Below are 48,998 nucleotides of genomic sequence, written 5' to 3'. Positions count from 1 at the left end.
CGCGCCTTTTCTACATGCCAACAACGATGAAACCCCGCTAACGACACTCCCCCGGTTGGACCACTCCGACATAACGGTCTAGCGGCGCATGGCAAGGATTGGCGGTGGGAAGCTGCTTTCTTTGCTTACTTTCTTTGCAGCAGCAAAGAAAGTGAGTCCCGCCCCGGACAGGGGCAGAGCAAATAAACCAAAACCAAAACAAGTTCAACAGGAGCGCAAAAACATCAAACGGCGTAAACCTCACCCCCAAGCGCCAGCGACCCAAAAATCACGAGGCGCGCTCAAGCATCGCGTGCAGCAAGACATTCGCCCCTGCTTCGATCCATTCCTGCGACGCATCCTCGATCTCGTTATGACTGATGCCATCGACGCAAGGCACGAACACCATCGACGTCGGCGCGACTTGCGACAGGTAGCAGGCATCGTGTCCCGCCCCCGACACCATGTCGCGATGCGAATAGCCAAAACGTTCAGCCGCAGCACGCACGGACTTCACACAAGCCGCATCGAACGCGACGGGCGCGTAATAGAAGATCTGTTCGAGCTGCGTTTCAAGCCCAATGCCACCCGCGATGCGCGCGACGCCTTCACGCAACGCGGCGTCCATCTGCGCAAGCACGGCATCCTCGGGATGACGGAAGTCCACCGTGAAGAACACGCGTCCCGGAATCACGTTGCGCGAATTCGGATGGACCTGCATCATGCCGACCGTCGCGCAAGCGAGCGGCGCATGATCGAGGCCGATGCGGTTCACGAGGTCCACCACGCGCGACGCGCCAAGCAACGCGTCCTTGCGACGCGGCATCGGCGTCGGGCCCGCATGCGCTTCCTGGCCCGTCAGCGTGATCTCGTACCAGCGCTGGCCTTGCGCGTCGGTGACGACACCGATCGTCTTGTTCTCGGCTTCGAGAATCGGACCCTGCTCGATATGCAGTTCGAACGCGGCATGCAGTTGACGGCCGCCGCATGGCACATCGCCCGCATAGCCGATGCGCTTCAGTTCCTCGCCAATCGTCTTGCCGTCCACGTCCTTGCGCGAGAGACCATAGTCGAGCGTGAACACGCCGGCGAATACGCCCGACGCCACCATCGCCGGCGCGAAGCGCGAGCCTTCCTCGTTGGTCCAGATCACGACTTCGACCGGATGCTCCGTTTCGATCGCGTGATCGTTGAGCGCGCGGATCACTTCGAGTCCGCCGAGCACGCCGTAGATGCCGTCGAAGCGACCGCCCGTCGGCTGCGAATCCGCATGAGAGCCGGTCATGACCGGCAACGCGTCGGGGTTGCGTCCCGCGCGGCGCATGAACACGTTGCCCATCTGATCGACGTTGACCGTGCAACCCGCTTCCTTCGCCCAGCTCACGATGAGATCGCGGCCCTCTTTGTCGAGGTCGGTCAGTGCAAGACGGCAGACGCCGCCTTTCGGCGTCGCGCCGATTTTCGCCATCGTCATCAGGCTGTCCCACAGGCGCTGGCCGTTCACCTTGATCGACGTATCGAGTCCAGCCTTTCCGATTGCATCCGTTACCGCGTTCATTCGGCTCGCTCCTTTGAATCGTATGTGAGTGACGTGAAACTGGTGCATCCGCGTAGCGTTGTGGGGCGCCTTCGCACGTACCCGGTGCACGTTTTTTCTTTCTAAGGGATGATCCTGATGCTGCCTCTGCCTGCTTGTTGAATCCTGTCCACTTGGACAGGTTGTATCCGATTAAAATGAGCAAATCAACGTCTTTTGTGTCCGGACGTACAGAGCGAGAAGCGTGCCATTGCGATGCAGCATGGCGTTTTTGGACAGCACCATTTGCCTGCCGCGCAGCGCTGCGGCAAGTGGCCGAAGTGAACGGACCCAGGCACGGCGCGGCATTCGAACCGCGCGAGGCACACGATGAAACACGACGAAGCGGCAGCAGACAATCCGGAAACCGACAATGCGCGAGCACCTTTGCGGCGCCGCAAGGCACACATCCGCGAATCGAACGAAGCGCATCTTCTGGCGTGCGCGGAGGCCGTTTTCGCCGAGCGCGGACTCGAAGGCGCGAGCACCGCGATGATCGCTGAACGCGCTGGCTTACCGAAAGCGAACCTGCATTACTACTTCCCTACGAAGCTGGCGCTTTATCGGCGCGTGCTCGAAGACCTGTTCGAGGACTGGCATCGCGCGGCCGATACGTTCGAATGCAGCGACGATCCGGTGGAAGCGATCGGTGGCTATGTGCGCGCGAAGATGGAGTTGTCGAGGCGCCGGCCGCTCGGCTCGAAAGTGTGGGCGAGCGAGATCATCCACGGCGCGGAGCACATGCAGGAGATCCTGAAGGAACGCGTGAAGCCCTGGCTCGAAACGCGCGTGATCGTGATCGAAGGCTGGATCGCGCGTGGACTGCTTGCACCGACCGACCCCGAAACGCTGATGTTCATGATCTGGGCGACGACCCAGCACTACGCGGACTTCGACGCGCAGATCCGCGCGCTAAAAGGCAAGCGCGCGCTGACGCAAAAGGCGTTCGATGCCGCGACCGAAGATGTCGTGCGGCTCGTGATTCGCGCTTGCGGGGCGGTGTCGCCTGGCGATGCGGCGCGCAAATGAAAATCGCCTGCCGCTTTGAAGCGGCAGGCGATTCTTTTGAAACTTCGCTCAGTTGCAGGCTTAGTGGCCGAAGTACACCGAATTCACCGGGTTCGGCGTAAGCGTTGCGGCACGCTGGCCCGAAGCCGAACTACCCGACGTCGAAGCACCATAGCCGCTTGTGCTGTTGCCCTGTTGCGCGCTCACGCGAGCTTCGGCAGCCTGAATGTTCTTCGGATAGTCGACGCGGTCGGTACTCGGGTTGTAACCCGCCTTTTCCAATTGAACCAGGTCGGCGCGGACTTCGGCGCGGGTCACAGGCGCGTTGTCTTGCGCGAATGCGAAAGCCGGTGCGGCCAGAGCCGAAGCGAGGACCAGTGCGGGAACGAATGACTTGAACATGATGAACCTCCAGTAATCTTGTTTTGAAGTGCCGAAACGAACCGGAAAGCTTTTATTCAGTTTCTGATTCGCTTCGCATGAAAACAAGTTTAGGTGGCGGGCGCCTTGGGGAAAACCCCACATTGCGCTAAACATCATTGTCTGTTTCACAATAATCGCGGCCAACGCCTATGGAGGCGGTTGGTGCGTTCTATGAGGCGCGGACTTGGTCCAGCGCGGCCGTCACAAGCCTTTCAAGCAACGGCTGGACTTGCGATGCGCGCGCTTCGTCGTAGGCGTAAGGCATCGATTCCTGCATGTACGTGCACTGCGTCAGTTCCAGTTGCACCGCGTGCACGCCGTCGGCGGGTTGCCCATAGCGCCGCGTGATATAGCCGCCCTTGAAACGACCGTTCGCTATCGTCGTGTAGCGCCCGTCCTTCGCGACGATCTCCGCGAGCGCTTCGGCTACGCCGGCAACGGCGGTCGTGCCATCGGCGGTGCCGAAGTTGAAGTCCGGCAGACGGCCCTCGAAGAAGCGCGGCACGACCGAACGAATCGAATGCGCTTCCCATAGCAGCACGCGGTCGTGCTTCGAGCGCAGGTCGGCGAGTTCCTGCGTCAACGCATCGTGATACGGCTGCCAGTAAGCCGCGCGTCGGGCATCGATATGCGCGCTGTCAGGCTCGCGGCCCGGCTGGTAGAGCGGTTCCTTGTCGAAGGTATCGATGGGGCACAGGCCCGTCGTGTCGCGGCCGGGATAGAGGTTCGCGTTATCGGGCGGCCGGTTCAGGTCGATCACGTAGCGACAGTATTCCGGTAGCAGAATCGATGCGCCCATGCCCTTTGCAAACGCATACAGGCGCTCCAGATGCCAGTCGCAATCGTCGACGCGTTGCGCGACCGGCGTCATGTCGGCGGCGAGCGTTTCGGGGATGCGCGTACCCCGGTGCGGAATCGAAATCAGGAGCGGCGCGGTGCCGCGTTCGAGCGTGTAGATCGGCGAATCATTCATTTTCGTGGTCGTCCCGGTTCGTAGCCGTCACGCGTTTAGCGCAGGAGTTCGCCCAGCGCCGAGCGATAGTGCGCGAAGGCTTCTTCCTCATCCGCGTGACGGCGTGCATCGATCACTTTACGCCCGCCGACGTAGACGTCGCGGATCGGTGTCTCGCCGTGTTCGCCGAACACGATGCTGGAGAGCCACGTCTCCCGGTCATGGCCCGCGATGCCCGGATGATTCGCATCGAGGACCAGCCAGTCCGCGCGCTTGCCCGCCGCGAGCGCGCCGATCGCGCGGCCGCTCGCATGTGCGCCGCCGTCGAGCGAGGCGTCGAACAGACGATCGGCGGGACGGCTTTGCGTGGCCGATGCGAGCACGTTGCGCTCACGGCGCGCGAGACGCTGGCCGTATTCGAGCAACCGCAGTTCCGAACGCCAGTCCACGCCGATATGGCTGTCCGAGCCGAGGCCGATGCGCCCGCCCGCATCGAGATAGTCCCGCGCCGGAAAAATGCCGTCGCCGAGATTGGCTTCGGTCGTGAGGCACAGGCCCGCCGTCGCACCGCTCGCGGCAAGACGCGCGCATTCGTTCGCATCGACGTGCGTGGCATGCACGAGGCACCAGCGTTCATCCACCGCGAAGCGATCGAGCAGCCACTCCACCGGGCGCTGCCCGTTGGCGGCGAGACATGCATCGACCTCGGCGGTTTGCTCCGCGATATGGATATGCACCGGCGCGCGGTCGAAGCGCGCATCGAGCCCTTCGAGCAGGGTCGAAAGCGATTCGCCCGATACCGCCCGCAACGAATGCGGCGCGGCGCCATAGCGGCGCGCGCCGTTTTCGGGCCGCGCGTGACGCAGCGCATCGAGCAGGTCGAGCAGTTGTTCGGGCGTGTTGAGGAAACGCCGCTGATCGTCGCGTGGGGCGCCCTCGTTGAAGCCGCTGTACTGGTACAGCACGGGCAGCATCGTCATGCCGATGCCCGCGCGCTCCGCCGCATCGACGACGCACTGCGCCAGTTCCGCGCGGTTCGCGTAAGGCGTGCCGGCGCTTCCATGATGCACGTAGTGGAATTCGCAGACCGACGTGTAGCCCGCCTTCAGCATCTCGATGTAGAGCCAGCGAGCAATCGCGGCAAGCGACTCGGGACCGATCTTCGCGGCAAAGCGATACATCAGGTCGCGCCAGCTCCAGAACGTGTCGGTTGCGCTCGCGCGGTATTCGGTGAGTCCCGCCATCGCGCGCTGGAACGCATGCGAATGCAGGTTCGGCATGCCGGCGATGACCGGCCCGCCGACACGCGGCGTGTTCGGTGGTCGGTTGCTGTCCGGTGTGACGGCCAAGAGCGCGCCTGCCTCGTCCCATTCAAGCAGCACGTCGCGCTGCCAGCCGTCGGCGAGACGCGCGTGGTCGGCGAAAAGAGTGTTCATCGTGAGTGGTCCGTTGTTGCGATGCCGATCTGCAGCCACGACGTGTCCGGCTGCGCGCATGTCACGTCGCAGTGACGCGCGTCCGATGCGTCGAGGCGCAAGGTGTCGTCGGGTTGCAGGATGATGCGGGCGCCGCCATCGAGCGTGACGTCGAGCTGGCCCTGCACGCAGAAGATGAGCGTGAGGCCAACGTCATCGGTGAGAGAAACGCTCGTCGTGGAGCGATGCGCCTGAATTGTCGCCGTTGCCCGATCTCGCCGCACCATCACGTTGAAGTCGCGCGTGGGGCCGTTGTCGAGCGTGGCGTCGATCGGCGTTTCGCCCGCGAACGATGCCATCGCGAGCGGCTGGGTCAATGCGTGCACGCGTCCGCTCGCTTCGTGCAGATGCATGCCGGCGCCTTCGAGCAGGACCAGCGTGCGGTCGATATCGGCGAACCGGGAAAACGCGCCCGCCACATCGACATTCGCGATGCTCAGGCGCCATGTGAAAGCATCGAGCGCCGCGCCTTTCGGTTCGGCGTCGATTTCGCGCGTCACGCCGCCACCGTTTTTCCAGGGCATCGGCACGAGCGACTCGCCGCGGATCAGGTTCATCAGAAGTGCCCGGTGAATTGATAGCGGTCGCCGGGATGCCAAAGGTTCGCCACCGACGCCACCGCATCCCGCGACCACGTGCGCCGATGCAGCAGCAGACACGGCTCATGCTCCTTCATCGCAAGCGAATGGCGCGTCGCCTCCGAAGGAACCGCCGCTTCGATGCGGTACTCCACGCGTTGCAGCGGCGCCGCGACCATCAGGTACTGGTTCGGCGTGATCGTCGTGAAGTCCTGCCGCGCGTATTCGGGCGCGAGCGCGGGATTCACATGCCGCTCTTCGATCTGCACGGGCTGCTCGTTTTCGAAGTGCAGCAGGCGCGAATGAAACACGGGACTGCCTATCGGGAGCTGCATTTCATCGGCGAGCACTTCATCGACGATCGACGCGCCCAGATGCAGCACGTCAGCGCGATATGTGTGACCGCGCGCGACGATTTCATCGGAGATGCTGCGAATCTCGACGAGCGTCGACGCATATTTCGGCTGCGCGACGAACGTGCCCGCGCCCTGCACGCGCGTGAGGATCTGCTCTGCCGTCAGTTCGCGCAGCGCGCGGTTCACCGTCATGCGCGCAACCTTGAACTCGCGCGCCAGTTCGTTTTCGGAGGGCACCTGGTCGCCCTCCCTCCACTCGCCGATGTGAATGCGCGTCAGGATGTAGTCCTTGATCTCCTGATAGGCAGGCGTGTTCATGCAGGCTGTTCCGACTCGAACGAAAACGGACTGTGCTTCGCGATGTCACCGTCCTGCACCAGCGTCGCGACGGCCGCGATGTCGGGGGCGAAATAGTGGTCGAGATCGTAGTGCGCGACTCGCGCGCGCAGCGTCTTCATCACTTCGGCGAGCAGCGGGCTGGTCTGGTGCGGCGCGCGCAAGTCGACGCCCTGCGCCGCCGCGAGCAGTTCGATCGCGAGGATGTGGGCCGTGTTGCTTGCGATGTCGCCCAGCTTGCGGGCCGCGAACGTCGCCATCGAAACGTGGTCTTCCTGGTTCGCCGAGGTCGGCAGCGAATCGACCGAAGCCGGATGCGCGAGCGTCTTGTTCTCGGAGGCGAGCGCGGCCGCCGTCACGTGGGCAATCATGAAGCCGGAGTTGACGCCGCCATCGCGCACGAGGAACGGGGGCAGGCCCGAAAGCGTCGCGTCGATCAGCAAGGCGATGCGGCGTTCGGCCAGCGCCCCGATTTCAGCGGCGGCGAGCGCGAGGTTGTCGGCGGCGAACGCGACCGGTTCCGCGTGGAAATTGCCGCCCGAAAGAACTTCGCCGGTGTCAGGGAAAATCAGCGGATTGTCGGAGACGGCATTCGATTCCATCAGCAGCACTTGTGCCGCATGGCGCATCTGGTCGAGGCACGCGCCCATCACTTGCGGCTGGCAGCGCAGGCTGTACGGGTCCTGCACCTTGTCGCAATTCGCATGCGACAGGTTGATGCCCGAGCCCTTCAGCAACGTGCGGTAAGCCGCCGCCGCCTCCATCTGCCCGCGATGCCCGCGCAATTCGTGGATGCGCGCATCGAAAGGCACGACCGACCCTTCCGCCGCATCGACCGAGAGCGAGCCCGCTACCAGGCCGGTGCGGAACAGGTCTTCGATCGCGAACATGTTGTAGAGCGCGAGCGCCGTCGATGCCTGCGTGCCGTTGAGAAGCGCCAGGCCTTCCTTCGCCTGCAACGTCATGGGCTTGAGACCCGCGACGCTCAGGCCGTCCACCGCGCTCGCACGTTCACCGCGAATCGTGACCTCGCCGATGCCGAGCAGCACCGTCGACATGTGCGCGAGCGGCGCGAGATCGCCGGATGCGCCGACCGAGCCCTTCACCGGGATGATCGGCAGCACATCGGCGTTGAACAGCGTGATGAGCACGTCGATCACTTCGCGGCGGATGCCGGAATGACCGCGCCCGAGGCTGGAAAGCTTCAGCGCCATCAGCAAACGAACGACCGGTCGCGACATCGGCTCGCCCACGCCGACCGCATGCGACAGCACGAGATTGCGCTGCAGCAGTTCGAGCTGGTCGGCGGGAATGTGCGTGCTCGCGAGCCGTCCGAAGCCCGTGTTGATGCCGTAGGCGGGCTTGCCCTTGGCGGCGATGTCGGCGACGGTCTTCGCGCTCGCGTCGATCGCGGCGAAGCTCGCCGGGTCGAGTTCCAGCGAGTCGGAACCGCGTGCGATCTGGCGCAGTTGCGGCAGGGTCAGAAATCCGGGTGTCAGCTTGATCATGGCTCATCCTGTCTATACAAGTCAGCGCCCAGTCTAAACGGCTCTTATCTTATAAACAAGAGGGTCCTAGGGAATCTACTGAGGACCGATGTTTTAAGTTGTCTATACAGATTTGGGGATTTAAATCAGTTCGGCGTCTGAGTCGGCCCGAGCACCTTCTCCATGCGAAAGTTGTCGAAACGCTGGCCGCGCACGCAGACCACCTGCTCCGCGATCACGCGAAACCCGCGCCGCCCGAAGAACGGCCGCGCCGTGATGCTGACCTCCGCATGCAGCCTCGCGATGCCTTGCTCGCGAGCGCTGGCCTCGACTTGCGCGAGCAGCGCGCTCGCGACACCCCTTCCCTGATGCGCGGGATGAACGAACATCATGTCCAGATGCCCGTCGCTTTCGAGGTCGGCGAAACCCGCGAGCGACGAGCCGATGGTCGCAACCCAGGTCGGCCGGCTCATGCGCCTGACCGACCAAGCTTCACGATCCACTTGCGCCCATGCGTCGATCTGATGCCGGTCGTAATCGCGCGCGGCGACTTCGCGAACCGCGCGCAGGAAGATGTCGATGACGCCATCGAGATCGTCCGCGCGATACGGCCGGATGTGCACCACGGTCAACGGCCTAACGTGCGAGCGACACCGTGGCGATGCCGAGAATCGTCATCACCACCGACGCCGTCACATGGATCGCGATCTCGCCGGCAGCCCAGCCGAAGCGCCCTTGCTGGAGATGCGCGACGACTTCCGCCGAGAAGGTCGAGAACGTCGAGAGGCCGCCCATCAGGCCGGTGATCACGAACAGCCGCCATTCGATGGGCACGTCCGGCATGCGCGCGAACCACGCCACCGCGACGCCGATCACATAGCCCGCGATCACATTGGCCGCCAGCGTGCCGAGCGGCAGATTCGGAAAGAGCGCGTTGAGCCGCAGGCCGAGCACCCAGCGAAGCAGGGAGCCGAGCGCGCCGCCGATACCCACGGCAAAGATCGACAGGTACATGGATGAGGTAGAGAGTGAAAACGGGAAGGCCACGCGTCGCGAGCGAGGCGTTCGCAATGATAGACGAACGCCCGCGCCTTCACCGCAGCATGGACGACATCGCCGACAGGCAGTTCAGCGTGCGCACCGCACCCTCGACCGATGGGGTATCGAAGGCGAGCGTGACGCCGTCGATGCGTTCGAGCGTCGGCCATTGGCAGAAGAGATCGGCCAGCGCGGTGGTTTGCACGCGCAGTTCGCAATGCACGGGCTTCGGCTTCGCGGCTATCGAACGCACCGCCCCGAAGGCGCCGTCGACAACCTCGCAAGCCGCGCGGCGGATCGTCTCGCAAGCGCTCGAAGGCGTCTGCGTGACGCCGCTCGAATAACCATGCGCGGTCTTCACCGTGACGAAGCGCGCTTCGGGAAACGCAGGCCGGGTTTCCTCGACGAACACGTCGTCGCCGCTCAGGAGCGCGACACGTGCGCCGCGTTCCTCCGCCAACGCGCCGTACAATCCGGCTTCGCCGACCTCCTCGCCATCGAGCGAAACCCGCGCGAACGCGAAGCTGTTGATCGTATGCGCGAGGATGCCGCGGCTTTGCGCACGCGCGTGATAGCCGATCATGAACACGAGTTCCGGCTCGTCTTCGAGGCCCGTCATCATCCCGAGCGAGCGCGGCTTGCCGAGCACCATGCTCGCCCGCGCATCGATCAGGTCGGGCAGGAGGTTGCGAAAGCCACCGTGCGAATCGTTGACGCACACCTGGCTCGCGCCGCCCGCGAATGCGCCTTCGATCGCCGCGTTGGCTTCGAGCGTCATCCAGCGGCGCGCCTGTTCGTATTCGCCGTTGCCCGCGCGCGTCTGCTCCGGATGGAACACGCCGGCGACGCCTTCGATATCCGCTGAAATCAGTACTTTCATGGCTTGTTGGCCTGCATGTCCTTGAACGAAAGCCTGCGATGACCGTCGCGGCCCGTCACCGATACGGCGCTGAACAGCGCGTCGATAATCGCCTGCTCGACGCTGTCCGCCGCGGCCTGGAACAGCGGATCGAGGCGCGCGTCGGACACGAGTGCGGGCACGTCGATGAAGTCGTCGAGATGCGGGACCACGTAGGCTGTCGTGAACGCGAGCGAGATATCGCCGCTGCCGTGGCCGTACACCGACCCCGTGCGTGCGAGCCCGGCTGCGGCGCGCATCGAAAGACGGCGCAACTGGCGCGCGTCGAGCGGCGCATCGGTGGCGATGATCATGATGATCGAGCCGTGCTCGGGTTTTTGCTGCTTTTGCTGCTCCTGTTGTTCCAGTGCGGCCAGCGAGCGGCCGAGCGCGACGCCCGCCAGCGTCAGCATCGGCAAGCGCCCGAAGTTGGCGAGCACGAGCGCGCCCGTCATGAACGAGCGTCCCGCGACCTGCGCGATACGCGAGCCCGATCCGATGCCGCCCTTCAGTTCGAAGCACGACATGCCGCGCCCGGCGCCGGCCGAACCGCGTTCGAACGCGCGGTCGCAGGCCTGCAACGCGCGATGATAATGCGCCTCCTGAACGGCGAGCGCCTGGATGTCGTTGAGGTAACCATCGTTGCATTCGAACACCAGCGGATTGACGGTCGGCCATTCTCGGCCGATCTCCGGGTTCGCCGTGATTGCCGCCCGAATCTGCGCATTCGCAACCGTGCCGACACCGAACGTATTCGTCAGCGCGATGGGCGTTTCGAGCACGCCGAGTTCATCGACCTGCACGAGACCGATGCTCTTGCCAAAGCCATTGATCACGCTCGCGGCGGCCGGCACCTTGCGTCGATAGACATCGCCGTCATGCGGACGCACGACTGTCACGCCGGTTTGCACCGGGCCTTCATCGAGCGTGCAGTGTCCGACCGTTACGCCCGCCACGTCCGCGATCGTGCCGAGCAGACCGGCGGCGAGCGTCCCGACATGCGGCGCATCGGTCATGGCCGGTCCAGCTTCGGATCGAGCGCGTCGCGCAAGCCGTCGCCGAGCAGGTTGAACGCCAGCACCGTGAAGAAAATCGCGAGACTCGGGAACACCGCGATATGCGGCGCCATCGCCATGTCGGCGCGCGCTTCGTTGAGCATCGCGCCCCACTCGGGCGTCGGCGGTTGCGCGCCCAGACCGAGGAACGACAGGCTCGCGGCAGTGATGATCGAGGTGCCGATGCGCATCGTGAAGTAGACGACCACCGACGAGATCGTGCCCGGCAGGATGTGCCGCACGATGATCGTCCAGTCCGATGCGCCGATGCTGCGCGCGGCTTCGATATACGTGAGGTGCTTGAGCGAAAGCGTGTTGCCGCGCACGAGCCGCGCGAACGCCGGGATGCTGAAGATCGCGACCGCGCAGACGACGTTCACCATCCCGTTGCCCAGGATCGCGACGACGCCGATCGCAAGCAGGATGCCGGGGAACGCGAACAGCACGTCCGCGACGCGCATCACGATGCGATCCCACCAGCCTTCGTAGTAGCCCGCGAGCAGGCCGAAGAACGTGCCGATCACCGCGCCGATCACGACCGAGAGCAACCCGGCCGAGAGCGATATGCGGCTCCCCGCGAGAATGCGGCTGAGGATGTCGCGGCCGAGCGAATCGACCCCGAACCAGTGCGCCGCCGAGGGTCCCGCGTTGAGCGCGTCATAGTCGAAATAGTTCGACGGATCGTAGGGCACGATATACGGCGCGATGATCGCGATCACGATCAGCAGCAGCACAAACACGCCCGCTGCGAGCGCCACCGGCTGCTTCTTGAACTTGCGCCAGAACTCGGTCCACGGCGTGCGGATCTCGTGGCTCGCGATTGCGGCGGCCCTGGCTGTATCGGCGGTCACGCTCATGCGAGCCTCACTTGAAGCGGATGGTCGGATTGATGACGGCATACAGCACGTCGACGATCAGGTTGATCACGATGAACTCCAGCGAAAACAGCAGCACTTCGGCCTGGATCACGGGATAGTCGCGCATCTCGACGGCATCGACGAGCAGGCGCCCGAGCCCCGGCCAGTTGAACACTTTCTCCACGACAATCGAGCCGCCGAGCAGGAAGCCGAACTGCAAGCCCATCATCGTGACGACCGGGATCATCGCGTTGCGCAGGCAATGCTTGACGATGACGATCGGTTCGCGCACGCCCTTCGCGCGCGCGGTGCGCACGAAGTCCTCGTTCATCACCTCGACGAACGATGCCCGCGTGAAGCGCGCCATCACGGCGGCCACCGCCGCACCGAGCGTGATCGACGGGAGGATGTAGCTCTGCCATGTGCCGTCGCCGACGATCGGCAGCCAGCCGAGCTTCACCGAAAATATCTCCATCAGCAGCATGCCGAGCGCGAACGCCGGAAACGAGATGCCCGACACCGCGAGCGTCATGCCGATCCGGTCCGGCCACTTGTTGCGCCACACCGCCGACACAATCCCGATCGCCATGCCGAACACGACCGCCCAGACCATGCTCGCGATCGTGAGCCACAGCGTCGGCATGAAGCGCTCGGCGATCTCCGTGCTGACGGGGCGCTTGCTGCGCGTCGACGTGCCGAAGTCGAAGTGAACGACCTTCGCGAAGAAGTTGACGAACTGCTGCGGCAGCGGCTTGTCGAGTCCGAGATCGGCACGCACGAGCGCGACGGTCGCTTCGTCGGCTTCGGCGCCCGCGGCAAGACGAGCGGGATCGCCCGGCAGCATGTGCACGAACAGGAACACCAGGACAGCGACGATCAGCAGTGTCGGCAAGAGTCCGAGCAGCCGCTTGGCAAGAAAATTCAGCATGAGCGAGACCTCGTTCGGCCGGGCGGCGTCATCGCCGCCGCCCGGCGAGTCCTTACTTGATCGCGATCTCGTCGAAGCTGAACGACCCGTCAGGCATCACGTAGGCACCCGAGAGCCGCTTGCTGCGCGCGTACACCACCTTCTCCGTGACGAGGAAAACCCACGGCGCATCGGCCCAGATACGCTTTTGCGCATCGGCGTAGAGCGCGGATTTCTCGTTGCGGTCGGTGGTCGCGAGCGCCTTCGTCAGATCGGCGTCGACCGCGTCGTTCTTGTAGTACGCGGTGTTGGACAGCTTCGGCGGGAACGAACCGCTTGCAAGCAGCGGCGAGATGGCCCAGTCCGCTTCACCCGTCGACGACGACCAGCCGATGTAGTACATGCGCACCGGCGCCGTTGCCGGGTCCGGCGCGCTCTCCACCTTCGCCACGCGCTGCCCGGCCTCGAGCGCCTGCACTTCCGCCTTCACGCCGACCTGCGCCAGTTGCTGCTGCACGAACTGGATGATCTTCTGCGCGGTCGAGTGGTTATAGCCCGACCAGAGCACCGTTTCGAAACCGTTCGGATAGCCCGCTTCCTTCAGCAGTTCGCGCGCCTTCGCCGGATCGTATTTCCACGGGCCGGTTTTAACCGCATAGTCGACGCCCTGGGGCACGACGCCTTCGGCCGGCATCGCATAACCCGCAAACGCCACCTTCACGAGCGCCTCCTTGTTGATCGCGTAGTTCATCGCCTCGCGCACCTTCGGGTTGTCGAAGGGCTTCTGCAGCATGTTCATGCTGATGTAGCGCTGGATGATCGATGGCGCCGCGATCAGGTCGACCTTCGGGCTCGCCTTCAGCACGGCGGCCTGCTCGAAGGGCACCTGGAATGCGAAGTCGGCTTCGCCCGTCTGCATCAGCGCCGCGCGCGTGTTGTTGTCCACCACCGGCTTCCAGTCGATCGCATCGATCTTCGGATAGCCCTTCTTCCAATAGCCCGCGAACTTCTTCACCTTCAGGTCGTCGGTCTGCTTCCATTCGACGAACTCGAACGGCCCTGTGCCCACCGGATGCAGCGAGATGTCCTTGCCGTACTTCTTCAGCGCATCGGGCGAGATCATCACGGCCGACGGATGCGCCAGCACGTTGATGAACGCCGAGAACGGAATCTTCAGCGTGATCTTCACCGTCAGCGGATCGATCACCTCGGTCTTGTCGATCTTGTTGAAGAGGTTGTAGCGCTTCAGCTTGTTCGCCGGATCGGTGACGCGATCGAACACCGCTTTCACGGCCGCCGCGTTGAAGTCGGTGCCGTCCTGGAACTTCACGCCGGAGCGCAGCTTGATCGTGTAGACCTTCGCGTCGGGGCTTGCCTCGTAGCTCGTGGCAAGGACGTTGACGATCTTCATGTCCTTGTCGAAACCGAACAGGCCCTGATAGAACGACTTCGCGACCGCTTGCGAGAGCGTGTCGTTGGCGTCGTAGGGATCGAGCGTCGTGAAGGTCGAGGCGACCGCCATCACGGCGGTCGTTTCGGCGGAAGCGGGCGCGGCGGCAAGCGTTCCGAACACGCAGGCGCCGGCGGCGATCAGCGCGCGCACGCGCAAGAGACTGGACTTCGAAGACGGCATCGTTGCACTCCTTGGCTTTGAAGTTGTGGTGGCGCAGGGTTCTACTTCATGCTTGATGTCAGTACAGTCCGCCGACATGATGCTCGGCGACAAAATGATCCGGTGCAACCGCGACGAGCTTCGCGACGACCGGCTCATCGCCGAGCATGTGGATCGGGCTCGGGATTTCATCGGCGGCGAGCATGCGTTTCGCATGCCGGCGCGCGGGATCGGCAACGGGCACCGCGCTCATCAGCTTTCTCGTGTACGGATGGCGCGGCGCCTCGAACACGGCCTGACGCGGACCGATCTCGACGATCTGGCCGAGATACATCACCGCGACGCGATGGCTGACGCGCTCGACCACCGCCATGTCATGCGAGATGAACAGATACGCGACGCCGAGTTCGCGTTGCAGGTCGAGCATCAGGTTGACGATCTGCGCCTGCACGGAGACATCGAGCGCGGAGACCGACTCGTCGGCGATCACGACTTTCGGATTCAGGGCGAGCGCGCGTGCAATCGCGATGCGCTGACGCTGCCCGCCCGAGAATTCATGCGGATAGCGCTGCGCCGCTTCGGCAGGCAGGCCGACTTTTTCGAGCAGCCATTCGACGCGCTGCTCCGCCTCCTTGCCTTTCGATACGCGATGCACGAGCAGCGGCTCCATGATCGAGAAGCCGACTGTCAGACGCGGATTGAGCGACGCGAACGGGTCCTGGAAGATGAACTGGATGTCGCGGCGCAGCGCCTGCAATGCGGGGCCCGACAGCTTGCTGATATCGCGCCCGTTGAACTCGATCGAACCGCTCTGGCTTTCGACGAGCTTCAGCAGCGAGCGCCCGGTGGTCGATTTCCCGCAGCCCGATTCGCCGACCAGCGCCAGCGTCTCGCCCGGACGCAGGTCGAAGCTCACGCGCTCGACCGCATGCACCGCGCCTGTCACGCGGCCGAAGATGCCGCTCTTCACCGGAAAGCGCGTGACGAGATCGCGCACGCGCAGGATCGGCGCGCTCGCCGCATCGACGGCGGGCTGCCTCTCCGCCTCGACCGCCGCCGACGGGCGCAGCGCGCTGGCATCGTCGGGCGCAACCGAAGCCGCCTCCACTTCGACGATCGGAAACTTGGCCGGCCGGTCGGTGCCGTGCATCGCGCCGAGCCTCGGCACGGCGGCGAGCAACGCCTTCGTGTACGGATGTTTCGGCGCGGCGAACAGCGTGTCGGATGCGCCCTCCTCGACCTTCTCGCCGCGATACATCACGAGCACGCGGTCGGCCACTTCCGCGACCACGCCCATGTCGTGCGTGATGAAGATCACGCCCATGTTCATCTCGTCCTGCAAGCCGCGAATCAGCTGGAGGATTTGCGCCTGAATGGTCACGTCGAGCGCCGTGGTCGGTTCGTCGGCGATCAGGAGCGCGGGCTTGCACGAGAGCGCCATCGCGATCATCACGCGCTGGCGCATGCCGCCCGAAAGCTGGTGCGGATAGCGCGCAAACACGCGCTTCGACTCGGGAATGCGCACGAGGTCGAGCAGATGCAGCGCTTCGGTCCGCGCCTCGCCATGACGCTTGTGCTGATGCAGGGCGATCGCCTCGGCGATCTGGTCGCCGACGGTGAACACCGGGTTCAGCGATGTCATCGGCTCCTGGAAGATCATCGCGATGTCGGCGCCGCGTATCGTGCGCATCGTCGAATTCGATGCGCTTGCGAGATCGGTCACCCGATCGTTGCGGCGCCGGAACGCGATGCTGCCCGACGCGATCCTGCCGCCGCCGTGTTCGACCAGACGCATCAGCGCGAGCGACGTCACCGACTTGCCCGAGCCCGATTCGCCGACGATCGCCAGCGTCTCGCCGCGATCCACCGTGAACGAGAGATGCTTCACCGCTTCGACGAGCTTCGGCCCCGCGCGGAACGTCACCGACAGGTCGTTCACTTCGATCACCCGCGACGGCGGCAACGACTGACTGGCAAGCATCGGCTGGTTCCCTTCGTTGTCAGCGGTAAATCGCCGTGACCGGCGTCTCGCCCACGCGCGCGAATCCGCGATACATCCCTTCGGTGTTGAACGGCAGCGTCACGTTGCCTTTCGTATCGACGGCGATCAGGCCGCCGCGTCCGTCGATGCGCGGCAGCCGTTCCATCACGACCTCGGCCGCCGCCTGCTCCAGCGACGCGCCGCGATATTCCATGCGCGCCGCTACGTCGTAGGCCGCCAGCATGCGCATGAACATCTCGCCGGTGCCGGTGGTCGATACGGCGCAGGTCGCGTCGTTCGCGTAACAGCCCGCGCCGATCAGCGGCGCATCGCCGACGCGTCCCGGCTGCTTGTTCGTGATGCCGCCCGTCGAGGTCGCCGCGGCGACGTGACCCTGCGCATCGAACGCAACGGCGCCGACCGTACCGAATTTCTTGTCGGGATCGATCGGGCCTGGGTCCTGCTCCGGCTCCTGCGCCTGCGCCTGCAACGAAGCCGCGTCGTGATCGAGCATCGTGCCCTGGGTGCCGCGCGCCGCGAGCCATTGCCGATAGCGCGCATCGGTATGAAAGTACGCCGGATCGACGAATTCGAGACCCTGTGCCGCCGCGAACGCTTCAGCGCCCGCCCCGGTGAAAAGCACATGCTCGCTATGGTCGAGCACGCGGCGCGCGGCCAGCACCGGATTTTTCACGCGCGTGACGCAGCACACGGCGCCGGCTTCGAGCGTCGCGCCGTCCATCACCGATGCATCGAGTTCATGCGTGCCCGCTGCCGTGAACACGGAGCCGTGTCCCGCGTTGAAGAGCGGACAGTCTTCGAGCAGGCGCACCGCTTCGGTGACGGCATCGAGCGCGCTGCCGCCGTCGGCGAGAATGCGCTGGCCGGCAAGGAGGATGCCATCGAGCGCCGCGTGATACTGCGCTTCGGCTTCGGCGCTCAGTGAGGAGCGCAGGATCGTGCCTGCGCCGCCGTGGATTGCGATGACGGGAGTCGGATTCATGTTTTGCTGTTTTCGGTTTTTGCGGCGACGCGCGTGATCGCCGGGGAAAGTTGCATCGACGGTTTCACGAGCCACGGCAGGACGAATTCGGTGAGGCCAGAAGCGGCTTCGACCGAGCGCTTCGCCCGATGCGCGACCGCGTCGCAGATCGCCTCGATGACGGCGAGCACGGTGGTATCGCAATTCGCGGCGAGGCGGCGCTCGGTGCGGATCGTCAGCGTGAGGTCGGCGAATTGCGCGAGCGGCGACGCGGCGCTGTCGGTGAGCGCGACCACCCGCACGCCGTGACCGGCGGCGAGACGCGCGAGTTCGATGGTGTCGTCGACGTAGCGCGGAAACGCGATCGCCACCAGCAGGTCGCCGCGCGATGCGTTGAACAGGCGCCGCGCCGCGTGCGACGGACCGCCCGTCAGCGCGAGCGACTGCACGTTGGCGCAGTACGGCGTCAGGCCGTGCTCCATGAGGCCGGCGAGGAACGCGCTTGCGCCATAGCCGAGCACGAACACGCGGCGCGCCTCGAGAATCGCTTCGACCAGCGCTTCGGCGACGTCGCCGTCGAGCGCGCTGCGCGTCATTTGCAGGTTCGATGCCGCCTGTTCCAGCGACGCATCGAACACCTGCGTGCCGCTTGCGGGCGATTCGCGTGCGGTGCGCAGGCGCTCGACGGGCGCGATGGTCGCTTCGAAGCCGCGCACCAGCGCCTCGCGAAACGCCGGATAGCCGTCGAAGCCGAGCGCGCGCGCAAAGCGGTTGGCGGTCGCCACCGAGGCCCCTACGGCGCTGGCCAGTTCGTCGATGCGCATGGTCGCCGAGCGGAACAGGTTCGCCAGCACGAACGCGCCCATGCGCCGGTGGATCGGCGTGAGGGTGGGCATGGCGGCGGCGATGCGCAGGGAGATCGGCTCATCGGCGGGGGATGGGGTCGACGCGACCATTCTTGGTTGCCACACCTTCAGGAAGATGTAATGAAACTATATTTACTCAGAACGGGTCTGGAAAAAAATTTATTTTCAGGGGGTTCGGGTATTCGATGAGTTGTCGCTGGCGCTTGGGGTGGGGTGTTTACGCCGTTTGATGTTTTTGCGCTTCTATGGAACTTGTTTTGTTTTTGGTTTATTTGCTCTGCCCCTGTCCGGGGCGGGACTCACTTTCTTTGCTGCTGCAAAGAAAGTAAGCAAAGAAAGCAGCTTTCCAACGCCAATCCTTGCCAGTCGCCGCCAGACTGTTCCTTCGGAGTGGTCCAACCGGGGGAGTGTCGTTAGCGGGGTTTCATCGTTGTTGGCATGTAGAAGAGGTACGGGCATCGCACCGCAATACGAAGTGGACCAGCAGTCATACATCCGGCCTCGCGCTACGCGCTCACCCGTCAGGCAAAACCGAAACCCATCCTCATTCACACTCACTCGCTACGCTTGTGCTACTGCATGCTTTAATCTGCCCGCTTGGCAGACCTGTCGTCGGGCACGAAGTGCCATGACGGATGAATGACTGCTGTTCCACTCCCTGTAGCGGTGCGACGTGCGCGCCTTTTCTACATGCCAACAACGACGAAACCCCGCTAACGACACTCCCCCGGTTGGACCACTCCGACATAACGGTCTGGCGGCGACTGGCAAGGATTGGCGGTGGAAAGCTGCTTTCTTTGCTTACTTTCTTTGCAGCAGCAAAGAAAGTGAGTCCCGCCCCGGACAGGGGCAGAGCAAATAGACCAAAAGCAAAACAAGTTCCATGGAAGCACAAGCGCATCAAACGGTGTAAACACCCCCCCCGGGCGCTCCCAAAAGCGCCCCCGCAGGACTGGGCAATAATCCGCGACTTTTGGGTATTAACGCGAGCCATCGCACCGCATACGATGTGACCATCGCCGGTCCGCCCATGCCAACCCATCCGAGGCGCAGGCGGCCCGCCTGAACAACGCCCTGGGAAACTCACGTGCTCGATCGCGTTCATGCAATGCGTGTCTTCACACGCGTCGTCGATACGAACAGCTTCTCGCGCGCCGCCGAATCGCTCGGCATGCCGCGCGCGAGCGTCTCCACGACCATTCAACAACTCGAAGCCCTGGTCGGCGTGCAGTTGCTGGCACGCACGACGCGCCGCCTGAACCTCACCGTCGACGGCGCCGCCTACTACGAACGCTGCGCCCAAATCCTCGCCGACATCGACGACCTCGAATCCGGCTTCCACGCGGGCGAAGACCGCCTGCGCGGGCGGCTGCGCGTCGAAATGCCGGATACCGTCGCGACCTCGATCGTCGTGCCCGCGCTGCCCGATTTTCACGCGCGCTATCCGCATATCGACCTGTCGATCGGCATCGGCAACCGGACAGTCGATCTGGTGGGCGAAGGCGTCGATTGCAGCGTGCAACTCGGCGAACTGCCCGATTCCGGCCTGATCGCGCGGCGGCTCGGCAGCTTCGAGCACGTGACGTGCGCGAGTCCCGCGTATCTGGAACGCAACGGCATGCCCGCCACCCTCGACGATCTCGCGGGCCATTTCGCCGTGAATTGCGTGTCGGAGAAAAGCGGGCGGCCGGTCGATTTCGATTTCGAAGTGGACGGCAAGGCGGTGTCGGTGAAGATGCCCGGCTTCGTGCAGGTCACCGACGAGCACGCGTATCTCGCGTGCGGCCTCGAAGGGCTCGGGCTGATCCAGCCGCCGCGCATCGCGGCGCTGCCGTATCTGCGCTCCGGGCAGTTGCGCGAGGTGCTGCCGCAGTGGAAGTCGATGCCGATGAACGTGTCGGTGGCGTTCCTGAAGAGCCGGCAGGCGACGCCGCGCGTGAGCGTGTTCGTCGACTGGCTCTCGGACCTGTTCGAGCGCTCGCAGCAGGTCGACGACGCGATGACGAAGCTGTTTCGCGCGGCGGGACGGCGCCGCTCGGCCGCGGCATCGCGCGGACTCGCCGCCCGCGGCGAAAACGAGCAAGCGGAAACCGCCGACGAAGGTTGACCCGGGTCAGCGCACCGGATTCGCCGCCCTCGTCCCGACGACGGTATTCCAGCGCCGCACCTGCCAGTGCGTGACGAGCCCGTTGATCACATACGGGTCGTTGCGCGCGAAATCCTCGGCGGCTTGCGGCGAATCGATGTGAAAGAGGAGCATCGCGCGATCGACCGGCTCGTCGAGCGCGCCGGCCAGCACCAGCTCGTCGCGTTCGACGGCCTCCCATGCGAGCGCGAGATGCGCGTCGCGGAATTGGCCGCGGCGTTCGAGGTAGTCGGAGCAGAGGTCGTATATCAGCAGGAAGTGCATGGCGGGTCTCCGGGGACGGGACGAATGGCGCGCGCGAGTGCCGATTATCGCGGGACGAGGCGCGTTCGATCAAGGGCGCAGAGCGGCGGGCGAATGCGGACGTTGTTGCACGGGTTCGCACCATTTCGCGAGCGCGGACAATGTACGAACATGGCCGCGTTTTCAGACTTTTTCGCGTCTTACGGCCGATGTGCGATCATGTGGGTTCCATCGCGCTCGCCAGACCGCGTCAATCGACGAAGCTCCGGCTTCCGCCCGCCGCGCCGGCAACGCGCCGGTCCCCCAAAGGAACCTCATTGAAATCATTCGGCTTCGCGCTCGTCGTCGCCTTGCTGCGCGGCTTCGCCGTCCTGCCGTACGGCCTCGTCGCGCGCTTTGGCAGCCTGCTCGGCGCCTGCCTCTTCTCGATTCCGAGCCGCCGCAAGCGCATTGCGCTCGTCAACCTCGAACTGTGCTTCCCCGGCCGCAGCCATGCGCAATACCAGCAAATGGGCCGGAACCATTTCCGCCATGTGGTTCGCAGCTATGTCGAGCGTGGCGTGCAATGGTTCGGTTCGGCCCGCTCGATCGAACGGCTGGTGGAACTCGAAAGCCACATCGACCTCGACGACGAGCACGCACCGCCCACCATCTTCATGGGCTTTCACTTCGTCGCCATTGAAGTGGGTTGCATGCTGTACTCGACCAAACAGCCGATCACCTCGCTCTACACGCCGATGAAGGACACGCGCCTGTGCGAACTCGCGACGACGCAGCGCGGACGCTTTGGCGCGCACATGGTGAAGCGCTCGGACAGCGCCCGCGCCGTGCTGAAGCTGCTGCGCGCCGGCAAATCGGTGATGCTCGCGGCGGACATGGACCACGGCATCGAGAATTCGGTGTTCGTGCCGTTCTTCGGCGTGCCGGCCTGCACGCTGACGTCGGTGTCGCGGCTCGCGCGGCTCGGACGGGCGCGCGTCGTGCCGTTCGTGACGGAAGTGCTGCCGGATTATCGCGGCTACAAAATGACGATTTTTGAACCGCTCGCGGATTTTCCGTCGGATGACGATGCGGTCGATGCCCGCCGCATGAATGCGTTTCTCGAAACGCAGGTGCTGCGGTTTCCCGAGCAGTATTACTGGGTGCATCGACGGTTCAAGCACCGGCCGGAGGGGATGGCCGGCGTGTACTAGGGCGTGGGTGGCTGGCCCTACGCCGGCTTCTGAAACTCACTTTCGACCCACGCCTCGGCGCTGGTCTTGCTCAGCTTGAATCCTGCCGACACCCGCACCTGCGCAAGCTGCGCGCCGAACGCATCGAACGCCTTCAGGTCGGCATAAGGATCATCCTCATCGGGAACGATGTCGAGCGTTACCGTCACCTCCTCACCACGCGCGCTAACCACGAAGCGCTTGTGCAGCATCGCGTGAAGCTGCTGTTCATGCCGCCGCAACACCTCCGACGCGGTCTTGACCAGCGTGCGGAACGCCCCGGCATCGAGGGGCTTCGGATTCTTCTTGTCGCGGCCCATCGTCCACGGTCCGACGAGCGCGGGCTCCGCCTCGCCATCCTTGATCATCTCGACGGCCCAGCCGTCGTCGTCTTCGTTCTTGATCACGCGCGCCGTCCAGCCGTCGTCGCGCCACAGGCGGTCTTCATGGATGGCGTCGTCGGTCTGGTCGGGTGCGGAATCGGTCATGGCGGTTGAATTCGGTGCAAGGTGTCGGCTGCATGCGCTCGGAACGGCGCATCGGAGCCGCGAATTTTACCCTGCCCGCTGCCGGCCGCGCGGCATCGCGGCACGGCATGGCCGATCGGACGATGCCCCGCTTCATCGCCCAGGCGCGGACCGTGCCTCGGCCGTCATACCCAAACTCCAATTGCCGTGCTACTTTGCATCTACCGGGACACGCCCGGCCGCAGCCAAACTCTGCCAAGGAGCAACCGCATGTTCGCATTCATCGGTACTTTGATCGTCGGGTTGATCGTGGGACTCATCGCGCGCGCGATCAAACCGGGCGACGACAACATGGGCTGGATCATGACCATCGTGCTCGGTATCGTCGGGTCGCTGGTCGCCGGCTATGTCGGCCGCGCGCTCGGCTGGTATCAGCCGGGACAGGCGGCGGGCTGGATCGCTTCGGTGATCGGCGCGATCATCCTGCTCGTCGTGTGGGGCTTCGTCAGGAAACGGATGGCCTGATCGTTCAACCTGATCGTTCAACGAATCGGCACGCAACGCCAAAACCTCGCTCCGCATGGGGCGAGGTTTTTTTAATCACGGTAAATCTCCGACCAAATCTCAAACGCGGATGTCCACTCCGCTTCGCACGACCCGGTTCGGCAACGCTCCGCCAAGCCAGTACGCGAGTTCGGCCGGACGGCTGATCTTCCACGCGACGAAATCCGCCGCCTTGCCGACTTCGAGTGAACCATGCGTGCGTTGCAGGCCGAGCGCCTTCGCCGCGTGAATCGTGACGCCGGCAAGGGTCTCCTCCGGCGTCATGCGAAAGAGCGTGCAGCCCATGTTGAGCATCAGCCGCACCGACAGCGCCGGCGAAGTCCCCGGATTCAGGTCACTGGCGAGCGCGATCGGCACGCCGTGACGGCGCAATGCGTCGATCGGCGGCAACTGCGTCTCGCGCAACATGTAGAACGCGCCCGGCAGCAACACGGCGACCGTGCCCGACTGCGCCATCGCGATCGCGTCGTCCTCGGTCATGTATTCGAGGTGATCCGCCGACAACGCCTGATACCGCGCCGCCAGACTCGCCCCGTGCAGCGACGACAGTTGCTCCGCATGCAGCTTCACCGGCAGGCCGAGTTCGCGCGCGGTTCTGAACACGCGCTCGACCTGTTCCGGCGAAAACGCGAGATGCTCGCAAAACGCATCGACGGCATCGACCAGGCCTTCCTTCGCGAGCGCCGGCAGCATCTCCGTGCAGACGGCCGCGATGTAATCGTCGGCGCGGCCGGCGTATTCCGGCGGCAAGGCGTGCGCGGCGAGACACGTCGCGCGAACCGTCAGCGGCAGTTCCTCGGCCAGCCGGCGCGCCACTTTCAGCATCTTGCGTTCGTTCGCGAGATCGAGGCCGTAGCCCGACTTCACCTCGATCGTCGTCACGCCTTCGCGCAGGAAACCCGTCGCGCGAAGCCTGGCGCTCGCGAACAGCGCGTCTTCGCTGGCTTCGCGCGTCGCGCGCACCGTGCTCGCGATGCCGCCCCCCTGCGCGGCAATCTGCGCATAGCTCACGCCTTCGAGACGCTGCTCGAATTCGCCGCTGCGATCGCCGCCGAAGACGAGATGCGTGTGGCAATCGATGAAGCCCGGCGTGACCCACGCGCCGTCGAGATCGATGACCTCGTCGTCATGCGCGGGCGCGTCGCCGCGCGGACCGATCCACGTGATCCGCCCGTCGTCGGTGACGATCGCGGCGTCGTCGATGATCGAATACTTGCCGCCTTTCATCGTCGCGGCGTGACAGTGTTGCCAGAGTGGCATGTGATGACGCTCCGCTCCCGGTTTCGGATTTACTGCTTCGGTGCCGCGCCTTCGATCATCGGCAGGTCGAGGCCCTTGTCGCGCGCGCATTCGATCGCGATGTCGTAGCCCGCATCCGCGTGACGCATGACGCCCGTCGCCGGATCGTTGTGCAGCACGCGGGCGATGCGCGCGGCGGCTTCGTCGGTGCCGTCGCAGACGATCACGACGCCCGAATGCTGCGAGAAGCCCATGCCGACGCCGCCGCCGTGATGGATCGACACCCACGTCGCGCCGCTCGCGGTGTTCAGCAAGGCGTTGAGCAGCGGCCAGTCGGACACGGCGTCCGAGCCGTCCTGCATCGCTTCGGTTTCGCGATTCGGGCTCGCGACCGAGCCGGAATCGAGGTGATCGCGGCCGATCACGACCGGCGCCGACAACTCGCCGCTCCGGACCATTTCGTTGAACGCGAGGCCGAGCTTCGCGCGCTGGCCGAGCCCGACCCAGCAGATGCGCGCCGGCAAGCCCTGGAAGCTGATGCGCTCGCGCGCCATGTCGAGCCAGCGATGCAGGTGGGCGTCGTCGGGAATCAGTTCCTTGACCTTCGCGTCGGTCTTGTAAATGTCTTGCGGATCGCCCGACAGCGCCGCCCAGCGGAACGGACCGACGCCGCGGCAAAACAGCGGCCGGATGTACGCCGGCACGAAGCCCGGAAAATCGAACGCGTTCTCGACGCCTTCTTCCTTCGCCATCTGGCGGATGTTGTTGCCGTAGTCGAAGGTCGCGATGCCCTGCTGCTGGAATGCGAGCATCGCGCGCACGTGCTCCGCCATCGACTGCTTCGCCGCTTTCACCGTGCCCGCCGGGTCGGTTTGCGCGCGGTCGCGGTATTGCGCCCAGGTCCAGCCCTTCGGCAGATAGCCGTTGAGCGGGTCGTGGGCGCTCGTCTGGTCGGTGACCATGTCGGGGCGCACGCCACGGCGCACGAGTTCGGGCAGGACTTCAGCCGCGTTGGCGCACAGCGCGATGGAAATCGCGCGGCCTTCGGACGTGTAGCGCTGGATGCGCGCGAGGGCGTCGTCGAGATCGGTGGCCTGTTCGTCGACGTAGCGCGTCTTCAGGCGGAAGTCGATGCGGCTTTGCTGGCATTCGATATTCAGCGAGCACGCGCCGGCCAGCGTGGCGGCGAGCGGCTGCGCGCCGCCCATGCCGCCGAGGCCGGCGGTCAGCACCCAGCGGCCTTTCAGGTCGCCGCCGAAGTGCTGGCGCCCCGCTTCGACGAAGGTCTCATACGTGCCCTGCACGATTCCCTGGCTGCCGATGTAGATCCAGCTTCCGGCCGTCATCTGGCCGTACATCGCGAGACCCTTGGCGTCGAGTTCGTTGAAGTGCTCCCAGCTCGCCCAGTGCGGCACGAGATTCGAATTCGCGATCAGCACGCGCGGCGCGTTCTCGTGCGTCTTGAACACGCCGACCGGCTTGCCCGACTGCACGAGCAGCGTTTCGTCGGCGTTCAGGCGCTTGAGCGTCTCGACGATCTTGTCGTAGCACGCCCAGTCGCGCGCCGCCCGGCCGATGCCGCCGTACACCACCAGTTCCTTCGGGTTCTCGGCCACTTCGGGATCGAGATTGTTCATCAACATGCGCAACGGCGCTTCGGTCAGCCAGCTTTTGGCGCTGAGCGTGGTGCCGCGCGGCGCGCGGATCTCGACATCGCGAAAACGGGAAGATTGGTCCATAACGAACTCCTGCGCTTGAGGGTTGGATTCGGGTTGGGGTGTTCGGCCGCAATCGGACCGATCCGATAAGACAGATGGTCTTGTATATACAACTTTGGGTGTATTAGGGGTTTCCCCAACCCGCACACGCCGGCTCGCGCGTGAAAGCCACAAACGCTTGTATAGACAGCTATAACAACGGCAAGCCGGTGTCGCGTTTGATCTCGCGCAGCGAGAGGATCGATTCGACGGCGGTCACGCCCGGCAGCGCGCGCAGCACGTCGCGCATGAAGACGCCGTATTCGTCGAGGTCGCGCGCCGCGATCTGCAGCAGGTAGTCTGCGCTTCCCGAAATGTTGTGACATGAAACGATGCGGGCGATGCCCTGAATTTCGCGCTCGAATCGATCCGACAGCGCGCGGTCGTGGATCGAAAAGCGCACTTGCGCGAACGCGATCACGCCGATCTCGAGCGCTTTTCTCGACAGCACCGCGCGATAGCCGATGATGAACCCGTCGCTTTCGAGCCGTTTCAGGCGTCGCGCGCACGGCGTCTCGCTCAGCCCGACGCGCTCGGCGAGTTTTGCGATCGGGATACGGCCGTCCTGCTGGATGGCGGCCAGAATGGCGCGGTCGATTTTATCGAAATCGGGCATTGGCGGATTCCTCGGTTCGAACGTCGAGATTAGCGCTTTCCACCAAATTTGACATCCCAGGTAGCCCTGTAAGCCAGAAAACGCTCGCCGATCAACGGCAACATGGAGCCTTCAGAACGCGGAGGTCGTCATGGTTTCGTTTCACTTGCTCGTGGTGTTCATCGGCGCGTTGGCCGTCGTGTATGCGCTGCCCGGTCCCGACATGGCGCTCGTGCTGCAGACCAGCGCGACGCGCGGCATGAAGCACGGCCTCGCCACGGCCGGCGGCCTCGCCATCGCACGCGCGACGCATGTGACGCTGTCGGCGCTCGGCGTCGCGGCGCTGCTGCGCAGCGCGCCGTGGCTTTACGACGGCGTGCGCGTCGTGGGCGCGCTTTATCTGTCGTATGTGGCGATCCAGATCTTCCGTTCGCCGGCATTCGGCCTCGACAACGCAGCGTGTCCGGGCACCTCGACAACGCTCCGCTCGGCGATGACCAAGGGCATGTTGAGCAATCTCCTGAATCCGAAGGCGCTCCTGTTCTGCTCTGTTTTGCTGCCGCAATTCGTGCGTCCTGAAGCGGGCGCCGTATGGTCGCAGGTGGTCGAACTGGGCGTAGTGCTGTCGGCGATGGGGATCGCGTTCGATCTGATGCTCGTGCTTGGTGCGGTGCGGATCGCGGGATGGTTGCGCCGCCATCCGCGCGCGCAAGTCGTGCAGCGGTGGACCTTCTCCGCAGCCTTGCTGGCGTTCGCCGTGCGGCTTTCGATCGACTGAGCGTCGCGCGAATTATTTTCCGGATTTTTCTTCGGTTAAGGTTGGCGCACCCCTTCCCAGAATCGCCGCGCCATGAGCACACTCGAAGCCCTCCACGCGATCGTCAACGACGAAGCCGCGCCGCGGATCATCCGCGATCATGTCGTCGATTCGCTGCAATTCGCGCTGCGCAACTACCCGGGCTATTTCACGACCAAGGAAGTGCAATGGCTCGCGCAATGGGACGACACGCGCATTCCGATCGCCGCGACGAAAGTGCTCGATGAAATCAAGGCCGTTTGAGAGCGCGAACGCGAGCCGCATGGATGGCGTTCAGTGCGTGCCCATCCTCGCGCGCCACTCGTAGCCGTAAGCCAGCGCCTGATCCGGCTCCGACAGACATTCGATGAAGCTCACCACTTCCGGGTCCCGCACGAAGCTCGCAGCCGAACTCGCGGCCAGGATCGCCGCGCTTTCCTGCGGCTTCGCGACCAGAAAGCCCTGCACGTAGTCCACGCCGATTTCCTGCAGCGCGCGCAACGTATCCGCGTCCTCGACCCACTCCGCCACGCTGCGCATGCCCAGGTTGCGCGCCAGCGCGACGATCGCCTCGACGATCGCGATGTCGGCGGGATGCGCGCACATCGTGCGGATGAATTCGCCGTCGATCTTCAGCGCATCGGCGGAAAGCGCCTTCAGGTACTTGAACGACGTGTAGCCCGCGCCGAAATCGTCGAGCGCGATCTTGCCGCCCATGTCGTGCACGCGGGCGATAAAACGCTGCGTGTTCTCAAGATCGTGCAGCGCGACGCTCTCGGTGATTTCGAGGCACAGGTAGTGCACGATCGACCGGTATTGCGCGAACAGCGCGAAGATGTCCTCCATGAACTGCTCGTCGTTGAGCGATCCGCCTGAGAGATTCACGCAGATGAACTGCGTGTTCGGCAGCGACTCCTGGTGCTTCTCGATCCACGCGAGCAGCGTCGTTATGACCCAGCGGTCGATCGCCGCGATGTTGCCCGATTCCTCCGCCGCGACGATCACCTTGCCGGCGGGCAGCGTCGAGCCGTCGGGTGCGCGCAGGCGCAGCAACACCTCGAAATTCAGCGACTCGGTCGGCGCCGAAAGCGACATGATCGGCTGCATCACGAGGAAAAGCCCCGCCGGCAACCGGTTGCGGCCGAGCGTCTCGACGAGCCGCAGTTCCTCCGCGCGCTCCTCGAACGCGGCCGCGCCCTTGCGGTACGTGACGAGCCGCGTATGCGCGACCTTCTTCGCTTCGCGGCACGCGCGGTCGGCGTGCGACAGCGCATCCTGCACGCGCACGCCGCGCGAGCATTCGACCAGCCCGATCGACGCCTTCACCTGGAACGCGCGATTGCCCACCTGATACGGCGCGTCGGAAAGCAGCGCGATCAGTTCGTGACATTGCGCGATGGCGTCGTCGATGGAGGTGTCGCTCATCACGCAGACGAACTCGTCGCCGCCGATGCGCCCCACCGCGTAGCCACGGTCGAAGTGCGCGCGCATGCGGGATGCGACCTGCTTGAGCACTTCGTCGCCGGCGCGGTGGCCGAACAGGTCGTTGACGAGCTTGAAGCGGTCGAGGTCGACGTACGCAAGCGCCCACGGCAGCGTTTCCTCGCTCTCCACTGCAATCGCCTTCTCGACGCCGCGGCGGTTCAGCGAAGCCGTCAGCGGATCGTGTTCGGCGAGAAAGCGCAGGCGCTCGATCGCTTTCGAGCGCTCGGTCACGTCCTGCAGCGACCCTTCGACCCAGCCGTTCGAGCGGATCGCCTTGAGCAGATAGCGCCGCTCAGCGGTGCCGCGCGCGAGGGCGCCGCCCATTTCGAGTTCGCCGTCGCTGCCTTTCGACGCCAGCGCCTGCAACGCGCCCCATGCGCCCGCTTCGAAATAATCGTTCCAGTGGCGCGCCTTGTAGTCGGACTTGTGCAGATCGAGCATCGCGCGCAATGCGGGATTGGCGCGCACGAAGTGGCCGTTGGAATCGAGCGTGAAGAGGCCGATCGGCGTGACTTCGTAGGTGTTGCGCAATTCAGTCTGCGCCTGCCGCCGGTGCTCGCGCTCGGCGCGCATCTGCTCGGCGATGGCGAAGGCCGCCATCATGCTCGACGAGAGCGCCGCCATCACAGTATTGACGCCGCCGAACAGCAGTTTCAGCCCGAACGCGGCGCCGAGCACTTCGGAAAAAGTGGCGAACAGCACGATTCCGAGCGACGCGACGTACCACAGCACCGTGCGCGAACGCGCCAGCCAGACGAGGCGCGCGAGCAGGAAAATCAGCACGCCGATGCCGAAGCCGCCCAGCCCCCAGAGCGCCGGAATGAAGCGCGAGTACGGCAGCACGAGCGCAAGCGCGAACAGCACCAGGCCGACATACTGGCCGGCGCGCAGGAGCCAGCGGTAGCCGATCGAGCGCAACTCGCGCCGGAACAGCTGGCTGAAGAGCGCGCCCGTCAGCAGGTAGTACGCGGCGAACGTGACCTGGCGCAACAGCGGCATCCAGTCGGGCGGGATCGCGCGATCGAGCCATTGCGTGTCCCAGCCCATCGCGTTCGCGCACAGCCGCAGGTTGCCGACGAGCCACACCGCGAAGATCACATAGGTCCATTCGCGGTTGATGATCGCCGTCACGAAGACGAACACGGCGAGCGTCAGCAGCCCGCCGCCGATCAGACCCGAGGCTTCCTGGAAGTCGAGCGCCGAATTGCGCAGGTTCGGCGAATCCCACGCGAGCGCCGTCAGTTGCGCCGGGCCCGAGAACGTGCCACGGCACAGGAGCGGCACCGGATTCGCCAGGAAACCGAGATAGACGGAGAAGCCGGCCTTGACCGCGCGCATCTCGCCGGTCGCGCTCTGGCGGTCGGCGTGGCCGAGCGGCTGCATCGACGACGCGACCCAGCACGATAGCGTTTGCGCATGACGCGACGGAAATTCGATCAGGGTCGGATGAGCCGCGCCCATGGCGGGCGCGGTGAAAGTGAACCAGATCGGCGTTTCGGAGAGTTGCGTGCTGAAACGCGTCGTGGACGGCGCGTCGTGCAGGCGCGCGAATGCGTCCGCGGGCGCGAGCGATGCCTTGTGCTCGTTGAGTACGTGAAAGGGCAGCGTAATCGCGCCCGTCGCCTGATATTGACGCGGCAACAGCAAAAGCGTGGCGATCGTGCCGCCAGCAATCAGAATCGGAACGATATAGACGGAAAACGCATAAAGCGCGCGATCGAGCCACGACCCCGTGTGACGGAATTTCGAAAGGGAAAATAACGTAGCCGACGCCATACTGGAAAATCCCCGTGTTGCACGAATCGTGTCGCGCTGGAGATGGCGGGGCCGAATATGCCTGCACGCCATCGCCAATTTGTTGTTGCCCGGGCCCCCGGACGGCCCGGTTATTTCTAGTTACCTTCCATAAGCAACGTCGGAGGCCTCCGGGCATCGTACCGGTTCCCGCTCGAAAGATAAATCAGCCGCCCGCAAATCGATATCCGGGTGATGCGTCTGGAAGACGAACGGGAATAACGGATGACCCGCCTCTTCCCAGCGCTGCCGCGCCACACCCACTTCCCCGACCAGCACGCGATGCGGCAAACCACCCACATGTGACATCGGCATGAATTGTTTATCACCAAAAACATCTTCAAAAAGCATCGCTTCATATTCCCTGTCGAGCGGCGAGCGCGCGGTAATCACCATCCAGTCGATCTGATTCTGCTCGCAATATAAAAACAGCGATTTGAACAGCATCATTTTCACCACCCTGCCCACCGAGCCTCCTGCAACGCCGAGCCGCGTCGCTTCCGCGAGGCGGCCGGTGCCGAGCCAGTCCGGCAACTGCACCGATTGCTGCACGCCGAGCGGCGCGAATTCGTTGGTCTGAATCCGCATCGTGCCAAGCGGCGCCCCGTCGAGCTTCGATTCCGCAAGCAGGATCGCCGTCCCCGGCGCCCGATCGCAGGCGTCCACTGTCATTTTCTCGGCGAATTCCGGCAGATGACGCCCGTACGCCGACCGCCGCACATGAACGGCCTTGTGCAGGTCGCGTTCTGACGAGGCGATACGGATAGTAAACGGCATCCGTTCAGGTTTCTGGAGGGCGCGAAACGCAGAAAGCTCGGGACGAGCGATATTTTGTTGACGGCTGAAATCGACGGCTTCGGCTGCAAGGTTGAGTCGGTCCATTTTGTAAACCCCATTTTTAGCGATTGGATAGAAAGTGCCGCCCTCGATCAGGCTGAAAAGTGGCGCCTGGTGCGACGCGATTAGCGTCTCACGAGAAGGATTTCCGGCGTGCGCGATGGCAAATGTTTCAGAGCAATTTCCGGCGTAAATGCGTGGAGAATTAGCTCTAACTGCCGATGGCGGCACTTGCGCCCCAACTTCGAGGGTGGTGAGTTAATAACGGCTGCATTCGGTGCTCGACCGATGATTCGAGAAACAAAAAGCAACTCGCATGAAATAGAAGTGCAAGCGTCTGTTCAACTCGCGACAGCAAATTTAAATCGAAAAGCTTTAAAAGAAGGAAGCGCAAACGATTGCGTATGAAGAATGAGAGAAAATCATTCGCGGACATGCCGGAGAGCGATAAATATCACTGGTGAGATGGTTCGGGATCACTGTCCCGATCGAATGCGCCGTATTGCGCAATATGAAAAACGGCTCCGTAGGGGAGCCGTTCTGGAGGGAGCGAGAACGTCCGCGCGGTCAGTCCTCGTCGTCGAGCCAGGGAATGTCGACGTCGGTGATGAACGCGACCATCGCGAGCGGCCGGCCTTCCTGGCGGCCGATCTTGCCGTCCGCGCGCTGCCATTCGCAACGGAACATCGTGGCCGGCGTGTCGGCGAGCAGCGTGATGGTGCGCAGTTCGTCCGGGTCGGCGTCCTCGACGGGGCCGTCGAGCGACACGAGCAACTGCTGCGGCCAGATGCCGTCGGTGGGATCGTAGATCTTGTCGCCATCGTGAATGACGACGAACGCTTCGACGCCGATGGTCGCCGATGCCTCGACGATCATCTTGCCGAGCGCGCGCAGCACTGCCGTGGCGCGGCCCGAGTTTGCCTGCCGGATCGCGAGATCGCCGCGCGTCAACGCCTGCTCGAGCTTCGGATTGGTTTTCTGTTGCGCCATCGAATCGCCTCTTTGGTCTTGGATTCACCGTTCGACGGGCCTCGCCCGCCGTTGGTCGCAGGCGCGATCCTACCATTGCTGTTTCAAATGCTGCTTCAAAGATAGGATGCGCGCCGCCTGGCGGCAATGTTTTGTGCGCGAGGCCGGTCGTTCAACCTGGCTGCAACGGTCATGCCGTCAGGACGCCAGCGCCTTCGCCAGCGCCTCGCCGCCCGCGCGCAACGCGGCGACATTGCCGACCTCGAAAGTCCAGTGGCCGGCGGCATCGACGATGGCGAGTTCCGCGGCGGGCCAGTGTCCGGCGAGTTCGAACGCCTGATCGGCCGGGCACACCATGTCGAAGCGGCCGTGCACGATCTGACACGGCAGGTGCGCGATGCCGCCGACGCGCGGCAAGAGCGGCGCGGGCGGCAATTCGTTCGCCATGTAGTGGCGCTCGAGGAGTGCCATCGAAATGGCCGGCGCGTTGGACTCGCCGCTTTCCTTCTTGCCCTCGGCGGGCGCCTGGGGCGTTTCGGTTTTCTCCTGCGCCGGCTTGTTCACCACCGACAGCGTCGTCTCATATTCGGTCCACGCACGCGCGAGCCGCGTGCCGGCTTCGTCGAAACGGGCAAGTGGCGCTTCGGCGAGCGTCAGGATTTCCTGCGCGTCGCGCGGACGCCGGCCGCACGCCGTTTCGATGGCATCGAGAAAATTGCGGTGCGCCTCGGGGAACACGCGCCGCACGTCCCACAGGAACCAGTCGATGTCTGCGCGCCGCGCGAGAAAAATGCCGCGCAACAGAAAACCGAGACAGCGCTCCGGATGCGCGATGCCATACGCAAGCCCGAGAGTCGTGCCCCACGAACCGCCAAAGAGCGCCCATCGCTCGATGCCGAGCAGCGTCCGCAGTTTCTCCATGTCGCCGACGAGCGCATCGATGCCATTGTGTTCGAGCTTGCCGAACGGCGTGGACTTGCCGCAGCCGCGCTGGTCGAAGAACACGATCCGCCACTTCGACGCATCCAGCACCTCCGCCCACTTCAGGTTCATCGCGCCGCCCGGCCCGCCGTGGGCGACCAGCATCGCCGGCATGTCGCGCGGACCCTGCGCGCGCCAGTAGATCGCGTGGCCGTCGCCCACGTCGAGCATGCCTTCGTCGAAATCGATTGCCGCTTCAGCCGCCATATATTCTCCTGTGTTCGCCGGCGCGAGCCGTTCAGTCCGGATTGATCTGCCGCAGCTTAAAGCATCGGGCCAGACACGCGCCGCCCGACAAGCTATCCTTCGGGGGTCCGCGTAAACCCTCCGTCTTCTTTTGCAAAGCGTTTCAATGCCCCGAAATTTCATCAAGTGGCTGTTCGCCACCTATCTCCTTGGCAGCGGCATCGTCTGGTCGATCCTGATTCTGCCGCTGTTTCCGTTCGTCGGCCGCCGTGGCCGCTACTGGCTCGCGAGGCAATGGTGCCGCGCGGTGGTCGTGATGATGCGCGTGATCACGGGCGTGACGTGTTCCGTCGAAGGGCTGGAGCACTTGCCCGACGGTCCGTTCATCATGCTGTGCCGCCATGAATCGACTTGGGAAACGCTCACGTTCATGGCGCTCTTTCCGCGCCGCATCAGTTTCGTGTTCAAGCGCGAACTCGAACGCATTCCGTTCTTCGGCTGGGTGCTGGTCGGACTCGACATGGTGAGCCTCGATCGCGGATCGCCGCGTCAGGCGCATCAGGCGGTGACGCAGGAATGCGCCGCGAAGCTCGCGCTCGGCGATGCGGTCGTGATCTTTCCGGAAGGCACGCGCGTCGCGCACGATGCGCCGCTCAAGCTGGCGTCGGGCGGCGTGCGGCTCGCGTGCGCCACCAAGGTGCCGGTGGTGCCGGTCGTTCACGACGCGGGCAAGGTCTGGCCGGCGAAAGGCTGGCCGGACCGGCCGGGACACATCCGCGTGATCGTCACGCCGACGCTGCCGCTCGACTGCATCATCCCGCAGGAACTGAACCGGCTCGCGCAGGCGCAGATGGACCAGGCGCTCGCGGAACTTCGCTGAGCGCGCCGGCCTCGGAGGCGTTCAATTCAATAGAGCGGCCGCGTCTTGGCGGCGCACAAGCGATTCACCGCCGACAGCAGCGTTTCCATGTCGACCGGCTTTTGCAGATAGCCGTCGTAGCTGACAAAAGCCGGCGGATGCGGATGTCCCGAGATCATCAGGAAGGGAATCCTTGCAAGCGAATTGTCGTTCTTCATGGTCTGGCAGAGAAGCGCGCCGCCCAGGCCCGGCATCATCCAGTCGGAGACGACGATGTCGACGCTATGCTCGGCCAGGAGCGCGAGCGCGGCGTTGCCATCGTAGGCGCAGAGCACGTCGCAATCCGCTTCCTGCATGCAGATCGTCCAGGCTTCGATGGTGGCGGGGTCGTCGTCGACGAGGAGTACGGTCTTCATCTTCCCTACGGTTGAGCAGCGGTTGTCAGCCAGAGGCGCGGCGAAGCTCTGAATGTGACCACGCGAGACGAAGTTTGTTGCACCAGTATCGCGCGAAAATAAGACCTCTGCTGAAATCGTCGTAGCATTGGACGCACCCGGTAACTTGTGCTCCGCGCTGCCGCCTCGCGCCGGCTATTTCGTACCGATGCGCGCGCGTCCGGCCTCGCGGATCGCGTCGGTCAAGCTGTCCTCGACCGGTGTGTGCGCGGCGTCGTTGCGGCGGATCAGGCCGATCGGCTCGTCGGTGCCGGCGAACGGCATCGCGAGCGGCACGAGCAGGCCGAGCGCGACGTCGTGCTCGACGGCGCCCTCCGGCACGAACCACACGGCGTCGTTATGCAGCGCGAGCGCCCGCCCGAGCGAAACCGACAGCGTTTCGACGAACGTGGTCAGCGCGTGCGAGCCGAACGCCGTCAGCACGCTTTCCGCCGATTGCCGGATCAGCGTGCCGAACGGCGGCAGGACGACCGAAAAACGCGCGAGCATCGCGGGCGTGAGCGGCGTCTCGAAGGTCAGCGGATGATCGCGCCGCACGACGACCGCGAGCGGCTCGCGATAGATCTGCTCGAACGACAGCCCGTGCATGCCTTCCGGATCGGACACCCGGCCGACCACGAAATCCACTTCTCCCTCCTTGAGCCGCGTGAGCAACTGCGTGTTCGAATCCGTCCACACACTCACCGACACCGCCGGCCACTGCGCCTTGAATTCGGCCAGCGCGGGCGGCAGGAGCGCGGTCGCGACGGTCGGCAGCATGCCGATTGCTAGCGATCCTGGCACGTCGCCGCTTTCGCGCAACAACACGTCGACGCCCTCGCGCAGCGCCGCCACGCAAGCGCTCGCGTGAGGCGCGAAGAGGCGGCCTTCGCGCGTCGGCACCGCACCGCGGCGCCCGCGCTCGAACAACCGGACGCCTAGAATGGATTCGAGTTCTCCAATCGTCTTCGAGACCGCCGGCTGGGTGATCGAGAGACTGTCGGCGGCTCGCTGCACGCTGCCCAACTGCGTGACAGCCAGGAAGCACTGCAGGTGCCGGAATTTGACGCGCGTATTTGTGAAGTCGTTATCCATGACGAATCGTTATGGCTGGGTGCATAAAACATCATTTTCCATAACTTTGATGCTTCGTTAAAGTAGTCTTCAGAAATATCCCATTGACCTTAAAAAACAGGAGACAGTCGAATGACATCGCCGATCCTCACCCCCCGCGATTGGGAATCGCATCCGCCCTACTGCCATCCCGGCTACACGTCGTCCGTGCTGCGGAGCCCCTCGCGCCCGCTGATTCCGCTGAAGGAAAACCTGCGCGACCGTCGCGTGCCGGTGTACGGGGCGGAGGATCTGGGCGCACTCGACCACGACCTCACGAAGAACTCAGCGAGAAATGGCGATCCGCTCGGCGAGCGCATCATCGTGACGGGGCGCGTGCTCGACGACGGTGGCCGCCCGGTGCGCAACACGCTGGTTGAAATCTGGCAGGCGAACGCCGCCGGCCGCTACGTGCACAAGGCCGACCAGCACGACGCGCCGCTCGACCCGAACTTCCTCGGCGCCGGCCGCTGCATCACCGACAACGAAGGCCGCTACCGCTTCCTGACGATCAAGCCGGGCGCGTATCCGTGGGGCAATCACCCGAACGCATGGCGTCCGAACCACATCCACTTCTCGCTCTTCGGCGATTATTTCGGCTCGCGGCTCGTCACGCAGATGTACTTCCCCGGCGACCCGCTGCTCCAGCTCGACCCGATTTACCAGGGCATTCCCGAGCATTCGCGCGAGCGCCTGGTCTCGCGTTTTTCGATCGACACGACGCAGGAAGGCTACGCACTCGGCTACGAATTCGACATCGTGCTGCGCGGCCCGGACCAAACCCCGACGGAGGCTTGAACCATGACCACATTGAAACAGACCCCGTCGCAAACGGTTGGACCGTACTTCGCCTACGGCCTGTGTCCCGAGCAGTACAACTTCGATCTGAAGAGCCTCTTCACGCCGTCGATCGCGGATCGTGAAGCGGCCGGCGAGCACATCTCGATCGTCGGCAACGTGTACGACGGTCAGGGCAAGGTAGTCGGCGACGCCGTGGTCGAAATGGCGCAGGCCGATTCGACCGGCCATTATGTGCAGAGCGTGGCTGAAGCGCGCGAGTCGGGCTTTCGCGGTTTTGCGCGGGTGGGTACGGGCACTGACCCGAAACTGCGCTACGTCGTGGATACGGTCAAGCCGGGCAAGACCGGCGACGACGCCGCGCCGCACATCGACGTCATCCTGCTGATGCGCGGCATGCTGCTGCATACATTTACGCGCATCTATTTCGAGGATGAAGCCGAGGCGAATGCGAAGGATGCGGTGCTTTCGAGCGTCCCCGAAGAGCGCCGCGCGACGCTCGTCGCGAAACGCGAGCCGGATACGTCGAGCACGATCTATCGTTTCGATATTTACCTGCAAGGACCGAAAGAGACTGTTTTCTTCGATCTCTGATCGCGGTGCGTGAGGAAGTGCGTCCGACACGATGGTTTATAGTGTCGGACGCACAAATCTCCACATTTTTCGCCATGTCCGAAGCACAATCCCCTTCCCCGCTGTATCTCAAACTCCTCGCTGAAACCGCACAGATCGGCTGGTCAGAACTGGAGCGCTTCTTCGCGCGCGGCGTGCTGCTCAAGGTGGCGCGCGATCTCGATCTCGTGAGCGTCGCGGAGTCCGTCGCCAGCGACGACACGAAGCAGGTCGCCAAATGGCTCGCGGCCGGGTTGCTCGAACGCGTGCAGGCCGAAACCGCCACCGATTTCGCCGCACGCGATCCGGAATTGTGGGCCGTCGTCGTCTCGCCGTGGGTGTGCGTGCAGGAACGCTCGGGCGCGCCTAGCTGACGCTGCCCCGCCGCGACGACTGGATCAGCACGAGCGTGTCGCCGGCTTCGATCGCGACATGCGGGTCGTCGTAGAACTCCATCACCTTTCCTCCCCGCGCCAGTCCGACGACGATCGCGCCCTCCACTTGGTTGGTCATCTGCCCGACTTCCCCGGGCAACGCGAGGCGCTCGAGCAGCGTCACGCGCCCGCGCGCCGACAGCATGTCGGAGACGAACGGCACGACATACTGGCTCTCGACGGCGTCGGCGAGCAGCAGGCCGCCGATCTTCGTCGACGAGACGATCACGTCGGCGCCCGCCTGCCGCACCTGCCGCTGGAACACGTGCTCCTGAACCCGCACGACGATCTTCACCTTCGGCGCAAAACTCCGCACCGAGAGCGTGACGAGGATCGCGGTCGGATCGTCGCTGACGGCGACGATCACCGCGTGTGCCTCGCTCACCTGCGCCTGACGCAGGATGTCTTCCCGCGACGGGTCGCCGAGCAGGCCCGTCACCCCGACCCCCGTGGCCGCTTCGAGCACGGCCTCGTTCGTATCGATCACGACGATGCGGTGCGCATCGGTGCCGCTTTCGAGCAGTTCGCGCACGGCGATCGAACCGGAGAGGCCGTAGCCGCACACGAGAATGTGGTCACGCAGGTTTCGTTGCAGGCGCTTCATGCGATATTCCTCGACGATACGGTGGATCACCAGTTGATACGTGGTGCCCAGGAAGATGAACCAGATGATGACGCGGATCGGCATGATGAGCAGCGCATCGACGAGACGCGCGCGTGCCGTCACCGGGACGATGTCGCCATAGCCGACGGTCGCGACCGTCACCATCGTGAAATAAACGACGTCGACGAGGTTCATGAGCTCGTTCGTCTGCTTCGATGAGTCGCGCAGGCCATCGCGGTCGACGTAAAGAATCATGAACGCGAGCAGGCATAACGCGAGCACCATGTAGATGCGCCGCAGAAGAAGGCGCTGCGGCGAGATGGCCGGGCGGCTGAACAGCGTGCGCGCGTGCACGGGCCGCCACGGCATGCGGGCGTCGCGCGGCACGCGCAGGCGCGGTTTCGATGATGAGCGCGAGAAGAGCAAAGTCAGTAGCTCGAAGGATTCGGGGTCGCGTGATTCTACCGCCGCTTGCCCGGGCGCGCGATGCGTTCGCGAGTTGCTGGCCCGGAGCGTCGCTTGCCTATCGCACCCAATCGGTCCACAAGACGACCAGAATCGTCATCAGCGCGGGGCCGATGAACAGCCCGAGCAGCCCGAAAGTCTCGGCGCCGCCGAGAATCCCGAACAGCACGAGCAAAAACGGCAAGCGCGTCGATCCGCCGATCAGCACGGGCCGCACGAAATGCTCGGCGACAAACACCACGACGAGTCCGAACACCGCCACCCCGATCGCCGCCACCATCGATCCTTGTGCGGCGAGCCACAACGCCGAGCCGAGAAACACGATCGGCGCGCAGAACGGCAACATCGCGGCGATGGCGGTCAGCATGCCGAGCAAGGTCGCGTGCGGCACGCCGGCAATCCCGTACGCGATGCCGAGCAGCGCGCCTTCGCCGAGTCCGACCACGACGAGCCCCACGACCGTGCAGCGCACCGAGTCGGCCATGCGCCGCGCGAGCGTCGCGCCCTCGGAGCCGAACGCGCGCCGCGACCCCGCCAGCAGTTGCTCGCCGAGCTTCGATCCTGCGTGGAAAATGAAGAAAAGCGTCACGAGCATGAACCCGAAGACGATCAGGCCATGCGCGACACGGCTGCCAAAGTGGCGCGTCATCGCGATGAAGTTCGCGCCATGCAGCTTTTGCACCGCAGGCGACGATTCGAGCGGCATCGCGAGATTCTCCGTCCACCAGGACGCGATCTGGCGCGAGCCAGTGGGCAGGCGATTGAGCCAGTCGGGCATCGGCAGGCCCGAGCGCAGCACATCCTGGAACCAGTGAATCATGTCGCGCGCCTCACGGCCCGCCTCCGTCGCGACAATCGCGAACGGCACGACGAACAGCAGGCCGACGGCCGCCGTGACGCTGAACGCAAGCAGCAGTTTGTGCTTGCCGAGCCAGGGCCGCCGTTCGAGCCAGCCGAACGCGGGCCACAATGCGATGGCGATCACGGCGGCCCACACCACCGCCGGGATGAAGGTGCGCATGGTCCACAGCGCGACGGCGACGAGCGCCGTATAGAGCACCGCCGACGCTGCGCGTTGCAGGCGCTTCGCGTCTTTCTCTTGCTCGGAGGGACTGTGATTGGGTTGAATCATCGCGGTTCGTCGAAGGGCGGGGTCGGCGGGAACAGCAGGCATTGTATGTCGGCCTGTCGAGGGCGCGCAGCGTACGTGGCGCGCGTTTTGCCGGCCTTCCGCGCCGACTATGGTTCTTTACAAATCAGGCGAGCGCGTTCCCTATAATCGAACGACCTTGTCTCGAGCATCCGCTCTTCGAAACTGCCAGTGAAAGCCATCCAATCGATCACGAGCGTCTGCGCCTTCAGCGTTTTCATGGCCGGCTGCTCGTCCGGTCTCGACAGATCAAAGGAAGAAGCCGACAACGCCAAGGCTGGCGTCGTCGTCAATCCGGCCGAAGCCGGCGTCGAGATGCGCATGCCTGAAGCCGCGCTCTTCGACACCGACGAAGCGCGGATCCGCCCCGACAGCATTGCGATGCTCGACCGCACCGCCGTGCTGCTCAAGCGCAGCACGCGCCCCGTCCTGATCGAAGGCCACACCGACAATGAAGGATCGCGCGCCTACAACGACGCGCTTTCGTCAGCGCGTGCCGAAGCGGTCGCCGACGCACTGGTCGCACGCGGCGTGCCTGCTGCAAGAATCAGGACGAAGGGGATGGCCTACACGCGGCCGATCGCCAGCAACGACACGCCCGACGGGCGTGCGTTGAACCGGCGGGTGGAGATTTTCGTGAAGACCGAGACAACGGAAACGCTCATCGGGCCTCAGAAAGGGCCGCTCAACTGGCTTCCATGACGAGCAACTGGGCGCCGTCGGCCACCTGATCGCCGACGCTGAAGAGGATTTCGCCGACCTTGCCAGTCGAAGGCGCGACGATCGTGTGCTCCATCTTCATCGCCTCCATCACGAGCAGCGGCGCGCCCTTCTCCACCAACGCGCCCGTTTCCACCAGCACCGCAATCACCTTGCCGGGCATCGGCGCGGTGAGCCGCCCTACGTGTTCCGCGTCGGCGGCATGCGCCATCAGGTTCTGCCATTCGAACGCCAGCGACGCGCCCTGATAGAACACGTGGAAGACGTCGCCGTCGACGAACACGCGGCCCTTGATCAGCGATTCGTCGAGCAGCACCGCGAGCGTGTGCGGCTCGGCGGCATGCGACCAGTCGAAACGCACGTTCTCGCCGAGCAGTTCGAGGCGCTTGTCGTCGGCGTGACCGGAGGTCGATTCGCGGGTGAAGACGGCTTGCAGCGCTTCGTCCGTTTCGATGGCGCGCCAGTTCAGGTCCTGGGCGTAGCCGCCGCTCATGCGCCAGTGCGACAGCGCATCCCACGGCGAATTGCCATGCGCCTCGCCGCCTTCGCGCGCCAGCAACGCCGCGCAGGCGAGCGCGAGCGCTTCCTTTTGCGGCACGGTGGACGGCGCAAAGAGCGTGTCGTGATGACGCTCGATCAGGCCGGTATCGAGATCGCCCTGCGTGAACGGCTCGCTCGCGACGATGCGCTGAAGGAACTCGACGTTCGTATGCGGCCCGACCACTTCACATTCACGCAGCGCACGCGACATGCGCGCGAGCGCATCGGCGCGGTCGCGGCCATGCACGATCAGCTTCGCGATCATCGGATCGTAGAACGGCGTGATGGTGTCGCCTTCGCGCACGCCGCTGTCGATGCGCACGTTGCCTTCGAGCGTGAATTCCACCGCCGCCGGCATGCGCAGATGCTTGAGCGTACCCGTCGACGGCAAGAATCCGCGCGACGGATTTTCAGCGTAGACGCGCGCTTCGATGGCGTGGCCTTCGACCTTGAGTTCTTGCTGAGTCAGAGGCAGCGGTTCGCCCGCTGCGACCTTGAGCTGCCATTCCACCAGATCGAGACGCGTGACCATCTCCGTCACCGGATGCTCGACTTGCAGCCGCGTGTTCATCTCCATGAAGTAGAACTGGCCGTCCTGCGTCATGATGAACTCGACCGTGCCAGCGCCGACGTAGTTCACCGCGCGCGCGGCGGCGACCGCCGCTTCGCCCATCGCGCGGCGCACTTCGTCGGGCAGGCCCGGTGCGGGCGCTTCTTCCAGCACTTTCTGGTGACGGCGCTGGACGGAGCAGTCGCGGTCGAAGAGATAGACGGCGCCGCCGTGCTTGTCGGCGAACACCTGCACTTCGACGTGGCGCGGACGCAGCAGATACTTTTCGATCAGCACGCGATCGTTGCCGAAGCTGCTCGCCGCCTCGCGCTTGCAAGAGACCAATGCCGCCGCGAAGTCCGCGCTCTTTTCCACGACGCGCATGCCCTTGCCGCCGCCGCCCGCGCTCGCCTTGAGCAGCACCGGATAGCCGATGCGGTCCGCTTCGCGTTGCAGCAACGCAGGGTCCTGGTCGTCGCCGTGATAGCCCGGCACCAGCGGCACCGACGCCGATTGCATCAGCGCCTTGGCCGCCGCCTTCGAGCCCATCGCCGAGATGGCCTCGACCGGCGGTCCGATGAACACGATGCCCGCCTTGTCGCAGGCGCGGGCGAAGTCCTCGTTCTCGGAGAGGAAGCCGTAGCCCGGGTGGATCGCTTGCGCGCCGGTTTTCAGCGCGGCATCGATGATGCGTTCGATGCGCAGATAGCTCTCGCCCGCAGCCGATCCGCCGACGTGAACCGCTTCGTCGCAGACGGCGACGTGCTTCGCTTTCGCATCGGCGTCGGAATAGACGGCGACGCTGCCGACGCCAAGTCGCTTCGCGGTAGCGGCAACGCGGCACGCGATCTCGCCGCGGTTCGCGATCAGAATTTTATTGAACATGGGAGAGCCTGAGTCGTAGAGGAATTCACATCCGGAACACGCCAAACCGCGTGTCCTCGATCGGCGCGTTCATCGTCGCGGCGAGCCCGAGGCCCAGCACGTCGCGGGTCTGCGCGGGGTCGATCACGCCGTCGTCCCAGAGGCGCGCGCTCGCGTAATACGGATGGCCCTGAACCTCGTACTGCTCGCGGATCGGCGCCTTGAACGCTTCCTCATCCTCCTTCGACCAGTTCCCACCCTTGCCTTCGATGCCGTCGCGACGCACAGTCGCCAGGACGGAGGCCGCCTGCTCGCCGCCCATCACCGAAATGCGCGCGTTCGGCCACATCCACAGGAAGCGCGGCGAATACGCACGGCCGCACATGCCATAGTTACCCGCGCCAAACGACCCGCCGATGATCACCGTGAACTTCGGCACCTTCGCCGTTGCAACCGCCGTCACCATCTTCGCGCCGTTTCTCGCGATGCCTTCGTTCTCGTACTTGCGCCCGACCATGAAGCCCGTGATGTTCTGCAGGAATACGAGCGGAATCTTGCGCTGGCAGCACAATTCGATGAAATGCGCGCCCTTCAGCGCCGACTCGGAAAACAGAATGCCGTTGTTCGCGATGATCCCGACCGGATGGCCCCAGATATGCGCGAAACCGCAGACGAGCGTCGTGCCGTAGCGGGCCTTGAATTCGTCGAAGGCGGAATCGTCGACGATGCGCGCGATCACTTCGCGCACATCGAACGGCTTGCGGGTATCGACCGGAATCACGCCGTAGACGCTTCGCGGGTCATAACGCGGCGGCAACGGCTCCCTCAACGCAAGCGGCGTCGGCTTCACGAGATTCAAATTGCCGACGATGCTGCGCGCAATGCCCAACGCATGCGCATCGTTCTGCGCCAGATGATCGACGACGCCCGACAGGCGCGTATGCACGTCGCCGCCGCCGAGATCCTCGGCGCTGACTTCCTCGCCGGTTGCCGCCTTGACCAGCGGCGGCCCGCCCAGAAAAATCGTGCCCTGATTCTTGACGATGATCGATTCGTCGCTCATCGCGGGCACGTAGGCGCCGCCCGCCGTGCACGAGCCCATGACCACGGCGATCTGCGCGATGCCCTGCGCCGACATATTCGCTTGGTTGTAGAAGATGCGGCCGAAGTGATCGCGATCGGGGAACACGTCGTCCTGATTCGGCAGGTTCGCACCGCCCGAATCGACGAGATAGACGCACGGCAGGCGGTTCTGCTCGGCGATTTCCTGCGCTCGAAGGTGCTTCTTCACCGTCATCGGATAGTACGTGCCGCCCTTGACCGTCGCATCGTTGCAGACGATCACGCACTCCTGCCCCGCGATGCGGCCGATGCCCGTGATGACGCCCGCGCCCGGCGCGTCGTCGTTATACATGCCGTAGGCCGCGAGTTGCGACAGTTCGAGGAATGGCGTGCCCGGATCGAGCAGTTGCGCGATGCGGTCGCGCGGCAGCAGCTTGTTGCGCCCGACGTGCTTGTCGCGGGCCGCCTGTCCGCCGCCGAGCGCGACCTTCGCGACTTTTTCCTTCAGGTCCGCGACGACGGCTTCGAGCGCCGCCGCATTGGCGCGGAATTCTTCTCCGCGCGGATTCAGTTTCGTTTCGATGATCGGCATGTCGTGTGCTCGCTCAAGCCGTTTCGGCAAACAGTTCGCGGCCGATCAGCATGCGGCGGATCTCGCTCGTGCCCGCGCCGATTTCATAGAGCTTCGCATCGCGCCACAGACGCCCGACCGGGTATTCGTTGATGTAGCCGTTGCCGCCGAGAATCTGGATTGCTTCGCCGGCCATCCACGTGGCCTTCTCCGCCGTGTAGAGAATCACGCCCGCGCAGTCCTTGCGAACCTGGCGCACGTGACCCGAGCCGAGCGTATCGAGCTGGCGTCCGACCGCGTACAGATACGCGCGGCACGCCTGCAGCGTCGTGTAGAGGTCGGCGACCTTGCCCTGGATCAGCTGGAACTCGCCGATCGCCTGCCCGAACTGCTTGCGGTCGTGGATATAAGGCACGACCGCGTCCATGCACGCGAGCATGATGCCGGTGGGTCCGCCCGCCAGCACGGCGCGTTCGTAGTCGAGCCCGCTCATCAGCACCTTGGTGCCGCCGTTCAGTTGCCCGAGGATGTTTTCCTTCGGCACTTCGACGTTCTCGAACACGAGTTCGCCCGTATGCGAGCCGCGCATGCCGAGCTTGTCGAGCTTCTGCGCGACGGAAAAGCCCTTCACGCCCTTCTCGACGATGAACGCCGTGATGCCGCGCGGGCCGGCTTCGATGTCGGTCTTCGCGTAGACGACGAGCGTGTCGCAATCCGGGCCGTTGGTGATCCACATCTTGGTGCCGTTGAGCACATAGTGGTCGCCCTTTTCATCGGCGCGCAGCTTCATGCTGACGACGTCCGAACCCGCGTTCGGCTCGCTCATCGCGAGCGCGCCGACGTGTTCGCCCGACACAAGCTTCGGCAAGTACTTGCGCTTCTGCGCCTCGGTGCCGTTGCGGTGGATCTGGTTCACGCACAGGTTCGAATGCGCGCCATACGACAACCCGACCGACGCCGACGCCCGCGAAATTTCCTCCATCGCGACCATGTGCGCGGTGTAGCCCATGTTCGCGCCGCCGTATTCCTCGGAAACCGTCATGCCGAGCACGCCGAGGTCGCCGAATTTCTTCCACAGGTCCATCGGGAACTGGTCGGTGCGGTCGATTTCCGCGGCGCGCGGCGCGATTTCCTTCGCGCTGAAGTTCGCGAGCGAATCGCGCAGCATGTCGATGTCTTCGCCCAATGCGAAGCTCAGGCCGGGAACGTTACTCATGGGATGTCTCCTCCAGATTTAAAATGTTTTCGGCGCACCCTGAAAATGAGCCACGCTCACACACGGCGCTTGCTTGACGAATAGGGCAATTTCACGCTCAATTGCTCTGGCCGTCAACCATTTTTTGAGCTACGCTCACATTTATTCCAGCACACTGATGTCCAGCCGCCATGTCAGCCACTTCTTCCGCCACCGGCCGCCGCACACCGTCGGGTGTCAAATCGCAGCAGCGCGTGAAGGACATCCTTCAGGCCGGCCGCGACGTGTTCGCTGAAAAAGGCTACGACGCCGCGACCAGCGCCGAGATCGCGCAACGCGCCGGCATTTCGGAAGCGACCGTCTTCAGCTATTTCAGCGGCAAGCGGGAATTGTGCGCGCGGGTGATCGCGGATTGGTACGACGAAATCATCGACGCGTTCGAGACGGGCCTGCCGCGCGACGGCTCGGTGCGTCAGCAGTTCGCGTTCATCGTGAGAACGCATTTGCGGCTGATGCTGGTGAATGGCACCGGGCTGTGCTCGCTGGTTCTGTCGGAAGGACGCACGAAGCAGCACGACCTGAGCGACACGCTCACGGAACTGCAACGCCGCTATACCGCGCCGCTGATGAACGTGCTCGCCCGCGGGCAGGAACTCGGCCACGTGCGCGCCGACCTCTCGCTGCGCCTGATGCGCTCGCTCGTCTTCGGGCCGATGGAGCACGTGCTGTGGGATGCGACGCTCGCGAAGCGCCGGCTGAGTCAGGCTCAGATCGACAACACGGCGAACGAACTGGTCGACGTATTGTGGGCGGCGCTGCAACCGCCGGAAGCGAATGCAGCGGCGCTCGCGCAGTTCCGTCAGGACGTGGAAGAGGCGTCGCGCCGTTACGAGAAAAAGCGCGCTACTTGATAAAACGGCGAACGATGCGCGCAAGTTTCGGCACGAGCGTCGGCCGCAACAGGCGCGCGTCGTAGCCGCCCATGCGGCGATCGTTCTCGGCGAGACACCAATCGATCAGCGCCCCCGCCGATACCCCGCCGCTGACCGAATCGCCGACGTTTGCCGGGAAATTCATGTCCTGCGCCGCGCCGCTCTTGTCGAAGCCGCGCGCGAGCGACACGCGATCCCGGATCAGCGAAATCCAGACCCCGCAGGTCTTCGCGAGGAACCACGGTCGCCGATACCACGGCAGGCTGCGTCGATACCACGCGACCCAGTTGGCAAAAAACAGGATGTGGCGCGCTTCTTCCTGAATCACCGGCTCGAAGGTCTCGACCAGTTCCCCGGGAAAATAGCCCGAGCGACGCGCCGCTTCGAAGAGGCCAAACGCAAAGAAGCTGTCGATGCATTCGCTGTAGCCGGTGAGCATCCAGGCCCGCAGCGGATCGTCGGGCGGCGGATACGGCGGCTCGGGCGCGAGTTCGATGCCATAGGCCTCCACCAGTTTCGACAGCACGATCTTGTGGCGCGCTTCCTCTTCGCCGTTCATCGTGATGGCTTCGCGCAGCAGCGGGTCGCCGATGCTGGCCGCGTAGGTCGCGACGCGTATCGATGCGCGGCCTTCGGTCTGCACGGCGATGTCCCAGATCGGCAGCGACGTCACGCGCCTGAGCGCCGCGGGTGCGAGCGTCGGCCAGTCGATGACGGCGGGCTTGTACGGATTGTGCGTGGTCAGCAGCAACTCGCAGAACATCCGCTTGTGCTGAGCGGACCCGATCTGAATGTCGCCGGCGGAACGATACGTCCAGTGACGCATCGCATGATCCGCCTCGGCTGGCGTGAGCGTGTCGGACATGACGGTTTTTTGAAAGTGCGGGTAGTGCGGATTCTGGCATAAGGGGCGCGAACACGCATAGTTCCGACCGCCACGCACTCAAAACCGTTGATACGCCATCTAGTGCGAAATCTTCTCCAGCGCCACATCCCGCGTCTTCGGCCCCATCAATCCAATCGCCGCCATCACGATCATCATCGCGCCCGCGATGAACACGAACACGCCGGTCGAGCCGAATTCCTTCAACACGCCCGCAATGATGAACGACGTGAAAATCGCCGAAAACCGGCTCCAGGAATAAACGAAGCCGACCGCCCGCGCCCGGATGCTGGTCGGGAAAAGCTCGGTCTGGTACGCGTGATAGCTGTACGAGATGATGTTGCCCGCGAGCGTCAGGCACACGCCCATCGCGACGAGAAACGCCGCATTCGACGACTGGCTGAACAGCAGCCCGCACACTACGTTGAGCCCCGCCATCGCGACGATCACCGTCTTGCGCTCGAACTTGTCGGCGATGACGAGGCCGATTAGCGGCCCGACCGGCGCGGCAAGCGCGATGATCGTCGAGTACATGAGGCTCGTCGTGATCGTGATGCCCTGCTTGATGAGCAGCGTCGGCACCCAGTTCGCGAAGCCGTAGAAGCCGACCGTCTGGAACACGTTGAAAATGATCATCATCGTCGCGCGCTTGCCGTAGGGCGGCTTCCACATGTCGCCGAACGTACCGCGCGTCGAAACGGGCTCGGGCGCGGCGGGCGGCGGCAGCGGCCGGCCGTACTCGTTCGCGATCTTCGCTTCGAGGTCCGTCATCACGCGGTCGGCTTCTTCGAGCCGCCCTTTCTGCGCAAGCCAGCGCGGACTTTCCGGCAGATGCCGGCGAATCCACCACACGAAGAGCGCGCCGTGCGCCCCGATCACGACGACCCAGCGCCAGCCGTCAATACCGAACGGCGCGCGCGGCACGAGCTGATACGAAAGAAACGCGACGACCGGCACCGCCATGAAGCCGACCGCCTGCTCGCAGGCGAACGCCCGTCCGCGAATGTGCTTGGGCACCAGTTCCGAAATGTATGTCCCGATCGTGACGAGTTCGACGCCGATGCCGAGTCCGGCGATGAAGCGCCAGAGATTGAGGCCCGTCGCGGTGTCCTGGAACGCCATGATCAGGTTTGCGGCCGTGTACCACAGCAGCGAGTACGTGAAGATCGCGCGTCGCCCGAAGCGGTCGGCGAGAAAGCCGCACGCAATCGTGCCGATGAACAGCCCCGTGAACAGCGACGCGATGAAGCTCGCGACACCCGTCATGCCGAACAGGCCGACGGTCGTCGGCGTGAGGATGCCGCTCTTCACGAGCCCCGGCGCGACGTAGCCCGAGTACAGGAGGTCGTACAGTTCGAAGAAGAACCCGAGGCTCAGGAGGACGACGAGCTTCCACATCGAGCGCGTGGCGGGCAGGCGGTCGAGCCGCGCGGAGATCGTGCCGGCCGAAAGCGCGGCGGATTGGGAGTCGGCGTGCGCGCTCGGCGCGTTCGCCGCTTGAGGGGTTGCCATCTATTTGTCTCCTGTCGACCCGAGTTGGCGCTTTAGCGCCTTACTCGGGTCCCATGCAACTTGT

47 protein-coding genes are annotated in these 48,998 nt (G+C 64.4%); 12 read left to right on the top strand and 35 right to left on the bottom strand.

The features are described from left to right. Positions 1-268: 268 nt before the first annotated feature. On the bottom strand, positions 269-1,537 hold the full coding sequence (locus AWB68_RS09210) for a Zn-dependent hydrolase (protein WP_087644047.1): 1,269 nt from the start codon (positions 1,535-1,537) through the stop codon (positions 269-271). A gap of 348 nt (positions 1,538-1,885) precedes the next feature. Here AWB68_RS09210 and AWB68_RS09205 point away from each other — a divergent pair, with 348 nt between their 5' ends. Beyond that, positions 1,886-2,584 (top strand): TetR/AcrR family transcriptional regulator, encoded by a 699-nt coding sequence (locus AWB68_RS09205; protein WP_087644046.1) that lies wholly within the window; start codon positions 1,886-1,888, stop codon positions 2,582-2,584. A 60-nt stretch (positions 2,585-2,644) separates the two neighbouring features. Here AWB68_RS09205 and AWB68_RS09200 read toward each other — a convergent pair whose 3' ends face one another. The 16 genes from AWB68_RS09200 to AWB68_RS09125 all read right to left on the bottom strand — a co-directional run bounded on the left by AWB68_RS09200 (position 2,645) and on the right by AWB68_RS09125 (position 18,456). Then, the gene (locus AWB68_RS09200; RefSeq protein ID WP_087644045.1) at positions 2,645-2,965 is read right to left on the bottom strand and encodes a DUF4148 domain-containing protein; all 321 of its coding nucleotides are present in this window, start codon (positions 2,963-2,965) and stop codon (positions 2,645-2,647) included. 190 nt (positions 2,966-3,155) lie between these two features. Beyond that, positions 3,156-3,959 carry an N-formylglutamate deformylase gene (gene hutG / locus AWB68_RS09195; RefSeq protein ID WP_087644044.1) on the bottom strand — a complete coding sequence of 268 codons (804 nt, stop codon included), beginning with the start codon at positions 3,957-3,959 and terminating at the stop codon, positions 3,156-3,158. A gap of 35 nt (positions 3,960-3,994) precedes the next feature. Beyond that, positions 3,995-5,374 (bottom strand): formimidoylglutamate deiminase, encoded by a 1,380-nt coding sequence (locus AWB68_RS09190; RefSeq protein WP_087644043.1) that lies wholly within the window; start codon positions 5,372-5,374, stop codon positions 3,995-3,997. Continuing rightward, positions 5,371-5,970: a HutD/Ves family protein gene (locus tag AWB68_RS09185; RefSeq protein ID WP_087644042.1), complete on the bottom strand. Its 600-nt coding sequence runs from the start codon at positions 5,968-5,970 to the stop codon at positions 5,371-5,373. Before AWB68_RS09185 ends, AWB68_RS09190 begins: the two co-directional genes overlap by 4 nt. Further along, complete coding sequence (gene hutC, locus AWB68_RS09180) at positions 5,970-6,665, bottom strand: histidine utilization transcriptional repressor HutC (RefSeq protein ID WP_087644041.1); 696 nt, start codon at positions 6,663-6,665, stop codon at positions 5,970-5,972. Before hutC ends, AWB68_RS09185 begins: the two co-directional genes overlap by 1 nt. Beyond that, positions 6,662-8,191, bottom strand: coding sequence for a histidine ammonia-lyase (hutH, locus tag AWB68_RS09175; protein ID WP_087644040.1), 1,530 nt, complete (start codon positions 8,189-8,191; stop codon positions 6,662-6,664). The genes hutC and hutH overlap by 4 nt, the downstream gene beginning before the upstream one ends. A gap of 125 nt (positions 8,192-8,316) precedes the next feature. Continuing rightward, entirely contained in the window at positions 8,317-8,796 is a 480-nt protein-coding gene (locus tag AWB68_RS09170; protein ID WP_087644058.1) for a GNAT family N-acetyltransferase, read from the bottom strand. Between the two features lie 10 nt (positions 8,797-8,806). Then, positions 8,807-9,184, bottom strand: coding sequence for a fluoride efflux transporter CrcB (gene crcB, locus AWB68_RS09165; protein WP_087644039.1), 378 nt, complete (start codon positions 9,182-9,184; stop codon positions 8,807-8,809). 79 nt (positions 9,185-9,263) lie between these two features. Continuing rightward, positions 9,264-10,088, bottom strand: coding sequence for a M55 family metallopeptidase (locus tag AWB68_RS09160; RefSeq protein ID WP_087644038.1), 825 nt, complete (start codon positions 10,086-10,088; stop codon positions 9,264-9,266). Further along, entirely contained in the window at positions 10,085-11,122 is a 1,038-nt protein-coding gene (locus AWB68_RS09155) for a DmpA family aminopeptidase (RefSeq protein WP_087644037.1), read from the bottom strand. The genes AWB68_RS09160 and AWB68_RS09155 overlap by 4 nt, the downstream gene beginning before the upstream one ends. Beyond that, positions 11,119-12,018: a glutathione ABC transporter permease GsiD gene (gene gsiD, locus AWB68_RS09150; protein ID WP_087644036.1), complete on the bottom strand. Its 900-nt coding sequence runs from the start codon at positions 12,016-12,018 to the stop codon at positions 11,119-11,121. The genes AWB68_RS09155 and gsiD overlap by 4 nt, the downstream gene beginning before the upstream one ends. Before the next feature lie 7 nt (positions 12,019-12,025). Beyond that, entirely contained in the window at positions 12,026-12,946 is a 921-nt protein-coding gene (gene gsiC, locus AWB68_RS09145) for a glutathione ABC transporter permease GsiC (protein ID WP_087644035.1), read from the bottom strand. Positions 12,947-12,998: 52 nt separating this feature from the next. Then, on the bottom strand, positions 12,999-14,558 hold the full coding sequence (gsiB, locus tag AWB68_RS09140; protein ID WP_087644034.1) for a glutathione ABC transporter substrate-binding protein GsiB: 1,560 nt from the start codon (positions 14,556-14,558) through the stop codon (positions 12,999-13,001). 58 nt (positions 14,559-14,616) lie between these two features. Next, on the bottom strand, positions 14,617-16,518 hold the full coding sequence (locus AWB68_RS09135) for a dipeptide ABC transporter ATP-binding protein (RefSeq protein ID WP_087644033.1): 1,902 nt from the start codon (positions 16,516-16,518) through the stop codon (positions 14,617-14,619). 19 nt (positions 16,519-16,537) lie between these two features. Further along, on the bottom strand, positions 16,538-17,521 hold the full coding sequence (locus AWB68_RS09130) for an isoaspartyl peptidase/L-asparaginase family protein (protein ID WP_087644032.1): 984 nt from the start codon (positions 17,519-17,521) through the stop codon (positions 16,538-16,540). Continuing rightward, positions 17,518-18,456: a MurR/RpiR family transcriptional regulator gene (locus tag AWB68_RS09125; protein ID WP_087644031.1), complete on the bottom strand. Its 939-nt coding sequence runs from the start codon at positions 18,454-18,456 to the stop codon at positions 17,518-17,520. Before AWB68_RS09125 ends, AWB68_RS09130 begins: the two co-directional genes overlap by 4 nt. 997 nt (positions 18,457-19,453) lie before the next feature. Here AWB68_RS09125 and AWB68_RS09120 point away from each other — a divergent pair. Beyond that, positions 19,454-20,473: a LysR family transcriptional regulator gene (locus AWB68_RS09120; RefSeq protein ID WP_087644030.1), complete on the top strand. Its 1,020-nt coding sequence runs from the start codon at positions 19,454-19,456 to the stop codon at positions 20,471-20,473. Between the two features lie 6 nt (positions 20,474-20,479). Here AWB68_RS09120 and AWB68_RS09115 read toward each other — a convergent pair whose 3' ends face one another. Further along, positions 20,480-20,776 carry a YciI-like protein gene (locus AWB68_RS09115; RefSeq protein ID WP_087644029.1) on the bottom strand — a complete coding sequence of 99 codons (297 nt, stop codon included), beginning with the start codon at positions 20,774-20,776 and terminating at the stop codon, positions 20,480-20,482. Between AWB68_RS09115 and AWB68_RS09110 the strand changes: the two genes are divergently transcribed. After that, a complete protein-coding gene (locus AWB68_RS09110) occupies positions 20,692-21,948 on the top strand; it encodes a lipid A biosynthesis lauroyl acyltransferase (RefSeq protein ID WP_327382200.1) in 1,257 nt (418 codons plus the stop codon). The two genes, AWB68_RS09115 and AWB68_RS09110, sit on opposite strands and share 85 nt — an antisense overlap. A 17-nt stretch (positions 21,949-21,965) precedes the next feature. Here AWB68_RS09110 and AWB68_RS09105 read toward each other — a convergent pair whose 3' ends face one another. Further along, complete coding sequence (locus tag AWB68_RS09105) at positions 21,966-22,454, bottom strand: hypothetical protein (protein WP_087644028.1); 489 nt, start codon at positions 22,452-22,454, stop codon at positions 21,966-21,968. 249 nt (positions 22,455-22,703) lie between these two features. On the opposite strand from AWB68_RS09105, the gene AWB68_RS09100 reads away from it, so the two are divergent. After that, the gene (locus tag AWB68_RS09100; RefSeq protein WP_087644027.1) at positions 22,704-22,958 is read left to right on the top strand and encodes a GlsB/YeaQ/YmgE family stress response membrane protein; all 255 of its coding nucleotides are present in this window, start codon (positions 22,704-22,706) and stop codon (positions 22,956-22,958) included. A 99-nt stretch (positions 22,959-23,057) separates the two neighbouring features. On the opposite strand, the gene hutI is transcribed toward AWB68_RS09100, so the two are convergent. The 3 genes from hutI to AWB68_RS09085 all read right to left on the bottom strand — a co-directional run bounded on the left by hutI (position 23,058) and on the right by AWB68_RS09085 (position 26,609). Continuing rightward, positions 23,058-24,257 carry an imidazolonepropionase gene (gene hutI / locus AWB68_RS09095; RefSeq protein WP_087644026.1) on the bottom strand — a complete coding sequence of 400 codons (1,200 nt, stop codon included), beginning with the start codon at positions 24,255-24,257 and terminating at the stop codon, positions 23,058-23,060. A 29-nt stretch (positions 24,258-24,286) separates the two neighbouring features. Further along, a complete protein-coding gene (gene hutU / locus AWB68_RS09090) occupies positions 24,287-25,975 on the bottom strand; it encodes a urocanate hydratase (protein WP_087644025.1) in 1,689 nt (562 codons plus the stop codon). Between the two features lie 169 nt (positions 25,976-26,144). Next, a complete protein-coding gene (locus tag AWB68_RS09085; protein ID WP_087644024.1) occupies positions 26,145-26,609 on the bottom strand; it encodes an Lrp/AsnC family transcriptional regulator in 465 nt (154 codons plus the stop codon). A 130-nt stretch (positions 26,610-26,739) separates the two neighbouring features. Here AWB68_RS09085 and AWB68_RS09080 point away from each other — a divergent pair, with 130 nt between their 5' ends. Further along, positions 26,740-27,366 carry a LysE family translocator gene (locus AWB68_RS09080; protein ID WP_087644023.1) on the top strand — a complete coding sequence of 209 codons (627 nt, stop codon included), beginning with the start codon at positions 26,740-26,742 and terminating at the stop codon, positions 27,364-27,366. A 72-nt stretch (positions 27,367-27,438) separates the two neighbouring features. Further along, positions 27,439-27,648 (top strand): hypothetical protein, encoded by a 210-nt coding sequence (locus AWB68_RS09075; protein ID WP_087644022.1) that lies wholly within the window; start codon positions 27,439-27,441, stop codon positions 27,646-27,648. Between the two features lie 30 nt (positions 27,649-27,678). Here the strand turns inward: AWB68_RS09075 and AWB68_RS09070 are convergent, their stop codons facing one another. The 4 genes from AWB68_RS09070 to AWB68_RS09055 form a co-directional block, all read right to left on the bottom strand. Next, entirely contained in the window at positions 27,679-30,645 is a 2,967-nt protein-coding gene (locus tag AWB68_RS09070) for a putative bifunctional diguanylate cyclase/phosphodiesterase (protein WP_087644021.1), read from the bottom strand. Positions 30,646-30,765: 120 nt separating this feature from the next. Next, complete coding sequence (locus tag AWB68_RS09065) at positions 30,766-31,545, bottom strand: N-acyl amino acid synthase FeeM domain-containing protein (RefSeq protein WP_087644020.1); 780 nt, start codon at positions 31,543-31,545, stop codon at positions 30,766-30,768. 522 nt (positions 31,546-32,067) lie between these two features. Beyond that, positions 32,068-32,490: a hypothetical protein gene (locus AWB68_RS09060; protein ID WP_087644019.1), complete on the bottom strand. Its 423-nt coding sequence runs from the start codon at positions 32,488-32,490 to the stop codon at positions 32,068-32,070. Between the two features lie 177 nt (positions 32,491-32,667). Continuing rightward, positions 32,668-33,657, bottom strand: a complete 990-nt coding sequence (locus tag AWB68_RS09055; RefSeq protein ID WP_087644018.1) for an alpha/beta fold hydrolase — start codon at positions 33,655-33,657, stop codon at positions 32,668-32,670. A 145-nt stretch (positions 33,658-33,802) separates the two neighbouring features. Between AWB68_RS09055 and AWB68_RS09050 the strand changes: the two genes are divergently transcribed. Beyond that, positions 33,803-34,516 (top strand): lysophospholipid acyltransferase family protein, encoded by a 714-nt coding sequence (locus tag AWB68_RS09050; RefSeq protein WP_087644017.1) that lies wholly within the window; start codon positions 33,803-33,805, stop codon positions 34,514-34,516. Between the two features lie 26 nt (positions 34,517-34,542). Here the strand turns inward: AWB68_RS09050 and AWB68_RS09045 are convergent, their stop codons facing one another. Both AWB68_RS09045 and pcaQ read right to left on the bottom strand, forming a co-directional pair. Further along, positions 34,543-34,911: a response regulator transcription factor gene (locus AWB68_RS09045; protein WP_087644016.1), complete on the bottom strand. Its 369-nt coding sequence runs from the start codon at positions 34,909-34,911 to the stop codon at positions 34,543-34,545. 174 nt (positions 34,912-35,085) lie between these two features. Beyond that, positions 35,086-36,024 carry a pca operon transcription factor PcaQ gene (gene pcaQ, locus AWB68_RS09040; RefSeq protein WP_087644015.1) on the bottom strand — a complete coding sequence of 313 codons (939 nt, stop codon included), beginning with the start codon at positions 36,022-36,024 and terminating at the stop codon, positions 35,086-35,088. Positions 36,025-36,135: 111 nt separating this feature from the next. On the opposite strand from pcaQ, the gene pcaH reads away from it, so the two are divergent. The 3 genes from pcaH to AWB68_RS09025 all read left to right on the top strand — a co-directional run bounded on the left by pcaH (position 36,136) and on the right by AWB68_RS09025 (position 37,826). Beyond that, the gene (gene pcaH, locus AWB68_RS09035; RefSeq protein ID WP_087644014.1) at positions 36,136-36,840 is read left to right on the top strand and encodes a protocatechuate 3,4-dioxygenase subunit beta; all 705 of its coding nucleotides are present in this window, start codon (positions 36,136-36,138) and stop codon (positions 36,838-36,840) included. 3 nt (positions 36,841-36,843) lie between these two features. Beyond that, on the top strand, positions 36,844-37,434 hold the full coding sequence (pcaG, locus tag AWB68_RS09030; RefSeq protein ID WP_087644013.1) for a protocatechuate 3,4-dioxygenase subunit alpha: 591 nt from the start codon (positions 36,844-36,846) through the stop codon (positions 37,432-37,434). 74 nt (positions 37,435-37,508) lie between these two features. Then, a complete protein-coding gene (locus AWB68_RS09025) occupies positions 37,509-37,826 on the top strand; it encodes a DUF2288 domain-containing protein (RefSeq protein WP_087644056.1) in 318 nt (105 codons plus the stop codon). Here the strand turns inward: AWB68_RS09025 and AWB68_RS09020 are convergent. Then, entirely contained in the window at positions 37,819-38,859 is a 1,041-nt protein-coding gene (locus AWB68_RS09020) for a potassium channel family protein (protein ID WP_087644055.1), read from the bottom strand. The genes AWB68_RS09025 and AWB68_RS09020 overlap by 8 nt on opposite strands. A gap of 154 nt (positions 38,860-39,013) precedes the next feature. Further along, entirely contained in the window at positions 39,014-40,087 is a 1,074-nt protein-coding gene (locus AWB68_RS09015; RefSeq protein WP_087644012.1) for an AI-2E family transporter, read from the bottom strand. 189 nt (positions 40,088-40,276) lie between these two features. Between AWB68_RS09015 and AWB68_RS09010 the strand changes: the two genes are divergently transcribed. Then, positions 40,277-40,807: an OmpA family protein gene (locus tag AWB68_RS09010; protein ID WP_087644011.1), complete on the top strand. Its 531-nt coding sequence runs from the start codon at positions 40,277-40,279 to the stop codon at positions 40,805-40,807. On the opposite strand, the gene AWB68_RS09005 is transcribed toward AWB68_RS09010, so the two are convergent. Genes AWB68_RS09005 through AWB68_RS08995 form a run of 3 tightly spaced genes read right to left on the bottom strand, consistent with a single transcriptional unit; the run spans position 40,791 to position 45,628 of the window. Then, complete coding sequence (locus AWB68_RS09005) at positions 40,791-42,800, bottom strand: acetyl/propionyl/methylcrotonyl-CoA carboxylase subunit alpha (protein WP_087644010.1); 2,010 nt, start codon at positions 42,798-42,800, stop codon at positions 40,791-40,793. The genes AWB68_RS09010 and AWB68_RS09005 overlap by 17 nt on opposite strands. Before the next feature lie 25 nt (positions 42,801-42,825). After that, the gene (locus AWB68_RS09000) at positions 42,826-44,433 is read right to left on the bottom strand and encodes a carboxyl transferase domain-containing protein (protein ID WP_087644009.1); all 1,608 of its coding nucleotides are present in this window, start codon (positions 44,431-44,433) and stop codon (positions 42,826-42,828) included. Between the two features lie 13 nt (positions 44,434-44,446). Further along, positions 44,447-45,628, bottom strand: coding sequence for an isovaleryl-CoA dehydrogenase (locus tag AWB68_RS08995; RefSeq protein WP_087644008.1), 1,182 nt, complete (start codon positions 45,626-45,628; stop codon positions 44,447-44,449). Positions 45,629-45,798: 170 nt separating this feature from the next. Here AWB68_RS08995 and AWB68_RS08990 point away from each other — a divergent pair, with 170 nt between their 5' ends. Then, positions 45,799-46,518: a TetR/AcrR family transcriptional regulator gene (locus AWB68_RS08990; RefSeq protein WP_087644007.1), complete on the top strand. Its 720-nt coding sequence runs from the start codon at positions 45,799-45,801 to the stop codon at positions 46,516-46,518. On the opposite strand, the gene AWB68_RS08985 is transcribed toward AWB68_RS08990, so the two are convergent. Together AWB68_RS08985 and AWB68_RS08980 are read right to left on the bottom strand one after the other, a co-directional pair. Next, positions 46,511-47,404: an aminomethyltransferase gene (locus tag AWB68_RS08985; protein ID WP_087644006.1), complete on the bottom strand. Its 894-nt coding sequence runs from the start codon at positions 47,402-47,404 to the stop codon at positions 46,511-46,513. The two genes, AWB68_RS08990 and AWB68_RS08985, sit on opposite strands and share 8 nt — an antisense overlap. Positions 47,405-47,503: 99 nt before the next feature. Then, positions 47,504-48,934, bottom strand: coding sequence for an MFS transporter (locus AWB68_RS08980; protein WP_087644005.1), 1,431 nt, complete (start codon positions 48,932-48,934; stop codon positions 47,504-47,506). Positions 48,935-48,998: the final 64 nt, after the last annotated feature.

The sequence above is a fragment of the Caballeronia choica genome (assembly GCF_001544535.1).
GTDB classification, from domain to species: domain Bacteria; phylum Pseudomonadota; class Gammaproteobacteria; order Burkholderiales; family Burkholderiaceae; genus Caballeronia; species Caballeronia choica.
Note: the sequence above shows the minus strand (reverse complement) of the source record. Positions and strands in the feature narration are given on the sequence as shown.

Coding starts and splice junctions, on each gene's coding strand:
- gsiB (WP_087644034.1), bottom strand. CDS start 14,558: ATGCCGTCTTCGAAGTCCAGTCTCTTGCGCGTGCGCGCGCTGATCGCC.
- AWB68_RS09115 (WP_087644029.1), bottom strand. CDS start 20,776: ATGCACTTCCTGCTGATATACGACCTCTGCTCCGACTACCTCGAACGC.
- AWB68_RS09070 (WP_087644021.1), bottom strand. CDS start 30,645: ATGGCGTCGGCTACGTTATTTTCCCTTTCGAAATTCCGTCACACGGGG.
- AWB68_RS08990 (WP_087644007.1), top strand. CDS start 45,799: ATGTCAGCCACTTCTTCCGCCACCGGCCGCCGCACACCGTCGGGTGTC.
- pcaG (WP_087644013.1), top strand. CDS start 36,844: ATGACCACATTGAAACAGACCCCGTCGCAAACGGTTGGACCGTACTTC.
- AWB68_RS09100 (WP_087644027.1), top strand. CDS start 22,704: ATGTTCGCATTCATCGGTACTTTGATCGTCGGGTTGATCGTGGGACTC.
- AWB68_RS09135 (WP_087644033.1), bottom strand. CDS start 16,518: ATGCTTGCCAGTCAGTCGTTGCCGCCGTCGCGGGTGATCGAAGTGAAC.
- AWB68_RS09105 (WP_087644028.1), bottom strand. CDS start 22,454: ATGACCGATTCCGCACCCGACCAGACCGACGACGCCATCCATGAAGAC.
- crcB (WP_087644039.1), bottom strand. CDS start 9,184: ATGTACCTGTCGATCTTTGCCGTGGGTATCGGCGGCGCGCTCGGCTCC.
- AWB68_RS08980 (WP_087644005.1), bottom strand. CDS start 48,934: ATGGCAACCCCTCAAGCGGCGAACGCGCCGAGCGCGCACGCCGACTCC.
- hutH (WP_087644040.1), bottom strand. CDS start 8,191: ATGATCAAGCTGACACCCGGATTTCTGACCCTGCCGCAACTGCGCCAG.
- hutC (WP_087644041.1), bottom strand. CDS start 6,665: ATGAACACGCCTGCCTATCAGGAGATCAAGGACTACATCCTGACGCGC.
- AWB68_RS09055 (WP_087644018.1), bottom strand. CDS start 33,657: ATGGCGGCTGAAGCGGCAATCGATTTCGACGAAGGCATGCTCGACGTG.
- pcaH (WP_087644014.1), top strand. CDS start 36,136: ATGACATCGCCGATCCTCACCCCCCGCGATTGGGAATCGCATCCGCCC.
- AWB68_RS09190 (WP_087644043.1), bottom strand. CDS start 5,374: ATGAACACTCTTTTCGCCGACCACGCGCGTCTCGCCGACGGCTGGCAG.
- hutU (WP_087644025.1), bottom strand. CDS start 25,975: ATGGACCAATCTTCCCGTTTTCGCGATGTCGAGATCCGCGCGCCGCGC.
- AWB68_RS09155 (WP_087644037.1), bottom strand. CDS start 11,122: ATGACCGATGCGCCGCATGTCGGGACGCTCGCCGCCGGTCTGCTCGGC.
- AWB68_RS09000 (WP_087644009.1), bottom strand. CDS start 44,433: ATGCCGATCATCGAAACGAAACTGAATCCGCGCGGAGAAGAATTCCGC.
- AWB68_RS09125 (WP_087644031.1), bottom strand. CDS start 18,456: ATGGTCGCGTCGACCCCATCCCCCGCCGATGAGCCGATCTCCCTGCGC.
- AWB68_RS09080 (WP_087644023.1), top strand. CDS start 26,740: ATGGTTTCGTTTCACTTGCTCGTGGTGTTCATCGGCGCGTTGGCCGTC.
- gsiD (WP_087644036.1), bottom strand. CDS start 12,018: ATGAGCGTGACCGCCGATACAGCCAGGGCCGCCGCAATCGCGAGCCAC.
- AWB68_RS09200 (WP_087644045.1), bottom strand. CDS start 2,965: ATGTTCAAGTCATTCGTTCCCGCACTGGTCCTCGCTTCGGCTCTGGCC.
- AWB68_RS09110 (WP_327382200.1), top strand. CDS start 20,692: ATGCGAGCGCGAGATGCGCGTCGCGGAATTGGCCGCGGCGTTCGAGGT.
- gsiC (WP_087644035.1), bottom strand. CDS start 12,946: ATGCTGAATTTTCTTGCCAAGCGGCTGCTCGGACTCTTGCCGACACTG.
- AWB68_RS09065 (WP_087644020.1), bottom strand. CDS start 31,545: ATGGACCGACTCAACCTTGCAGCCGAAGCCGTCGATTTCAGCCGTCAA.
- AWB68_RS09005 (WP_087644010.1), bottom strand. CDS start 42,800: ATGTTCAATAAAATTCTGATCGCGAACCGCGGCGAGATCGCGTGCCGC.
- hutI (WP_087644026.1), bottom strand. CDS start 24,257: ATGCCACTCTGGCAACACTGTCACGCCGCGACGATGAAAGGCGGCAAG.
- AWB68_RS09205 (WP_087644046.1), top strand. CDS start 1,886: ATGAAACACGACGAAGCGGCAGCAGACAATCCGGAAACCGACAATGCG.
- hutG (WP_087644044.1), bottom strand. CDS start 3,959: ATGAATGATTCGCCGATCTACACGCTCGAACGCGGCACCGCGCCGCTC.
- AWB68_RS09060 (WP_087644019.1), bottom strand. CDS start 32,490: ATGGCGCAACAGAAAACCAATCCGAAGCTCGAGCAGGCGTTGACGCGC.
- AWB68_RS09085 (WP_087644024.1), bottom strand. CDS start 26,609: ATGCCCGATTTCGATAAAATCGACCGCGCCATTCTGGCCGCCATCCAG.
- AWB68_RS09045 (WP_087644016.1), bottom strand. CDS start 34,911: ATGAAGACCGTACTCCTCGTCGACGACGACCCCGCCACCATCGAAGCC.
- AWB68_RS08995 (WP_087644008.1), bottom strand. CDS start 45,628: ATGAGTAACGTTCCCGGCCTGAGCTTCGCATTGGGCGAAGACATCGAC.
- AWB68_RS09025 (WP_087644056.1), top strand. CDS start 37,509: ATGTCCGAAGCACAATCCCCTTCCCCGCTGTATCTCAAACTCCTCGCT.
- AWB68_RS09015 (WP_087644012.1), bottom strand. CDS start 40,087: ATGATTCAACCCAATCACAGTCCCTCCGAGCAAGAGAAAGACGCGAAG.
- AWB68_RS09160 (WP_087644038.1), bottom strand. CDS start 10,088: ATGAAAGTACTGATTTCAGCGGATATCGAAGGCGTCGCCGGCGTGTTC.
- AWB68_RS09050 (WP_087644017.1), top strand. CDS start 33,803: ATGCCCCGAAATTTCATCAAGTGGCTGTTCGCCACCTATCTCCTTGGC.
- AWB68_RS09075 (WP_087644022.1), top strand. CDS start 27,439: ATGAGCACACTCGAAGCCCTCCACGCGATCGTCAACGACGAAGCCGCG.
- pcaQ (WP_087644015.1), bottom strand. CDS start 36,024: ATGGATAACGACTTCACAAATACGCGCGTCAAATTCCGGCACCTGCAG.
- AWB68_RS09020 (WP_087644055.1), bottom strand. CDS start 38,859: ATGCCGTGGCGGCCCGTGCACGCGCGCACGCTGTTCAGCCGCCCGGCC.
- AWB68_RS09210 (WP_087644047.1), bottom strand. CDS start 1,537: ATGAACGCGGTAACGGATGCAATCGGAAAGGCTGGACTCGATACGTCG.
- AWB68_RS09185 (WP_087644042.1), bottom strand. CDS start 5,970: ATGAACCTGATCCGCGGCGAGTCGCTCGTGCCGATGCCCTGGAAAAAC.
- AWB68_RS08985 (WP_087644006.1), bottom strand. CDS start 47,404: ATGTCCGACACGCTCACGCCAGCCGAGGCGGATCATGCGATGCGTCAC.
- AWB68_RS09130 (WP_087644032.1), bottom strand. CDS start 17,521: ATGAATCCGACTCCCGTCATCGCAATCCACGGCGGCGCAGGCACGATC.